44 protein-coding genes and 1 pseudogene (1 of these 45 running past the window's edge) are annotated in these 57,671 nt (G+C 69.4%); 33 read left to right on the top strand and 12 right to left on the bottom strand.

Annotated features, from left to right (window positions below):
* Positions 1-682, top strand: the end of a protein-coding gene (locus tag ABLE93_RS20575; RefSeq protein ID WP_348841700.1) for a class I adenylate-forming enzyme family protein. 863 nt of this gene lie to the left of the window's left edge; 682 of the gene's 1,545 nt are visible here — the last part of the coding sequence; its start codon lies beyond the left edge, outside the window; its stop codon occupies positions 680-682.
* A gap of 90 nt (positions 683-772) precedes the next feature.
* On the opposite strand, the gene ABLE93_RS20570 is transcribed toward ABLE93_RS20575, so the two are convergent.
* The 3 genes from ABLE93_RS20570 to ABLE93_RS20560 are packed head-to-tail and all read right to left on the bottom strand — an operon-like array spanning position 773 to position 4,514.
* A complete protein-coding gene (locus ABLE93_RS20570; RefSeq protein ID WP_348841749.1) occupies positions 773-3,124 on the bottom strand; it encodes a xanthine dehydrogenase family protein molybdopterin-binding subunit in 2,352 nt (783 codons plus the stop codon).
* 23 nt (positions 3,125-3,147) lie between these two features.
* The gene (locus ABLE93_RS20565; protein WP_237356197.1) at positions 3,148-3,630 is read right to left on the bottom strand and encodes a (2Fe-2S)-binding protein; all 483 of its coding nucleotides are present in this window, start codon (positions 3,628-3,630) and stop codon (positions 3,148-3,150) included.
* Positions 3,630-4,514 (bottom strand): FAD binding domain-containing protein, encoded by an 885-nt coding sequence (locus ABLE93_RS20560; RefSeq protein WP_348841699.1) that lies wholly within the window; start codon positions 4,512-4,514, stop codon positions 3,630-3,632. The genes ABLE93_RS20565 and ABLE93_RS20560 overlap by 1 nt, the downstream gene beginning before the upstream one ends.
* A 125-nt stretch (positions 4,515-4,639) precedes the next feature.
* Here ABLE93_RS20560 and ABLE93_RS20555 point away from each other — a divergent pair, with 125 nt between their 5' ends.
* Both ABLE93_RS20555 and ABLE93_RS20550 read left to right on the top strand, forming a co-directional pair.
* Complete coding sequence (locus ABLE93_RS20555) at positions 4,640-5,770, top strand: zinc-dependent alcohol dehydrogenase family protein (RefSeq protein ID WP_348841698.1); 1,131 nt, start codon at positions 4,640-4,642, stop codon at positions 5,768-5,770.
* 127 nt (positions 5,771-5,897) lie between these two features.
* Complete coding sequence (locus ABLE93_RS20550; protein WP_348841697.1) at positions 5,898-6,707, top strand: SRPBCC family protein; 810 nt, start codon at positions 5,898-5,900, stop codon at positions 6,705-6,707.
* A gap of 81 nt (positions 6,708-6,788) precedes the next feature.
* Here the strand turns inward: ABLE93_RS20550 and ABLE93_RS20545 are convergent, their stop codons facing one another.
* A complete protein-coding gene (locus tag ABLE93_RS20545; protein ID WP_348841696.1) occupies positions 6,789-7,556 on the bottom strand; it encodes an SDR family NAD(P)-dependent oxidoreductase in 768 nt (255 codons plus the stop codon).
* A gap of 139 nt (positions 7,557-7,695) precedes the next feature.
* Between ABLE93_RS20545 and ABLE93_RS20540 the strand changes: the two genes are divergently transcribed.
* Positions 7,696-9,213, top strand: coding sequence for an MFS transporter (locus ABLE93_RS20540; RefSeq protein WP_348841695.1), 1,518 nt, complete (start codon positions 7,696-7,698; stop codon positions 9,211-9,213).
* Positions 9,214-9,237: 24 nt separating this feature from the next.
* Here ABLE93_RS20540 and ABLE93_RS20535 read toward each other — a convergent pair whose 3' ends face one another.
* The 6 genes from ABLE93_RS20535 to ABLE93_RS20510 all read right to left on the bottom strand — a co-directional run bounded on the left by ABLE93_RS20535 (position 9,238) and on the right by ABLE93_RS20510 (position 16,390).
* Positions 9,238-10,647, bottom strand: coding sequence for an amidase family protein (locus tag ABLE93_RS20535; RefSeq protein WP_348841694.1), 1,410 nt, complete (start codon positions 10,645-10,647; stop codon positions 9,238-9,240).
* Positions 10,648-10,747: 100 nt separating this feature from the next.
* Complete coding sequence (locus tag ABLE93_RS20530) at positions 10,748-11,443, bottom strand: cyclase family protein (RefSeq protein ID WP_348841693.1); 696 nt, start codon at positions 11,441-11,443, stop codon at positions 10,748-10,750.
* Positions 11,444-11,496: 53 nt separating this feature from the next.
* A complete protein-coding gene (locus tag ABLE93_RS20525; protein ID WP_348841692.1) occupies positions 11,497-12,249 on the bottom strand; it encodes an ABC transporter ATP-binding protein in 753 nt (250 codons plus the stop codon).
* On the bottom strand, positions 12,246-14,033 hold the full coding sequence (locus tag ABLE93_RS20520) for a branched-chain amino acid ABC transporter ATP-binding protein/permease (RefSeq protein ID WP_348841691.1): 1,788 nt from the start codon (positions 14,031-14,033) through the stop codon (positions 12,246-12,248). The genes ABLE93_RS20525 and ABLE93_RS20520 overlap by 4 nt, the downstream gene beginning before the upstream one ends.
* Positions 14,030-14,905 carry a branched-chain amino acid ABC transporter permease gene (locus ABLE93_RS20515; RefSeq protein WP_348841690.1) on the bottom strand — a complete coding sequence of 292 codons (876 nt, stop codon included), beginning with the start codon at positions 14,903-14,905 and terminating at the stop codon, positions 14,030-14,032. The genes ABLE93_RS20520 and ABLE93_RS20515 overlap by 4 nt, the downstream gene beginning before the upstream one ends.
* Positions 14,906-15,184: 279 nt before the next feature.
* A complete protein-coding gene (locus ABLE93_RS20510; RefSeq protein WP_348841689.1) occupies positions 15,185-16,390 on the bottom strand; it encodes an ABC transporter substrate-binding protein in 1,206 nt (401 codons plus the stop codon).
* Between the two features lie 298 nt (positions 16,391-16,688).
* On the opposite strand from ABLE93_RS20510, the gene ABLE93_RS20505 reads away from it, so the two are divergent.
* From ABLE93_RS20505 to cydB, 12 genes are all read left to right on the top strand, one after another.
* Positions 16,689-17,660, top strand: coding sequence for a LysR family transcriptional regulator (locus ABLE93_RS20505; protein ID WP_348841688.1), 972 nt, complete (start codon positions 16,689-16,691; stop codon positions 17,658-17,660).
* A 35-nt stretch (positions 17,661-17,695) separates the two neighbouring features.
* The gene (locus ABLE93_RS20500) at positions 17,696-18,934 is read left to right on the top strand and encodes an amidohydrolase family protein (RefSeq protein ID WP_348841687.1); all 1,239 of its coding nucleotides are present in this window, start codon (positions 17,696-17,698) and stop codon (positions 18,932-18,934) included.
* Entirely contained in the window at positions 18,931-20,109 is a 1,179-nt protein-coding gene (locus ABLE93_RS20495; protein WP_348841686.1) for an amidase, read from the top strand. The genes ABLE93_RS20500 and ABLE93_RS20495 overlap by 4 nt, the downstream gene beginning before the upstream one ends.
* 106 nt (positions 20,110-20,215) lie before the next feature.
* The gene (locus ABLE93_RS20490; RefSeq protein WP_348841685.1) at positions 20,216-23,434 is read left to right on the top strand and encodes an alpha-1,4-glucan--maltose-1-phosphate maltosyltransferase; all 3,219 of its coding nucleotides are present in this window, start codon (positions 20,216-20,218) and stop codon (positions 23,432-23,434) included.
* Entirely contained in the window at positions 23,431-26,700 is a 3,270-nt protein-coding gene (gene treS, locus ABLE93_RS20485; protein ID WP_348841684.1) for a maltose alpha-D-glucosyltransferase, read from the top strand. The genes ABLE93_RS20490 and treS overlap by 4 nt, the downstream gene beginning before the upstream one ends.
* Complete coding sequence (gene glgB / locus ABLE93_RS20480) at positions 26,697-28,901, top strand: 1,4-alpha-glucan branching protein GlgB (protein ID WP_348841683.1); 2,205 nt, start codon at positions 26,697-26,699, stop codon at positions 28,899-28,901. Before treS ends, glgB begins: the two co-directional genes overlap by 4 nt.
* Positions 28,888-30,990 (top strand): glycogen debranching protein GlgX, encoded by a 2,103-nt coding sequence (glgX, locus tag ABLE93_RS20475; protein WP_348841682.1) that lies wholly within the window; start codon positions 28,888-28,890, stop codon positions 30,988-30,990. The genes glgB and glgX overlap by 14 nt, the downstream gene beginning before the upstream one ends.
* Positions 30,987-32,753, top strand: coding sequence for a malto-oligosyltrehalose trehalohydrolase (gene treZ / locus ABLE93_RS20470; protein ID WP_348841681.1), 1,767 nt, complete (start codon positions 30,987-30,989; stop codon positions 32,751-32,753). The genes glgX and treZ overlap by 4 nt, the downstream gene beginning before the upstream one ends.
* Entirely contained in the window at positions 32,750-34,801 is a 2,052-nt protein-coding gene (malQ, locus tag ABLE93_RS20465) for a 4-alpha-glucanotransferase (RefSeq protein ID WP_348841680.1), read from the top strand. The genes treZ and malQ overlap by 4 nt, the downstream gene beginning before the upstream one ends.
* Complete coding sequence (gene treY / locus ABLE93_RS20460; protein ID WP_348841679.1) at positions 34,798-37,335, top strand: malto-oligosyltrehalose synthase; 2,538 nt, start codon at positions 34,798-34,800, stop codon at positions 37,333-37,335. The genes malQ and treY overlap by 4 nt, the downstream gene beginning before the upstream one ends.
* A gap of 352 nt (positions 37,336-37,687) precedes the next feature.
* Positions 37,688-39,082, top strand: a complete 1,395-nt coding sequence (locus tag ABLE93_RS20455; RefSeq protein WP_348841678.1) for a cytochrome ubiquinol oxidase subunit I — start codon at positions 37,688-37,690, stop codon at positions 39,080-39,082.
* A 25-nt stretch (positions 39,083-39,107) separates the two neighbouring features.
* Positions 39,108-40,112, top strand: coding sequence for a cytochrome d ubiquinol oxidase subunit II (cydB, locus tag ABLE93_RS20450; protein ID WP_348841677.1), 1,005 nt, complete (start codon positions 39,108-39,110; stop codon positions 40,110-40,112).
* A 45-nt stretch (positions 40,113-40,157) separates the two neighbouring features.
* Here cydB and rnhB read toward each other — a convergent pair whose 3' ends face one another.
* Positions 40,158-40,895, bottom strand: coding sequence for a ribonuclease HII (rnhB, locus tag ABLE93_RS20445; protein ID WP_348841676.1), 738 nt, complete (start codon positions 40,893-40,895; stop codon positions 40,158-40,160).
* A gap of 184 nt (positions 40,896-41,079) precedes the next feature.
* Between rnhB and ypfJ the strand changes: the two genes are divergently transcribed.
* The 17 genes from ypfJ (at position 41,080) to ABLE93_RS20360 (ending at position 57,483) form a co-directional block, all read left to right on the top strand.
* On the top strand, positions 41,080-41,970 hold the full coding sequence (gene ypfJ, locus ABLE93_RS20440) for a KPN_02809 family neutral zinc metallopeptidase (RefSeq protein WP_348841675.1): 891 nt from the start codon (positions 41,080-41,082) through the stop codon (positions 41,968-41,970).
* A 167-nt stretch (positions 41,971-42,137) separates the two neighbouring features.
* Entirely contained in the window at positions 42,138-43,784 is a 1,647-nt protein-coding gene (locus ABLE93_RS20435) for an acyl-CoA dehydrogenase family protein (protein ID WP_348841674.1), read from the top strand.
* Positions 43,785-44,072: 288 nt separating this feature from the next.
* Positions 44,073-44,354 (top strand): acyl carrier protein, encoded by a 282-nt coding sequence (locus ABLE93_RS20430; RefSeq protein WP_012113283.1) that lies wholly within the window; start codon positions 44,073-44,075, stop codon positions 44,352-44,354.
* A 15-nt stretch (positions 44,355-44,369) separates the two neighbouring features.
* Positions 44,370-44,843: a 3-hydroxyacyl-ACP dehydratase FabZ family protein gene (locus ABLE93_RS20425; RefSeq protein ID WP_348841673.1), complete on the top strand. Its 474-nt coding sequence runs from the start codon at positions 44,370-44,372 to the stop codon at positions 44,841-44,843.
* Positions 44,836-46,029 (top strand): beta-ketoacyl-ACP synthase, encoded by a 1,194-nt coding sequence (locus tag ABLE93_RS20420; RefSeq protein ID WP_348841672.1) that lies wholly within the window; start codon positions 44,836-44,838, stop codon positions 46,027-46,029. The genes ABLE93_RS20425 and ABLE93_RS20420 overlap by 8 nt, the downstream gene beginning before the upstream one ends.
* Positions 46,030-46,211: 182 nt before the next feature.
* Positions 46,212-47,495: a beta-ketoacyl-ACP synthase gene (locus ABLE93_RS20415; protein ID WP_348841671.1), complete on the top strand. Its 1,284-nt coding sequence runs from the start codon at positions 46,212-46,214 to the stop codon at positions 47,493-47,495.
* A 13-nt stretch (positions 47,496-47,508) separates the two neighbouring features.
* Entirely contained in the window at positions 47,509-48,261 is a 753-nt protein-coding gene (locus tag ABLE93_RS20410) for an SDR family NAD(P)-dependent oxidoreductase (RefSeq protein WP_348841670.1), read from the top strand.
* 22 nt (positions 48,262-48,283) lie between these two features.
* A complete protein-coding gene (locus tag ABLE93_RS20405) occupies positions 48,284-49,306 on the top strand; it encodes a zinc-binding dehydrogenase (RefSeq protein WP_348841669.1) in 1,023 nt (340 codons plus the stop codon).
* Between the two features lie 22 nt (positions 49,307-49,328).
* Positions 49,329-50,264, top strand: coding sequence for a lipid A biosynthesis lauroyl acyltransferase (locus ABLE93_RS20400; protein ID WP_348841668.1), 936 nt, complete (start codon positions 49,329-49,331; stop codon positions 50,262-50,264).
* A gap of 78 nt (positions 50,265-50,342) precedes the next feature.
* Positions 50,343-50,825: a 5-(carboxyamino)imidazole ribonucleotide mutase gene (gene purE, locus ABLE93_RS20395; protein ID WP_348841667.1), complete on the top strand. Its 483-nt coding sequence runs from the start codon at positions 50,343-50,345 to the stop codon at positions 50,823-50,825.
* 2 nt (positions 50,826-50,827) lie between these two features.
* Positions 50,828-51,940: a 5-(carboxyamino)imidazole ribonucleotide synthase gene (locus tag ABLE93_RS20390; protein ID WP_348841666.1), complete on the top strand. Its 1,113-nt coding sequence runs from the start codon at positions 50,828-50,830 to the stop codon at positions 51,938-51,940.
* A 122-nt stretch (positions 51,941-52,062) separates the two neighbouring features.
* Positions 52,063-52,368: a hypothetical protein gene (locus ABLE93_RS20385; RefSeq protein ID WP_348841665.1), complete on the top strand. Its 306-nt coding sequence runs from the start codon at positions 52,063-52,065 to the stop codon at positions 52,366-52,368.
* Positions 52,369-52,597: 229 nt separating this feature from the next.
* The gene (gene rpsU / locus ABLE93_RS20380) at positions 52,598-52,828 is read left to right on the top strand and encodes a 30S ribosomal protein S21 (protein WP_012113273.1); all 231 of its coding nucleotides are present in this window, start codon (positions 52,598-52,600) and stop codon (positions 52,826-52,828) included.
* Between the two features lie 353 nt (positions 52,829-53,181).
* Positions 53,182-54,657, top strand: a complete 1,476-nt coding sequence (gene zwf / locus ABLE93_RS20375) for a glucose-6-phosphate dehydrogenase (protein ID WP_348841664.1) — start codon at positions 53,182-53,184, stop codon at positions 54,655-54,657.
* A 25-nt stretch (positions 54,658-54,682) separates the two neighbouring features.
* Positions 54,683-55,390, top strand: a complete 708-nt coding sequence (gene pgl, locus ABLE93_RS20370; protein WP_348841663.1) for a 6-phosphogluconolactonase — start codon at positions 54,683-54,685, stop codon at positions 55,388-55,390.
* 14 nt (positions 55,391-55,404) lie between these two features.
* A complete protein-coding gene (gene pgi, locus ABLE93_RS20365; RefSeq protein ID WP_348841662.1) occupies positions 55,405-57,048 on the top strand; it encodes a glucose-6-phosphate isomerase in 1,644 nt (547 codons plus the stop codon).
* 213 nt (positions 57,049-57,261) lie between these two features.
* The gene (locus tag ABLE93_RS20360) at positions 57,262-57,483 is read left to right on the top strand and encodes a hypothetical protein (RefSeq protein WP_348841661.1); all 222 of its coding nucleotides are present in this window, start codon (positions 57,262-57,264) and stop codon (positions 57,481-57,483) included.
* A 72-nt stretch (positions 57,484-57,555) separates the two neighbouring features.
* On the opposite strand, the pseudogene ABLE93_RS20355 reads toward ABLE93_RS20360, so the two are convergent.
* A pseudogene (locus ABLE93_RS20355) lies at positions 57,556-57,671 on the bottom strand (IS630 family transposase); the annotation flags it as partial.

Here is a 57,671-nt window from a genome sequence, read left to right as displayed (position 1 = left end):
CGCCGGCGCCATCATGCCGGCGACGCTGAACGCGGCGTTCGAAGGGGCCTTCGGCGTGCCTCTGCTGGATGGCTACGGCATCACCGAGACCTCCACCATGGTGACGATGAACGCGGCCTCGTCCGCGCGCGTCATGGGGTCGTGCGGTCTGCCCCTGCCGGGCGTCGCGCTGCGCATCGTCGATCCCGCGAGCCTGCGCGACCTGGACGCCGGACAGGAGGGCGAGCTGATCGTGCGCGGGCCGAACGTCATGCTCGGCTATCACAACAAGCCGGAGGAAACCGCCAAGGCCCTGCGCAACGGCTGGTACCACACCGGCGACCTCGCCCGCGCCGACCGCAACGGCTTCGTCACCATCACCGGCCGGCTCAAGGAGCTCATCATCCGCGGCGGGCAGAACATCGCCCCGGCGGAGATCGAGGAGGTGGTGCTACTGTTTAACGGCGTGCTCGACTGCGCGGTGGCGGGGGTGCCCCATCCCCAGCTCGGCGAGGTGCCGGCGCTGTATGTGGTGCCGCGGGACAGAAGCTTCGATGCCGACCTGTTGCTGGAGCACTGCCGGCACCACCTCTCGTCCTACAAAGTGCCCCACGTGGTGCATCAGGTGGACGAGATTCCGCGCACCGGCTCCGGAAAGATCATCCGCTTCCGGCTGAAGGAGATGGTGCAGGCGCTGCCCTGATCCGGCTGCATTTCTGCTTCGCGCGAAGCGTCGGGCGTCGGCTTCCTCGGAAGCCGGCGCCCGTTGCTATTCTGGCAGGTGATCGCCGATTCAGGCGGAGGCTCGCGCGGCCTCGACCAGTCGGAACAGCCGTTCCGGCGTCACCGGCAACGTGTCCACCTCGATGCCGAGGCCGGAGAGCGCGTCGGATACCGCATTGGCGATGGCGGCCGGCGCGCCGATGGTGCCGCCTTCGCCCATGCCCCGGAAACCGCCGATATTGTTCGGCAGCTCCGCTTCCACGTGCAGGATCTCGATCTGCGGCATGGTGCTGGCGATGGGCACGAGATAGTCGGCGAGGCTCGCGGTGAGCAATTGCCCGCCCTCGTCGTGCACGACCTCCTCCAGCAGCGCGGCGCCGATCCCCTGCGCCACGGCGCCATGCACCTGGCCGTCCACGATCAGCGGATTGATGATGCGCCCGCAATCCTCCGCCACGGCGAAGCGCCGCACCGAGACGGCAAAGGTGGCGGGGTCGATCTCCACCATGGCGAGGTGGGTCGAGGCGCAGGCCGTGCCGAGATAGGGATCGTAGCTTTCGGAAGCGACGAGATCCTCCCGCTGCTCGTGCGGGATGCGGCCCATCTGCGCATAGACCGCGTTGGCAACCTCCCGGAAGGTCATTGTTGCATTGGAGGAGCGGGCGCGGATGACGCCGCCTTCTGCGTCAAGGTCGTCCACCGGAACATCCATGAGGAAGGCGGCGGCCTTCAGCACCTTGGTCTTCACCACCCGGGCGGTCTTGGTGGCGGCGCCGCCGCCGAGCACGGCCGAGCGGCTGGCGTAGGTGCCCGTGCCCATGGGCACGAGGGCGCTGTCGCCGTGCTGGATCTCGATGTCCTCCATGCGGCAGCCCAGCTCGTCGGCCACCACCTGGGCCAGTGTCGTCTCCAGTCCCTGTCCGTGGGAGGAGATGCCGAACGCGGCGGTGACGGCGCCGGTCGCATCGATGCGGATGGAGGCGGACTCGGTGCCGGTATTGATGGGCATGCCCGGCGCCACCGCGATGCGCGAGCCGATGCCGGTCAGCTCGGCATAGCTTGCGAGCCCGATGCCGACCCAGCGGCCCTCGGCCCGCGCCGCATCGCGCTCGCGCACGAGGGCGGGATAATCCACCATCTCGCATACGCCGTGCAGGCATTCCTGAAAGGCCGAGCGATCCCAGATGATGCCGGAGCCGGTGCGGTAGGGAAATTCCTCGGCCGTGACGAGGTTGCGCCGGCGGATCTCGGCCGGGTCCATGCCGAGCCGGCGCGCGGCCATGTCCATCAGCCGTTCCATGGCGAAGGTGGAGGACGGGCGGCCGACGCCGCGATAGGGGCCTGTCGGCGGCTTGGGGGTGAGCACGCCGCGCACCCGGCCGCGATAATGCTCCATGCGGTAGGGGCCGGGCAGGAAGCTCACCACCTGCACCGGCTCCAGCGCTCCGGTCCAGGGATAGATGGAATAGGCGCCGATATCGCCGATCACGTCTGCCTTGAGGCCCAGGAGGTGTCCGTCCGCATCCACCGCCAGCTCCGCCTCGATGGTCTCGTCGAAGGCCTGGCTCATGGCGGTGAGGTCCTCCATGCGGTCGGCGACGAACTTCACCGGCCGTTCCAGCTTGCGCGCGAGCACGCAGACCAGCATCTCCTCATGGTTCAGCGAACCCTTGCCACCGAAGCTTCCGCCCACGTCGGGCGCCACCACGCGGATGCGGTTCCCCGGCAGGCCGAGGCAGGTGCCGAGCACGTCGCAGACGATGCCGGGGATGTTGGTCGAGGAATGCAGGGTCAGGGCCTGGCGACGGCGGTCCCACTCGGCGAGGTAGGAGCGGGTTTCCATGGGCATGGGCGTCTTGCGCGTCATGCGGAAGCGCCCCTTCACCACCACCGGCGCCGAAGCGATGGCCGCGTCCACATCGCCGCGGGCGAAGGTTCGGGAAATGATCACATTGGTGCCGGCCTCCTCATGGAGGAGCGGTGCGCCGTCCGCCGCCGCGTCATCCTTGGCGACGGCGACGGGCAATGGCTCGTAGTCGATGGAGATCAGCTCCAGCGCGTCCTCGGCGGCGTAGCGGCTTTCGGCCACCACGGCGACCACCGGCTCGCCCACGTAGCGCACCTTGCCCTCGGCAAGGGGCCGGAAGGGTGTCGCGTAATAGCCTTTCATGCGGGACGCGGGGATGGCGGGCTGGAAGTCGCCCGCGATGTCCCCCGCATCGAAGATGGCGAGGACGCCGGGCACCGCGAAGGCCTCGCCCACGTCTATGGAGCGGATGCGCGCATGGGGCTGGTCGCTGCGCAGCAGGGCGACGTGCAGCAGGCCCTGCGGGTTCATGTCGTCCACATAGCGGCCGGAGCCGGTGAGCAGGCGCGGGTCCTCGGTGCGCTTGATGCGCTGGCCCACCAGCTTGGGCCGCATTTCCACGGAGGCATCGAAGGCGGTCACGTCAGCGGCCCCCGTGCGCGTGCCAGCTCGCGCACCGCATCCACGATGTGCTGGTAGCCGGTGCAGCGGCAGATGTTGCCGGACAGGGCCTCGCGGATCTGGTCGTCGGTTTCCAGCGGGTGGTGGCGCAGCATGTCGGTGATGGTCATCAGGAAGCCCGGCGTGCAGAAGCCGCATTGCAGGCCGTGGTGATCGCGGAACGCCTGCTGCACGCGGCCAAGGTCGCCCATGCGGCCGAGCCCTTCCACCGTCTCGATGGTGGCGCCGTCCGCCTGGATGGCAAGGGTGAGGCAGGAGCGCGCGCTGCGCCCGTCCAGGAGGATGGTGCAGGCGCCGCACACCCCGTGCTCGCAGCCCACATGGGTTCCCGTGAGGCCGAGGTCGTGCCTGAGGAAATCGCTCAGCAGCAGGCGCGCGTCGACCGCGCGGGTCTGGGTCAGCCCGTTGACGGTGAGCGTGATGGTGGCGCGGTCTTCCATCAGGCCGGCTCCATATGCGCCTCGCGGGCGCGGTCCCAAGCCTCGGCGAGGGCGCGGCGGGCGAGCGCACCGGCGAGATGGCGGCGATAGTCGGCGGAGGCGTTGAGGTCGGAGTTGGGCGCCAGGGATGCCTTGAGCCGCGCGACCGCCTCGTCGAACGCTTCGGCGGTGCCTTCGCGGCCCTCGAGGGCTGCCTCCACATCGCTCAGCCGCAGAGCGGTGTCGGCGATGCCCATCATGGCGATGCGCACGTTGCGCGCCCGCCCGTCCCTGCGTTCCATGAGCACGGCGACGGCTGCCAGCGCATAGTCGCCGTGGCGGCGGGAAAACTCTTCGAAGGCCCAGCCGGTGCCGTCCGCGGGTATGGCGAGATCGACAGCCGTGACCATCTCGTCCGGCTCCAGCGCGGTGGCAAGGGAGCCCGTGAGGAAGTCCCGCGCCGGCATGGCGCGCGTGCCGCGCGGGGAAGCGATATGGACGGTGCCGTCGAGCAGCAGCGTCATCATGGGCATCTCGGCGGCGGGGTCGGCGTGACAGACGCTGCCGCAGAAGGTGCCGCGGTTGCGCACGGTGAGATGCGCCACATGCGTCATGGCGGCGTGCAGCACCGGAATGTGCCGGGCCACCAGCGCGTCCTGTGCGGTCACGCGGTGGCGCACCAGCGCGCCGAGCCGCAGCGTGCCGGCTTCGAGGGTGATGCGGTCGAGGTCGGGGATGCGGTTGATGTCCACCAGAACCGACGGCTTCACCAGGCGAAAATTCATCATGGGCATGAGGCTCTGCCCGCCGGCGAGCACCTTGCTGTCGCCGCCTGCGCCCGCAAGCGCCTGCACCGCGTGAGCGATGCTTTCGGCGCGCACATAATCGAACCGGGCGGGCTTCATCGGCGCATTTCCGGCATGTCGGTTTCCGTTCCCTAGTGACTTGCATTATTAGACTATGTTAATCGGTGTCAAGCTGCCCGGGCCAGAGGCGGCATGCGTTGAAGGACGTAAGGGAGCCCCACGCCATGAAGATCAAAGCCGCCGTCCTGCGCAGCATGGGCGCGCAGATGCCTTACGCGCAGAGCCAGCCGCTCCATATCGAGGAGGTCGAACTCGATCGTCCCGGCCGGGACGAGGTCTTGGTGAAGATCGCAGCCGCGGGCCTGTGCCATTCGGATCTTTCCGTCATCAACGGCAGCCGGCCGCGGCCGATGCCGATGGCCATCGGCCATGAGGCGGCGGGCGTGGTGGTCGAGGCCGGCGACGGGGTGTACGACCTCAAGCCGGGCGATCACGTGGTCATGGTGTTCATGCCCAGTTGCGGCCATTGCCAGCCTTGCTCGCAGGGGCGGCCGGCCCTGTGCGAGCCAGGCGCGGTGGCCAACGGCAAGGGAGAGCTGCTGACCGGCGCGATCCGGCTGCACGAGGGCGAGGAGACCATCCATCATCATCTGGGATGCTCGGCCTTCGCCGACCATGCGGTCGTGTCGCGCCGCTCATTGGTTCGAATAGACAAGGATATCCCCCTCGACGTGGCGGCGCTGTTCGGCTGCGCGGTGCTCACGGGGGTCGGGGCCGTGGTGAACACCGCCCGTGTCCAGGCCGGCGAGACCGTGGCTGTCGTCGGTCTCGGCGGCGTGGGTCTCGCCGCCGTCCTCGGGGCTCTGGCGGCGGGCGCCGCACGGGTGGTCGCGGTGGACCTTTCGCCGGAAAAGCTTCAGCTCGCAAGGGACCTCGGCGCCACCGGCGTCGTCGATGCCCGCGCCCCCGACGCCATCGAGCAGGTACGGGCGCTCACCGGCGGCGGCGCTGATTTCGTGTTCGAGTTCGCCGGCGCCGCGCGGGCGCTGGAGAATGCCTACAGGATGACCAAGCGCGGCGGCACCACCGTCACCGCCGGCCTGCCGCCGCCGGATGCCGTTCTGCCGGTGAACATCGTCAGTCTCGTTGCGGAAGAGCGCACGGTGAAGGGCAGCTATATCGGCACCTGCGTGCCGGTGCGCGACGTGCCGCGCTACATCGAGCTCTACAAGGCCGGCCGCCTGCCGGTTGACCGCCTCATGAGCGGGCGCATCCCGCTCCAAGACATCAACGAAGGCTTCGATCGGCTGCATGATGGTTCCGTCGTGCGCCTCGTCGTGGACTTCCCGGGCTGAGAGGGCGCCATGACCGACAAGAATTCCGCCGCGACGCTCGGCAACGGCATCGAGGACGATCTGGAGATCAAATACCTCTGCCTCGGCGGCATCGACACGCCAGCCTGAAGCGGAAGGAGACACGCACATGGACATGAGCGGCGAACAGCGCATCCCGGCCCCCCGCGAGGTGGTCTGGCAGGCACTCAACGATCCGGAGATCCTGAAGCTCTGCATCCCGGGCTGCCAGGAACTGGTGAAGAGCTCCGACACGCAGATGAGTGCGAAGGTGGTGCTCAAGGTGGGCCCGGTGAGCGCGCGGTTCGAAGGTGCGGTGACACTCTGCGACCTCGATCCGCCGAACAGCTACCGCATCCGCGGCGAAGGACAGGGCGGCATGGCAGGCTTCGCCAAGGGCGAGGCGATGGTGCGTCTGGAGGCGGATGGCGACGGGACAATCCTGCGCTACGAGGTCGAGGCCCAGGTCGGCGGCAAGCTCGCCCAGCTCGGCGCTCGGCTCATCGACGCGACGGCGAAGCAGATGTCCGGAGCCTTCTTCAAGCGCTTTGCCCAGGAGATCGTCGCGCGCCGGGACGAAGGGAAGGCGGACGCAGGGAAGGCGGACGCGCCGGCGACGTCTGCGATGTCTGGGACGGCGTCCAGCGCACCACCCCGTGCCACCGCTGCGCTCGGCGCATTGCCTGCCGCGGCACCCGCGCCTGAGGCAAGTCCGGGCGCAGTCCGTCTCGCCGGACTCGGCATCGTCGCTGCTGCGCTCGTGGCGTCGGCCTATTTTCTTTCCGGATCCATGGTCGACGGGCAGAGCGGCCAACTCGGCACCTCCCCCGACTTTGCCGGGGCGGTGATCCTCATCCTGACCGCGAGCTTGGGCTACCTCTTCGGCCGCCTCCAGGGCGCCGTGTCGACCGTCGTCACGATCAGGCACGAGGCAGGTTGAGCTGCCTGAGCTGTCGCGTGCCACTCGTGAAGGGCTCTCAACCGACACATTCGCCGAACGGCCCCGCCAGGGACGCGCCGCTCAGCGCGCCAGATAGCCGCCGTCCACCGCCAGCACGTGGCCGGTCACCATGGCCGCCATGTCGCTCGCCAGGAACAGGATGGCGTCGGCCACCTCCTCCGCCTCGGCGATGCGGCCGAGAGGCATCAGGCGCTCGATGGCGGACAGGGTCTCGCGGTCCTCCATCAGCGCGCCGATGAAGGGTGTGCGCACCCAGGTGGGGGCCACCGCATTCACCCGGATGCCTTGCGGCGCCAGCTCCACCGCGAGCCCGCGGGTGAAGTTCACCACCGCGCCCTTGCTGGCCTGATAGGCCGGGTTGGGATAGGGCCCGCCGCCCCGCAGGCCCATGATGGAGGCGACATTGACGATGGCGCCGCCACCTTTCGCCTTCTCCCCGCCTGCCCCCATGGCCGGCACCGCGGCGCGGGCGCACAGGAAGGCGCCGGTGACGTTGACGGCGAACACCTTCTCCCATTCGCCGAGGCTCAGCTCGCCCACCCCCTTGCGGATGGACAGGCCCGCGCTGTTGACGAGGATGTCGAGCCGGCCGTGCTGCTGCGCCACCGCCGAAAAGCCGGCGCTCACCGCCGCCTCGTTCGTGACGTCGAGTTCGAGGGGGCTGCCCTCGAGAATTGCTGCCGCCCGCTGAGCCGCCGCGCCGTCGCGATCGGCCACCACCACGTGCGCCCCGGCCTCGCCCAGCGCCTGCGCGGCGGCAAGTCCGATGCCGCTCGCCCCGCCTGTCACCACCGCGACCCGCCCGGTCAGATCGAGCCTGCCCGCCATCGTTCCTCCCCGCCCGTCCGGGCTCTCATGCATCCCGGCCGCAGTGATAGGCCAAGCCCGCGCAAGCCTCCAGCCGCTGGGATGGAAGACAGGCCGGTTTCAAACTAGAACATGGCCGCAGATCGCAAGCGGCGGAGCCATGGACACGCGCGACCAAGCCGACGGAACAGGCGACGCCACCGGGCAGCGGCCGGAGACGGCCGGCGCAAACGCCCGCCGCGCCCGGGAGGTTGCCGCCGCGCTACCGGCGCGCCTGCCCCGGCATTCCGCCTTGATCGTGGGGCTCGTCTCCACCGGCGCCTTCGTCGGCCAGCTGGACGCCACCATCGTGCAGCTTGCGCTGCCGACCCTGGCGCGCACCTTCGATGCGCCGCTGGAGCACGTGAGCTGGGTGTCCCTCGCCTATCTCGTCGCCTTCGCCGCCTGCCTGCCGGTGTTCGGGCGGCTGTGCCAGATGTATGGCCGCAAGACGCTTTATCTTGCAGGCTATGTCCTGTTCGTCGGGGCCAGCGCGCTGTGTGCCATGGCGCCCGATCTCGGTTCCCTCATCGCCGCACGGGTGGCCCAGGGCATGGGCGGCGCGCTGCTCGGGGCCAACAGCATCGCCATCCTCGTCAGCTCGGTTCCCGAGGAAAGCCGCGGCCGCGCGCTCGGCGTCTTCGCCGCCGCCCAGGCGGTGGGCATGAGCGCCGGGCCGGCGGTGGGCGGCGTGGTCCTCGGCCTTTTCGGCTGGCCGTGGATCTTCTGGCTGACGGTACCGTTCGGGATCGTCGCGGCCGCCGTGGGCTGGCTCGCCTTGCCGCAGACGGGCGGCACCCGGGCGGACCAGGGATTCGACTGGATGGGCGCGCTGCTGCTCGCGCCCGCCCTGGTGCTGCTGGTGCGCGCGCTGAACCATGCGGCCGCCTGGGGCCTCACCTCGGTCGAGACGCTGGGCAGCTTCGCCGCCGCGGCGCTGCTCTTCGCTGTGCTGGTGCGGCAGGAGCGCCGCGCGCCCTCCCCCCTCGTCGATCTGCGGCTGTTCGCAAGCCCCGGCTTCTCCCCCGGCGCCGCGGCGGTGGTGCTGGCCTATGCCATGCTCTACGCCATGTTCTTCCTCATGTCCTTCCTGCTGGAGCACGGCTATGGCGACCGGGCATGGGCGGCCGGGGCGCGGCTCGCCATCATCCCCGTGGTGCTGGGGATCGTGGCACCGTTCAGCGGGGGCTTGAGCACGCGGCTCGGGATCCGGGTGCTCGGCCTCGCCGGCATGGGCCTGTGCGGTCTCGCCCTCGCCCTGCTTTCCATCGTGCTCGCCGATCCGGACGCGAACCGGATGCTCGATTCCGTGGCCTTCGCCGTGTTCGGCGCAGGGCTCGGCCTGTTCGTCGCGCCCAACAACCACGCCACCCTCGCCGCCGCGCCGACCGCCCTCGCCACGCAGGCGGGGGCGCTGCTCAATCTCATGCGCGTGCTGGGCACCAGCCTCGGCGTCGCCGGTGCCACGTCCACCCTCTCGCTCGGCATTGCGGGCGCGATCGGGCGCCATGCCGACACCCCCGTCACCGGGCCAGCGCTGATCGTGGCGGTGGAATCCGGGCTGGCGCTGGTGGCCGCCATGGCCTTTGCGGCCGCCCTGCTGTGTGTCGTCCGGCGCCGGCCCGCGCCACAAGCTTGAGATGCGGCGCGCCGGGTCGCAGCGTCAGGCGGCGGGCGGGCGGTTGTAGCCCGGCGGGCGGGTGCGTTCGAAGGCGCAGGCGGCGCGCACCACATCGTCCTCGCGATGGGAGCGCCCGACGATCTGCAGGCCGATGGGCATGCCCTCGCTCGACAGACCGGCGCACACCGCGCCAGCCGGCTGGCCGGTGAGGTTGAAGGGATAGGTGTAGAACACCCACGACACGAGGTTGCGGTCCTCCAGCCCCTCCGGCAGGTTTCGCCCGGCTTCGAGCGCACTCACCGGCAGCACCGGAGAGATGAGGAGGTCGTAGGTCTCGAAGAAGCCGCGCATCTTCTCGCGCAGGGCATAGCGCTCGAACACGCTGGCGTAATAGCCCTTCATCTCCTGCGACAAGGCGGGCGCCAGAATGTCCGCCACCGCCGGGTCCAGCAGGTCGCGGCGGTTCTCCAGCACGTCGCGCAGGCGGGTGCCGACACCGGCATAGAATTCCGCCGTCCACAGGTCCGCAGGATCGGTGTCGAACACCTGCTCCACCAGATCGACGCGGCAGCCCAGCTGCTCGAACACGGCTGCTGCGGCATCGGTGGCGGCGCGCACCTCCGCCGTCGGGCGGGCATAGCCGAAGGTGGGGCTGTAGGCGACGCGCATCCCCGCCACCGAGGCCTCGGCGGCGCCCAGCACGTCCGGCACGGGACCCGCGACGGCGAACGGATCGCGCCGGTCGAACCCCGCCACCGCCGCGAACAGCAGAGCGGCGTCGGCCATGGAGCGGGCGATGGGGCCCACATGGGCCAGCGTCGGCGTCGCCGAGGTGGGCCACACCGGCACCCGGCCGAACTGGCCCTTGAGCCCCGACAGGCCGGAGAGGGCGCAGGGAATGCGGATGGAGCCGCCGCCGTCGGTGCCCAGGGCAAACGGCGTGACGCCGGCTGCCACCGAGGCCGCCGCGCCGGCGCTCGACCCGCCGGGGGTCATGGCAAGGTTCCAGGGATTGCGGGTGATGCCGGTGAGCGGGCTGTCGCCGATGGGCTTGCAGCCGAACTCGCTGGTGGTGGTCTTGCCGATGAGGATGGCGCCGGCCGCCCTGGCGCGCTCCACGGCGGGGGCGTCCACCTGGGCGATGTTGTCGGCCATGGCGCGCGAGCCGGAGGCGTAGCGCATGCCCTTCACCGCCATCAGGTCCTTGGCGGAAAAGGGCAGCCCGTGCAGCAGGCCGAGCGGCGCGCCGGCCATCACCGCATCCTCCGCGACGCGCGCCTGCGCCATCGCCTCGTCCGCCATGAGCACGCAGAAGGCGTTCAGCGTCGCCTGCGTCGCCTCCGCCTTGTCGAGGGCGCGGCGCGTCAGCTCGACGGGAGAGACCTCGCGCCGGGCCACCAGCGCGCGCAAGGCGTGGGCGCTGAGAAAGTCGAGCTGGTCGGCGGCAGGCATGGGCGGCGTCCCGTCAGGAGGAGGAAGAGCGCCGCCGGACGGCAGGCAGTTGCCGTCCGGCGGCCCCATACGTCTCGGTCAGGGCGAGAGACGTATCGCGTCAATCGACGATGGCGAAGGCGCGCACCGGCGAGCCCGAGCCGCCCTTGAACTTCAGGGGCACGCCGAAGAACTGGAACTCGCCCTTGCCAATGAGCTGCTCGAGGTTGACCAGCCACTCCCAGTGGCTGACGCCCAGCTCGCGGCACAGGCGGTGCTGAGCGAAGATGTTGTCGGTGGGCTTGTCGGTGGAGGGGCCCTCGACGCCGTGCATCTTGGAGCCGCGCTCGTAGAGCCACCTGGTGGCCTCCACGGTGAGCAGCGGGTTCTTCCACACCGAGTCGAGGCTCGGATAGTTGCGCTTGTGGAAGCCGGTGCACATCAGCACGATGTGCCCGTCCACCTTCACGCCCGCGGCCGCCTCGGCCTTCTCCATGTCCTCGACGGTGATGTCGCCGAGGTCGGGGATGTGGGTGAGGTCGAAGCACACCGCCTTGCCCATGAACATCTCCAGCGGCATCTCGTCGATGGCGAGGCCGTCGGGCTTCACATGGCGGAAGGCGTCCACATGGGTGCCCACGTGGTCCAGCGTGGCGATGAAATTGGTCTGGAAGGTCATGGCGTCGCCGGGCACGCCGAGGTCGAGCGCCTTGGAGCTCTCATGGCTCATGTGGACGGTGATGACCGGCCGCTGGAAGAGCTTGTGGGCCGGCATGTTGTCTTCGATGAGGAGGCTGAGGTCGATCACTTTGGACATGACGTCTCCTTGGACTTCGAGGATGTGCGGGAGGATCGGCGGTCTCTGGGCGCTCAGGCGGCGGGCTTCTTGCGCCCGAGAAAGGCCTCCATCACCTCCGGGTCGCGGGCGAGCTCCGCGCTCGGTCCCGAGCGGGCGACGCGGCCGTTGGCGATGACATAGGCGTGGTCGGCGATGGCGAGGGCGTAGGAGGCGAGCTGCTCCACCAGGAGGATGGTGAGGCCCGCCTTGTTCAGCTGGGTCAGCACGCCCATCAGCTGGTCCACGATCTTGGGCGCGAGGCCGAGCGACAGCTCGTCGATGACGAGCAGCTCCGGCTCCGCCATCAGGCCGCGGGCGATGGCCAGCATCTGCTGCTCGCCGCCGGACATGGAGCCGGCCTGCTGGCCGAGGCGCTCGCGCAGGCGCGGGAACAGCTCCAGCACCCGCTCGCGGGTCGCCTTGGCCCGCGCCGACTTCAGCCCGCCGTGGACGTAGGCGCCGAGGATGAGGTTGTCCTCCACGCTCTGGTCCGGGAAGATCAGCCGGCCCTCGGGCACCATCACCAGGCCGCGCGCCACCTTGGCGTGGGCGCCCATGCGGGTGGTGTCGGCGCCGCGGAACAGCACCTTGCCGCCCGAGGGCGCGACGAGGCCGGTGGCGCCCTTCACCATGGAGGACTTGCCGGCGCCGTTGTTGCCGATCACCGCCACCAGCTGGCCGCGCCGCACGGTGAGGGAGATGTCGCGCACCGCCACCGCCGCGCCGTAGCGCAGCTCCATGGACTTGATGTCGAGCAGGATGTCGTCGGCTTGAGATGGGGTCATGCCGAGGCCTCCGCATGGCCGGAAGAGGTGCCGAAATAGGCCTCGATCACCCGCGGGTCGTCCTGCACCACGGCCGGCGCGTCGGAGGCGATGACCTGGCCGTAGTCCAGCACGGTCACCGTGTCGGCCACCGCCATGATGAGCTCCACGTGATGCTCGATGAGCAGCACCGAGATGCCGAGGCCGGCGATGCGGCGGATCATGGCCTCCAGCTCGTCGATCTCCTGGGTGGTGAGGCCGGCGGCGGGCTCGTCGAGCAACAGGAGGCGGGGCCGCGGCGCCAGCGCGCGGGCGATCTCGAGCCGCCGCTGCAGGCCGAACGGCAGGAAGCGCGCCTCCTCGTTGGCATAGGCATCGAGGCCGACGAAGGCGAGGAGGCCGATGGCGGCGCGCCGGCATTCCTCCTCCTGCCGGCGCATGGACGGCGTGCGCAGGAGGGCGGCGGGAAGGCCGTAGGTGAGGCGCTGCTGGTAGCCCACCATCACGTTCTCCAGCACGCTCATGCCGGAGAACAGCTCGGTGTTCTGGAAGGTGCGCGACAGGCCGACGCGGGCGATCTCGTGCGAGCGCCGGCCGGCGAGCTGGATGCCGTCGAGCTCGAACCCGCCTTCGGTGGGCTGGTAGAAGCCGGAGATGGTGTTGACGAAGGTGGACTTGCCGGCGCCGTTCGGCCCGATCAGCGCATGCACCTCCCCGGGCTTCACCCGGAGCGAGGCGGCGCTGAGCGCCGTGAGGCCCCCGAAGCGCACCGTCAGGTCCCGCGCCACCATCTCCGAGCGCTGCGTCCCGGCGGGCTGGGCAAGGCTCTGCGCCGCCGGGAGGCCCTCGGCCGGGTCCACCGCCCGGGCGGGCGGGCGCAGCCGCTTCAGGCCGAGGGCGAGCGAGCCCATGATGCCGCGCGGCATCACGAACATCACCGTCAGCAGCAGCGCGCCATAGGCGAACTTCTGCCACACCGCGAACTGCTGCAGATATTCCGGCAGGTAGGTGAGGATATAGGCGCCGATCAGCGGCCCGAAGGTGGAGGCGGCCCCGCCGAGGATCACCATCAGCAGGAAGCGCACGCTGTCGGAGAAGGTGAAGATGTCCGGCGAGATGTAGGAATTGAGGAAGGCGTAGAAGGTGCCGGCGAGGCCCGCCGTCACCGAGGCCACCACGAAGGCGAGGGTGCGCAGCGCCGTGGCGTCGATGCCCAGCGCCCGCGCCGCCGTCTCGCTCTCGGACACCGCGATCATCGCTCGGCCGAAGCGCGACACCTTGAGATTGTGCGCCCCCGCCGTGGCGAGGAACAGCACCACGGCCAGCACCCCGTAGAAGGCATAGCCGGTGAGCCGGATGCCGAACACGTTGGGCGAGGGAATGGAGGTGATGCCGGTGGTGCCGCCGGTCATGGACTGCCACTCGATGGCGACATTCTCCACGATGATGCCGAAGGCGATGGTGACCACCGCGAGATAGACGCCGCGGACCTTCACCGTGGGATAGGCCAGGAGCACGCCGAACACGCCCGCCACAAGCGCCGCCACGAGGCTCGCCGATATCATGTCGAAGCCGAGCCGGGTGGCGACGATGGCGCCGGTGTAGGAGCCGAGCGCGAACAGCCCGGCCTGCCCCAGCGATACGAGGCCGGTGAGACCCACCAGCACGTTCAGCCCCACGGCGATGATGCCGTAGATGAGGAACAGCATGAAAAGGCGCAGCTCGTACTCGTTGCCCGAGGCGAGCGGCACCGCCACCAGGATGACGGCGAAGAGCGCGAAGCCGAGGAGGGTGAGGTGTTTCATACCTTCGCCACCTCCCGCTTGCCGAACAGGCCCTGGGGGAAGACCAGGAGGGTCACGATCATCAGCGAGAAGCCGATGATCTCGCGCGCGGCGGTGGAGATGTAGCCCTCGACGAACTTCTCCATGACGCCATAGGCGAGGCCGGTGATGACCACGCCCGGCGCCGAGGTGATGCCGCCGATGATGGCGACGGCGAAGCCCTTGAGGCCCGGCAGCACGCCCATGGTGGAGGAGGCCTGCACCACGGGGGCCACCAGCACGCCGGCGGCGGCGCCGAGAAGGCCGGCGAGGGCGAAGGAGAAGGCCACCACCATGTTCACGTTGATGCCCATGAGGGCCGCGGCATTCTTGTTGTGGGCGACGGCGCGCATGGCGCGGCCGATGAGGGTGTGGCGCTGGAGCGCGTTGAGCCCCACCATGGCGAGGAGCGCGCAGACCGGGATGGCGAGCTCCTGCGGATAGACGCCGGCGCCGAAGATGTGGAGCGAGGAGACGATGCCCGGCGACGGCAGCGGGCGGGCATAGCCCTGGGTCTCGATGGTGGCGACGCTCTCCAGCATGATGCCCACGGCGATGGTGGTGAGCATCCAGCCCACCGAATTCTGTTGGCCGAGGAAGGGCCGCACCGCGATGCGCTCCAGCACCAGGCCGAACAGGGCGCCGGCGAGCACGGCGACGAGGCAGGCAAGGGCGAGCGGCAGGCCCGCAGCGAGGAGATAGACGGCGAACAGGCCGCCGATCATCAGCGTGTCGCCATGGGCGAAGTTCACCGCCTTGGCCGACGACCACATGATGTGGAAGCCGAGCGCCACCAGCGCATAGATGCCGCCGATGGCGAGGCCCGAGAGAATGTATTGCACCACCGAGGTCATGACGCTTGGACCTTGCGGACGAAGCCCGTGACGCCGGGCGGGAAGCGGGAAAATCCGGTCGGATGGCCCCGCGCGGCCGAACGCTCCGCCCGGGAAGAGGTCGGGGAGGGGCCAGTCCTCCCCGACCGGAGCGGACAGGGACCAGGCCCATGACCCCTGCCCTGCCCACCCGCGTCACCCTTGACCCCTGCCGGCACTGCCGGCCAAGGGCGAAGGGGACCGCCGGCTTCAGCTGTCGGCAGAAGCGGCGGCGCGGGGTCGCCGCGCCGCCGCCTGTCCTCACTTGTCGTAGGGCGAGCCCTTGAAGGGCACGAGCTTGCCGTCGTGCCAGACGGTGAGCAGGTAGTATTGCGGCAGCAGGGCGTCCTGGCGCTCCGGGTCGGCCTTGTCGAAGGCCGGCTTGTAGGGCGCGATGAGGCCGTCGCGGTTCACCTTGTAGAGGGCTTCCTGCACCTTCTTCCAGTCGTAGGCGCCGGCGATCTTGATGGCGTCGGCCAGCACATAGACCGCGTCGTAGGCGTCGGCGATGCCGGAGGCCGCCTTGATCTCCTTCGGGTCCTTGATGCCGGTCTTGGCCTCGATGGCGGCGAGCACCTTCTTGCCGGTCTCGCTCTGGGGCGTCTGGAACGAATAGGTCTGCATCACCCGCACGCCGTTGGCGAGGGGACCGGCCAGTTCGCCGAGATTGCCCGAGATGCCCCAGGCGCCGATGATGGTGGGCTTCCAGCCCGCCTTGTCCATGGAGCGCAGGATCTGGTTGGCTTCGCGATCCAGCGACCAGATCACCGCCACGTCCGCCCCGGAATCGCGGGCGCGGATGACCTGCGGGGTCATGTCCTGATCGTTCCAGTTGAAGGTCTCGGCGGCAGCAAGGTCCTTGCTCTTGGCGCCGAGGGCAGCCTTTACGTCCGGCAGGGCGCCGTTGCCCCAGCCGGTGTTCTCGTAGAAGAAGGCGATCTTGCCCGTCTTCGACACCTTCAGCGCCTCGTCCACGAGGAAGCGCGCCACCCACTTGTCCTTGGCGGACACGCGGAACATGAAGTTGGGATCGCGGCCGTTCTCGATGGCCTTGGTGTTGGCCGCCCAGACGCCCACGTAGGGAATGCCGATCTCGTGGACCGGGTCCACCTGCGCCAGCGCCACCGTGGAGTGGAAGCCGCCGAGCACGGCGATGCACTTGTCGGCGAGGGCGATGCGGCGGGTGTTGTCGACGCCGCGCGGCGGGGCGCCCGTGTCGTCATACTGCACCAGGCGGAGCTTCTTGCCGAGCACGCCGCCGGCGGCGTTGATCTCGTCGATGGCGATCTCAGCGCCGAGCTTGATGGCCTGGCCGGAGAAGGCCGCGGGGCCGGTCACGGCGGCGGAATTGCCGATGCACGGCTCCTGCTGCGCGACGGCGGCGGTGGTGGAAAGGAAGGCGCCCGAAAGGCCGAGCGCCACCGTCGCGGCCAGAAGCTGGCCACGCATAATGCTCTCTGGAGGCATGTTTATTCTCCTGTCGTCTACAGGACGCACCGGGCATCTGCGGCCCGCACACCATCTGCACGAGGAAGCTAGAGAGAGGCCCCGGTCATCAACAAAGATAATTTTCCGATCGAATGTATAGGCCATCCCTATGATATGAACGAATAGGCAGATGCGATATCAACTGACCGTCCGGGAATGCTTGGAGCGACAGGATTTGCGGATCTCATAGGCCCATAGTTTAGGCATATGATAATTTATCATGCAGTTTGACAATCGCTGACGCCCCATGAAAATTCATGTCAGCCACAGGTGAGGCATGGATCTTCGTCAGCTCAAATACTTCGTTCAGATTGCAGAAAGCGGCAATTTCTCGCGCGCGGCGGAAGTGCTGCGTATTGCCCAGCCCTCGCTTAGCCAGCAGATGAAGAATCTGGAGGAAGAGCTGGGCGCGGACCTGCTCCTGCGGCACGCCCGTGGCGTCACCCTCACCGATCTCGGCCAGCACCTCTACGACCACGCCCGGCGCATCCTCCAGGAGGTGGACCGGGTGAAGGACGTGGTACGCTCGCGCTCGCTCAACCCCTCCGGCCGCGTGTCCGTCGGCCTGCCCACATCCGCCTGCCGCGGCCTCGGACTGCCGCTCATCCAGGCGCTGGCGGAGCGCCAGCCCAACATCTCGCTGCACGTGGTCGAGGCCATGACCGGCTATCTGGACGACTTCCTCCAGCACGGCCGGCTCGACGTGGCGCTGCTCTACGACCACAAGGCATTCGAGCATGTGGCCTGGACCGAGATGATGGTGGAGGACCTGATGCTGTTCGTTCCGCCCGGCCATCCGCTGGCCGCGGACGGCGCGGTGGCGTTCCGCGAGATGTTCGACTGGCCCGTGGTGCTGCCCGGCGCGCCCAACGTGATGCGCACCGTCATCGACCAGTTCGCCGCCCGCCACGACGTGGTGCCCACCGCCATCGCCTGCGACAGCCTGCCCACCATCTCCCGCCTTGTGCGCTCAGGCCGGGCGCTGGGGGTGATGCCGCACTTCGCCTTCATGGACGAGATGGCCCGCGGCGAGATGGTGGCCGTGCCCATCCTCGATCCAACGCCGTCCTGGCGCCTCTCCGTCGTGGTTTCCCAGCGCAGCATGAACCCGCGCGGGTCCGAGGCCGTGGCCAAGGTGATGGCCGACGTCATCGCCGCCATGGTGGAGGCCGGAACCTGGCGCGCCCGCCTGCGCGCCGACAAGACCCGCGGCGAGGCGAAGGGCGACGCCCGCGCCCCCGCCCGCTGACCATCCCTCGCTCATCCTCCTGCCCGGATCGCCCCATGGACCTCATCGTCAAGAATGCCCGCCTGGCCGGCTCGCAAACGCCCGTCGACATCGGCGTCACCGGCGGCCGCATCACCGCCATCGAACAGGACCTTGCGGCCGAAGGCAAGGTGGTGGACGCGGGCGGCTGCCTCGTCTCCCCCGGCTTCGTGGAGACCCACATCCATCTCGACAAGTCCTGCATCCTCGACCGCTGCTCCTCCCGCCGCGGCGATCTGGAGGAGGCCATCGCCGAGGTCGCCAAGGCCAAGGCCGGCTTCACCCCGGACGACGTCTACGCCCGCGCCAGCCGCACCGTGGAGAAGGCCATCGCCCAGGGCACCACCCACATGCGCACCCACCTGGAGGTCGACCCCGGAATCGGCCTGCGCGGTCTGGAGGGGGTGCTCCAGGTGGTCGAGGATTATCGCTGGGCCATCGACATCGAAATCTGCGTTTTTCCGCAGGAGGGACTGCTCAACAACCCCGGCACCGACGAACTCATGGTGAAAGCCCTCGAATCGGGGGCGAAAACCGTGGGTGCAGCCCCCTATACGGACACCGATCCGCACGGACAGATCGACCGGGTGTTCGAGATGGCCCGCACCTTCGACGCCGACATCGACATGCATCTCGATTTCGGCACCGACACCTCCGTCCTCGACGTGGACTACGTCTGCGAACTCGCCACCCGCCACGGCTGGGGCGGCCGCACGGCGGTGGGCCACGCCACCAAGCTGTCGCACGTACCCTTTGAAAAGATGCAGGAAACCGCGTCGCGCATGCGCGATGCCGGAGTGGCGCTGACCGTGCTGCCGTCCACCGACCTGTTCCTCATGGGCCGCGACCGCGACCACGCGAAAACCCGCGGCGTCACCCCCGCCCATCTGTTCCTGAAGCAGGGGGTGAACTGTTCCCTGTCCACCAACAACGTGCTTAACCCCTTCACGCCGTTCGGAGATTGCTCCCAGCTGCGGATGGCGAACCTGAATGCCAACATCTGCCACGTGGGCTCGGCCGCCGACATGGACGAATGCTTCAACATGGTCACCGAACGTCCGGCCAAGCTCATGAATCTGAAGGATTATGGGATCGAGGTCGGCAACAGCGCCGATTTCGTCATCATCGACAATGCCACCCCGCGCGCCGCCGTCGCCGAGCTCTCCCCCGTCCTCGCCGCCTTCAAGCGCGGCCGGCGGACGCTCACCCGTGAGCGGGCGCGCCTCCACTTCCCCGGCTGCGGATGCGAAGAATGACCGATTATCAGGAACTTGGCGCCTTCTGCCCGGACGATTCCATCACCCTTCCGGGCGCCGCCGAAGGCCCCCTCGCCGGCCTGACCTTCGCCGCCAAGGACGTGCTGGACGTGGAGGGCTGCATCACCGGCAACGGCCATCCGGCATGGCGGGCCACCCACGCCCCGGCTCCCCGCTCCTCGCTTGCCGTGGCACGGGTGCTCGCGGCCGGCGCAAGCCTTTATGGACGCACGATTTCCGACGAGCTGGCCTATTCCCTCACCGGCGAGAATTTCCACTACGGCACCCCGCTCAACCCCGCCGCGCCGGACCGCGTGCCCGGGGGCTCCTCCAGCGGCTCGGCCTCCGCGACGGCGGCGGGGGCAGTGGACTTCGCCCTCGGCTCCGACTGCGGCGGATCGGTGCGGGTGCCGGCAAGCTATTGCGGTATATATGGAATGCGCCCGACGCACGGGCGCATCGCGCTGGAGGGCGTCTGCCCCTTCGCCCCGAGCTTCGACTGCGTCGGCTGGTTCGCCCGTGACGCCGCTCTGCTGGAGAAGGTGGGCCGGGTGCTGCTTGAGGACGAAGCTTCCCCTGCCCCGGTCACCCGGCTGGTGATGCCCCGCGAAGCCTTCCAAATGCTCGCTCCCGAGGTGCGCACCGCGCTCCAGCCGGCGCTGGCGCAGGTGGAGAAGATTCTCGGGCCGGCGGAGGAGATCGCCCTCGCTCCGGATGGTCTCGACACCTGGTCCGCCACCTTCCGCACAATCCAGGCGGCCGAGATCTGGTCGTCCGTGGGGGAATGGATCGAGGCGACGCAGCCGACGTTCGGCCCCGGTGTGCGCGAGCGCTTCGCCGCCGCGAAAGAGGTCGATCCCGAAGCCGTCGCCCGGGCCACCGCCCACCGGGCCGAAATCCGTGCGCGGCTTCAAGTGGCGCTGCCGCCAGGCACCTTGATGGTGCTCCCGTCCACCCCCCGCGTCGCTCCGCCGCGGGGCGCGGCCACGGCCGAGGTGGAGGTGGTCTATCGCCACCTCGCCATGAACCTCCTGTGCATCGCCGGCCTCGCCGGTCTGCCCCAGGTTTCCATGCCCCTCGCCAATCAGGACGGTCTCCCCCTGGGCATATCGCTGGTCGGCGGCCGGGGCGCCGACACCGCCCTGCTCGCCGCGGCCTGTCACATTTCAGCTTGAGCGCAACCATACCCGCGATTCATGCTGCATCGCGGCTGAAAGTGCGGAACTGCCCCCGCGCCCCGAAACTTGTCTGTGGTAATCGGCAACGACGGGGAGCGCCACTGTGCACAGGCAGGCGATGGACGACGCGCAGGCGATCGTCGGACGGCGTCCCGCGACCGCGCGGCGCGACGCGCTGCGGCCCCGTCTCTACTTCGTTCCAGCACCTCTCGCGGCACTGATCGCGGAGGAAGCGCCCCGCATCGTCGACATGGGCTTCGACGGCGTGCTTCTCGGCTGGCCGTTTCCGGTGGACGAGGGAAGCTGGTTCGGCACCCTCTCCCTCGACCGGTTCGCGTCGGCGACCGGGGTTGAAGGCAGCGCGCAAGCGGGACTGGAGCAGTTGGCTCGCGCCTGCGAGGCAGCCGGCCTCAGCTTCCACATGGATCTCGTCGTCACGGAGGCTGGCGACGGCACGCTCACTGCCGCCATGCCCGATGCCTGGCAGGCGCCGCCCCCGACCGGGATCGACCCCCGGCGTCAGCCGCATACGGGACGCTGGCGCGCGCGGCCGGACGCTGGCGAGCAGGACGCCTTTCTTGCCTTCTGGCGCAGCACCCTCGAGACATGGCGTGGCGCAGGCGTCGCCGGCCTGCGCTGCCACGACGCCGCCGCGCTCCCGGCCGAGGCCTGGCACGCCGTGCTGGATGGCCTCGGCCTCGCCACCATCGGGTGGATGCCGGGTCGCAGCCGGGACGAGGTTCGCGCCCGCGCCGGCGCGTTCGATTTCGTCACGTCCTCCGCCGCTTGGTGGGATGCGCGCGCTCCGTGGCTGGTGGAGGAGTATCAGGCGCTGCGCCCCCACGCGCGGCTGATGGCCTTTCCGGAGGACCCGTTCGGTCCGCGATCCACGACGCCGGCCGGCAGCGATGAGGAGGCCCGCCATCGCCGCGCCGCGGCCATCGCGGCCATGGTGTCGGACGGCTGGCTGATGCCCATGGGCTTCGAGTTTGGCCGCCGCACCCCCTTCATGGATGCAAGGCAGACGCCGGAAGACTTCCGCCGGGAACGAGAGGCGGCGCGGCTTGATCTTTTCGCCGAGATCGTCGCCCTTAACAGCCTGCCCGGCGACCTTGAAAACCTCCGACAGCTCTCCGGCCCCGGTGCCGCGACGACCCTGATCCTCGCAAAGGGCGCCGCGGGCGAGCGCCTCCTTGCCTTCAATCCCGATGCAGAGAACACCGCCCCCCTGCCGGCTGCGGAGGCCGCCGCGCGCCTTGCTCTCGCGCCGCGCCTACCGGTGGCCGACGCCCTGCCGCCCGGCGGCGCCGCGAGCATCGACCTTGCCCCGGCGAAGCCGGTCGTCCTGCCCCGTGCCAGCGAGGTGCCTTATGGCGCCCGTCCGCGCGTTGCCATTGAAGCGGTGACGCCGAGCGTGGACGGCGGCCGCTTCGCGGTGAAGCGCTGCGTGGGTGACGTGGTGACGGTGGAAGCCGACATCTTCTCCGACGGTCACGAGAAACTCGCGGCCGAGCTCCGCTTCCGCGCGGCGGACGAGAAGACGTGGTCCCGCGTTCCCATGACACCCACGGTCAACGACCGCTGGCAGGCCTCCTTCCCACTGAAACGGGTGGGACGGCACGAGTTCGTCATCGAGGCCTGGTGGGACCAGTTCGGGACCTTCCGCCGCGATCTGGGCCGCAAGCGCGATGCCGGCCGACCCCTCGGCGTCGAGCTGGCGGAGGGTCGCGCCCTGCTGGAGAGCGTCGTGGAAGGGGCGCCAAAAGGTGCGCGCGCCGTCATCCGCGATCATCTGCGCCGCCTCAAGGGGCCCGATGCCTCTCAGACGGAGGTTTTGCTTTCCCCACCCCTTGCGTCCGCGATGGCGGAGGCCACCCCTCGCGGCTTCGCCACCGGCGCGGAGCAGGTCTTCCCGGTGGAGGCCGACCGCGAAGGCGCACGCTTTGCCAGCTGGTACGAGCTCTTCCCCCGCTCGATCACGGACGATTCCGCCCGCCATGGGACCCTGCGGGACGTCATCGGCCGCCTGCCGGCGATCCGCGACATGGGCTTCGACGTTCTCTATTTCCCGCCGATCCATCCCATCGGCGCGACCCATCGCAAGGGGCGCAACAATTCGCTGACGGCGGGACCGGACGACCCCGGCAGTCCCTACGCCATCGGCTCGGCCGATGGCGGCCACGAGGCCATCCACCCCGAGCTCGGCACGCTGGAGGATTTCCGCGCCCTGGTTGCGGCGGCGAAGGCCCATGGGCTGGAGATCGCGCTGGATTTCGCCATCCAGTGCTCGCCCGACCATCCCTGGCTGAAGCAGCATCCAGACTGGTTCCAGTGGCGGCCCGACGGCACCATCCGCTATGCGGAAAACCCGCCCAAGACCTACGAGGACATCGTCAACGTCGACTTCTACGCCAAGGGCGCCGTTCCCGGACTCTGGCTGGCGCTGCGCGACGTGGTGGAGGGCTGGGTGCGCGAGGGCGTACGCATCTTCCGCGTGGACAATCCCCACACCAAGCCCTTCCCCTTCTGGGAGTGGCTGATCGCCGATATCCGCTCGCGCGATCCGGGCGTGATCTTCCTCGCCGAGGCGTTCACGCGGCCCAAGGTAATGTACCGCCTCGGCAAGATCGGCTTCTCCCAGTCCTACACCTATTTCACCTGGCGGAACGAGAAGGGGGAGCTGCGCGACTATCTGGAAGAGCTGAACCGCCTTCCGGCGCGCGACATCTACCGCCCGCATTTCTTCGTCAACACGCCGGACATCAACCCCTATTTCCTCCAGCGCTCCGGCCGGCCCGGCTTCCTCATCCGCGCGGCCCTCGCCGCAACCCTTTCCGGGCTTTGGGGTGTCTATTCCGGCTTCGAGCTGTGCGAGGCGGAGCCGGTGCCCGGCAAGGAAGAATATGTCGACAGCGAGAAATACGAGATCAAGCCGCGGAACTACTTCGCGGCCGGTAACATTATCCCCGAGATCACAAAGCTCAATTTCATTCGGCGCGCCCATCCCGCTTTGCAGACCCACCTCAACGTCAGCTTCTACACCGCCTACAACGACCACATCCTCTATTTCGGCAAGCGGCTGCCGGAAGAGAGCGAGATGGTTCTCGTGGCGGTCAGTCTGGACCCCGAGCGCGCGCAGTCTGCCGCGATCGAGGTGCCCTTGTGGGAGTTCGGCCTGCCAGACCAGGGCACGGTGGAGGTGGTGGACCTGGTGCGCGACCGCCGTTTCACCTGGACCGGAAAGATGCAGGCCATCCACCTCGATCCCAGCGAGCTGCCCTACGCCATCTTCCGTATCCGCCCGGCCGGAGCCGCGTCATGAACATGCACGCCCACCCCGCAGCTACCGTCGCGACGTCCGATGCTCTCTGGTACAAGGACGCCATCATCTACCAGCTGCATGTGAAGTCGTTCTTCGACGCCAATGACGATGGTGTCGGCGACTTCCCTGGCCTTATCAGCAAGCTCGACTATATCGCGAGCCTCGGCGTCAACACCATCTGGCTTCTGCCCTTCTATCCCTCGCCGCGGCGCGACGACGGTTACGACATCGCCGAATACAAGGGCGTCCATCCCGACTACGGCAACATGGCGGACGTGAAGCGATTCGTGCGCGAGGCGCATGCCCGCGGCATCCGCATCATCACCGAGCTGGTCATCAACCACACCTCGGACCAGCATCCCTGGTTCCAGCGCGCCCGCAAGGCGAAGCCCGGCTCCGCCCACCGCAATTTCTATGTCTGGTCGGACAACGACCAGGCCTATTCGGGCACGCGCATCATCTTCCTGGACACGGAGAAATCCAACTGGACCTATGATGCCGAGGCCGGCGCCTATTTCTGGCATCGCTTCTATTCGCACCAGCCCGACCTCAACTTCGACAATCCCGCCGTGCTGAAGGCGGTGCTGAAGGTGATGCGCTTCTGGCTGGAGCTGGGCGTGGACGGGCTGAGGCTCGACGCGGTGCCCTATCTCGTCGAGCGCGAGGGCACCTCCAACGAGAACCTGCCCGAGACCCACGCCATCCTCAAGCAGATCCGCACCGAGCTCGACGCCGCCTTCCCCGGCCGCATGCTGCTCGCCGAAGCCAACATGTGGCCGGAGGACACGCAGCAGTATTTCGGCGAGGGCGACGAATGCCACATGGCATTCCACTTCCCGCTCATGCCCCGCATGTACATGGCGATCGCGCAGGAAGACCGCTTCCCCATCACCGACATCATGCGCCAGACACCGGATATTCCGGCCAACTGCCAGTGGGCCATCTTCCTGCGCAATCACGACGAGCTGACGCTGGAGATGGTGACCGACAGCGAGCGAGACTACCTCTGGAATTTCTACGCCTCGGACCGGCGTGCCCGCATCAATCTCGGCATCCGCCGCCGCCTCGCGCCGCTGCTGGAGCGCGACCGCCGTCGGGTGGAGCTGATGAAGTCGCTGCTGTTCTCCATGCCCGGCACGCCCGTGATGTATTACGGCGACGAGATCGGCATGGGAGACAACATCTTCCTGGGCGATCGCGACGGCGTGCGCACGCCCATGCAATGGTCGCCGGATCGCAACGGTGGTTTCTCCAAGGCCGATCCCGCCGGCCTCGTCCTGCCGGCCATCCAGGATCCGCTCTACGGCTTCCAGGCGATCAACGTGGAGGCGCAGAGCCGCGACACCCATTCGCTGCTCAACTGGACGCGGCGGCTTCTGGCCGTTCGGCGCGCCCATCCCGCCTTCGGTCGCGGCACGCTGCGCTTTCTCTACCCGAAGAACCGCAAGGTCTTCGCCTATCTGCGCGAGCATGCGGGCGAAACCTTGCTGTGTGTCGCCAACCTCTCGCGTTCGCCCCAGGCGGTGGAGCTCGACCTCTCGGAATTCGCCGGGCGCATTCCGCTGGAGCTGCTCGGCTCCTCCCCCTTCCCGCCTATCGGCCAGCTGACCTACATGCTGACGCTGCCGCCCTATGGCTTCTACTGGTTCATGCTGGCGAGCGACGCCCAGTCGCCGGTGTGGCACACCCCGGCACCCGAACCCATGCCCGAATATCTCACCTTCGTGCTCAAGGGCGCGCCCGAGGAGATGATCACCGCGGCGCACCGCAAGAGCTTCGAAACCGACGTGCTGCCCGCTTATCTGCCGAAGCGGCGCTGGTTCGCAGGCAAGGACGAGAAGCTCGGCGCCACCGCCATCGCCATGACCGCCCGTGTCGGCAAGAAGCGTGAGCGCGCCTTCGTGCTGGTGGAGGCGCGGCGCCCCGGCGGCACCGATCTCTACCAGATCCCGGTGGGCATCTCGTGGGACGACGAGGCAAGCCAGTCCCTGCCGCAGCAGCTGGCGCTCGCCCGCGTCCGCCGCGGCCGGCGCACCGGCTATCTCACCGACGCCTTCGCCTTGCCGGAATTCGCATCCGACGTGATGGGGCTCATCTCCGAGAACGGCGAGATCGCGAGCTCCCGCGGCCGCATCCGCTTTCTGCAGACCGACGCGTTTTCCACCATCACCATGCCCGCCGACGCGGAGGTGCGCTTCCTCGGGGCGGAGCAGTCGAACTCCTCCCTCATCTATGGCAACGCTGCGATCCTGAAGCTCTTCCGCCGCATCACGCCCGGCATCCATCCCGAGGCGGAGATGAGCCGCGTGCTCACCGAACGGGGCTTCCGCAACACGGCGCCGCTCCTCGGCGAGATCGTCCACGAGCCGACCGACGGCACGCCGCAGGTGCTGGCGGTGCTCCAGGCCTATGTTCCGGGCGAGGGCGACGCCTGGACCTTCACCCACTCTTTCCTCCAACGCGCGGCCGACGAACTCGGCCACCAGGGCCGGCATCTGGAGGAGGTGCTTCAGCCCTATTTGGGCTTTGCAGCCAAGCTCGGCCTGCGCCTCGGCGAGATGCACCGGGCGCTGAACGCCGATAGCCCTGATCCCGCCTTCGCGCCGCGCACGGCGGAAGCGAAGGATCTGGAAGCCTGGCGCAGCCGCATCGGCGCCCGGATGGGCGAGGCGATCGCGAGGCTCGATGCCCGGACCGGACTGAGCGACGAGGACACCGCGCGGGCGCGGGTCATTCTCGACCGACGCAAGGGGATCCTCGCCGAAGTGGAGCGACTGATCGATGCCGGCGCGGGCGCGCCGCTGCACCGCGTGCATGGCGATTTCCACCTCGGTCAGGTGCTGGTGGCCCAGGGTGACGCGGTCATCATCGACTTCGAGGGCGAGCCTTCCCTCCCGGTTGAGGCGCGGCGGGCCAAGGACAGCGGATGGCGCGACGTGGCCGGCATCCTGCGCTCGCTGGATTATGCGGTGCGGGCCCGGCGCCTGCCGGCGCAGGCGGCGGGTGACGAGAGCTTCGCCCGCCTCGCGGAGGCCTTCGAGGCCCAGGTTCCGAAGGCCTTGCTATCGGCCTATGCCGAGGGGGCGGGCAGTGCCCATGGAAAGGCCGAGAAATCGCGGGACGCGACCCTGCTGCGCCTGTTCCTGTTGGAGAAGGCGGCCTACGAAGTGCTTTACGAGATGGACAATCGGCCCGACTGGCTGGGTATCGCCCTCGGAAGCCTCGCCCGTCTGGTGCGAGATCTGCCTGCGGACAAGTCGGCATGAGCGGCGTTCCCCCGCTCGATCCGCACGTTCTCGACGCTCTGGCCCACGGCCGGCTTGAGGATCCGTTCGCCGTCCTCGGCCCTCATGGCACGGGGGCAGATCGCTTCGTGCGTGTGTTCATGCCGGGCGCACGGGGCGTGAAGGCCGTCCCCGCCGATGGCGGCGCGCCCGTCGTGCTCGAAGCCGGAGCGGTGAACGGGCTCTTCACAGCCCCCCTCCCCTTCGCCGGCAGCTATCGGCTTGCCATCGACTGGCCGGGCGGGGTGCAGGAAACCGAGGACACCTATGCCTTCGGCCTTGTGCTGGGCGACCTGGATCTGCACCTCATCGCCGAGGGCCGCCACTTCGAGCTGGCGCATGCGCTCGGCTCCTCCCCTGCGGTGCTGGAGGGAGTGGAGGGCGTGCGCTTCGCCGTGTGGGCGCCCAACGCCCGCCGGGTGAGCGTGGTAGGGGATTTCAACGTCTGGGACGGCCGGCGCCATGCCATGCGGCGGCGCGGCGCGAGCGGCGTGTTCGAGCTGTTCATTCCGCGCCTCAAGTCCGGCGCGCGCTACAAATACGAGATCATCGGCCCCGATGGCACCGTGCTGGCGCAGAAGGCCGATCCGGTGGCCCGCTCCACCGAGCTGCCGCCGGGCACCGCCTCCATCGTGCCGCACCCCGCGCGCCATGAGTGGCGCGACGGCGCCTTCATGGCGGCGCGGGCCGGACGCAACGCGCCATCCGCCCCCATCAGCATCTACGAGGTGCATGCCGGCTCCTGGCTGCGCGACCGCGCCACCGGCGATCCTTTGAACTGGACGCAGCTGGCGGAACGGCTGGTGCCCTATGTGAAGGACCTCGGCTTCACCCACGTGGAGCTGCTGCCGGTGGCGGAGCATCCGTTCTCGGGCTCCTGGGGTTATCAGCCCCTCGGCCTGTTCGCCCCATCGCGCCGCTTCGGCGAGCCGGAGGATTTCGCACTGTTCGTGGAGGCGTGCCACGCTGCGGGCATCGGCGTCATCATCGACTTCGTCCCGGCGCATTTCCCCTCGGACGCCCATGGCCTTGCCCGTTTCGATGGCACCGCCCTCTACGAGCACGAGGATCCGCGGGAGGGCTTCCACCAGGACTGGAACACGCTGATCTACAATTTCGGCCGGCGGGAAGTCGCGGGCTTCCTCATCGCCTCGGCACTGCACTGGCTGGAGCATTTTCATGTCGACGGACTGCGCGTGGATGCGGTGGCGTCCATGCTCTACCGCGACTACAGCCGCGCCGCCGGCCAGTGGATTCCCAATCGCTTCGGCGGTCGGGAAAATCTGGAGGCGGTGGACTTCCTGCGCCACCTCAACGCCGTGGTGGAGGAGCGCTGCCCCGGCGCCATCACCCTCGCAGAGGAATCCACCGCCTGGCCCGGCGTGACGCGCCCCATCGGCGAGGGCGGGCTGGGCTTCAGCTACAAATGGAACATGGGGTGGATGCACGACACGCTGCACTACATGGAGCGCGATCCCATCCACCGCCGGCACCACCACGACGGGCTCACCTTCGGTCTGGTCTATGCCTTCACCGAGCGCTTCGTCCTGCCCCTCTCCCATGACGAGGTCGTTCACGGCAAAGGCTCGCTCATCGGCAAAATGCCCGGCGACTTCTGGCAGAAGCGGGCCAACCTGCGCGCCTATCTCGGCTTCATGTGGGCCCACCCCGGCAAGAAGCTGCTGTTCATGGGCGGCGAGATCGCCCAGGTGCGTGAATGGAACCACGACCGGGAGATCGACTGGTTCCTGCTGGAGGACGAGGGCCACCGCGGCGTGCAGACTCTGGTGCGGGACCTCAACCGCCTCTACGCCGCGCTGCCCGCCCTGCACGCGCTCGACGACCGGCCCGAGGGCTTCCGCTGGCTCGTGGGCGACGACCGGGAGAATTCCGTCCTCGCCTTCCTGCGCCTGGCCGAGGGCGCGCCGCCGGTGCTGGCGGTGGTGAACCTCACGCCCGTGCCGCGCCACGACTATCGCATCGGCGTGCCCGTGCCCGGCTTCTGGCGCGAAGTGCTCAATTCGGATGCCACGCTCTACGGCGGGTCGGGGCTCGGCAATCTCGGGGGCGCTTTTACCCGCGAGACGCCGAGTCACGGCGAGGCGCATGCCCTCGCCCTCTCCCTGCCGCCGCTCTCCACGCTGCTGTTCGTCCCCGAAGGAGCCCCAGATGGCGAAGCCTGAGCGTCTCGAAGCCGGCCATCCCTATCCGCTGGGGGCGACCTGGGACGGGCTAGGCGCCAATTTCGCGGTGTTTTCCGCTTATGCCGAGCGGATCGATCTCTGCGTGTTCGACCCATCGGGCCGGCGCGAGATCGCGACCATGACGCTCCCCGAATGCACCGACGAGGTGTGGCACGGCTATCTGCCCAACGCGCACCTCGGCCTCATTTACGGCTTCCGCGCCTACGGCCCCTACGAGCCGGAAAACGGCCACCGCTTCAATCCCAACAAGCTGCTGCTTGACCCCTATGCGCGCCAGATCGCCGGGCAGGTGCAATGGTCCGATGCGCTGTTCGGCTACCGCGTCGCATCGGGCCGCGCCGACCTTTCCTTCGATCGCCGGGACAGCGCCATCGCAATGCCCAAGGCGGTGCTGGTGGACGACAGCTTCACCTGGGGCGACGACCGCCCGCCACAGGTGCCGTGGTCCGACACGGTGATTTACGAAGCGCACGTGCGCGGCATTTCCATGCTGCGGGAGGACGTGCTGCCCCACCAGCGCGGCACGTTTGCTGCCCTCGCCCATCCCGCCTTCATCGAGCATCTCCAGCGCATCGGCGTGACCGCACTGGAGCTCCTCCCGGTGCATGCCTTCGTGCAGGACCGCCATCTGGTCTCCAAGGGCCTCAGGAACTACTGGGGCTACAACACCCTCGGCTTCTTCGCGCCGGAGCCGCGCTATCTCTCCTCCGGTGATCGCAACGAATTCAAGGTGGCGGTGCGCCGCCTCCACGCCGCGGGAATCGAGGTCATCCTCGACGTGGTCTACAACCACACCGCCGAGGGCAGCGAACTCGGGCCCACCTTCAACTTCCGTGGCCTCGACAACCGCTCCTATTATCGCCTCGTGCGCGATGACCCCCGCTATTGCGTGAACGACACCGGTACCGGCAACACGCTCAACCTGTCGCATCCGCGCGTGCTGCAGATGGTGATGGATTCCCTGCGCTACTGGGTGACGCAGTATCACATCGACGGTTTCCGCTTCGACCTCGGCGTCACCCTCGGGCGGGAAGACCATGGCTTCGACCCCGGCTCCGGCTTCTTCGATGCCCTGCGGCAGGATCCCGTGCTCTCCCGCGTCAAGCTGATCTCCGAGCCGTGGGACATCGGCCCCGGCGGCTACCAGCTCGGCCACCACCCGCCCGGCTTTGCCGAATGGAACGACCGCTTCCGCGACACCGTGCGGCGCTACTGGCGCGGCGACGGGGGCCAGCGGGCAGACCTTGCCGCACGGCTCTCCGGCTCGGGCGACATCTTCGATCGCCGTGCCCGCCGGCCCTGGGCCTCTGTGAACTACGCGTCCTCCCACGACGGCTTCACCCTCAAGGACGTGGTGGCCTACGCCGAGCGCCATAACGAAGCCAATGGCGAGGACAATCGCGACGGCCACTCGGAAAACTATTCCGCCAATTGGGGCGCCGAAGGCGAGAGCGAAGAGGCGTCCATCCGCGACCAGCGCTCGCGGCTCCAGCGCGCTATGCTCGCCACCGTCTTCCTTTCCCACGGCACGCCCATGCTGCTCGCCGGCGACGAATTCGGCCGTACGCAGAAGGGCAACAACAACGCCTATTGCCAGGACAACGAGATCTCCTGGGTGGACTGGTCGCTGCTGGAGACGGCAGAGGGCGAGATGCTGGCGAGCTTCGTGGCCCAGCTCGCCAAGGCCCGGCACGACCATCCCATCCTGCGCTGCCGCTCCTTCCTCTATGGCGATGCCGAGCCCGCGCCGGGCATCCGCGACATCTCCTGGTTCGACGAGAATGCCGGCCCCCTCTCCTCCGACGACTGGAACAAGGGGGATGCGCATCTGCTCACCCTGCGCCGTGCCGCCTGCGGCAATGACGGCACCGCCAGCGTGATGACGCTGATGCTGAATGCCACGGACGCGCCGCGCGATTTCCGCATCCCGCCCCCGCTCCCGGTCATTCTGATGCTGGATAGCGCCGATCCCGGCGCGCCCGAGCAGCTGGTGGAGGGGGAGACCGTGACCCTCGCCCCCCGCTCCATGGTCCTGCTGCGCGGCCGGGTGGTCGGAGCCGCTTCATGACCTCCGGAGTGGTCCGCCCGCGTTTCGGGCCGCGGCCGGGCAAGGCTGGAGCAACTCGCTTCAGCCTCTGGGCGCCCGGCTGCGACCGCCTTGATCTGGAACTGGCGGATGGCACCCACCACCCGATGCAGGCGCAAGGCGATGGCTGGTTCGCCATCGAGCTCGACTGCGCGCCGGGCACCGCCTATCGCTTCCGCCTGCCCGATGGCACTGCCGTGCCCGACCCCGCCGCACGGGCGCAACAGGACGGCGTGCACGGCTTCAGCCTCCTGCCGGGGCCCCCGCGCCCGTGGCGCACAGAGGACTGGCGCGGCCGCCCGTGGCAAGAAGCGGTGATCCTGGAAGTCCATGCCGGGGCGCTCGGCGGCTTTTCCGGCGTCGCCGATTGCCTCGCGGGCTGGGCGGAACTCGGCATCACCGCTGTGGAGCTGATGCCCATTGCGGCGTTCCCCGGCGCACGCAACTGGGGCTACGACGGGGTCCTGCCCTATGCGCCGGCCAGCGCCTACGGCACGAGCGATGATCTCAAGGCCCTGGTGGACCGCGCCCATGAGCTCGGCATCATGATGATGCTGGACGTGGTCTATAATCACTTCGGGCCGGACGGAAATTATCTCGGCGCCTATGCCCCCGCCTTCTTCGCGGCGGAGCGGTCCACGCCGTGGGGGCCGTCCATCGCGTTCGAGCGGGAGGAGGTGTTCGGCTTCTTCCTCGACAATGCGCTCTACTGGCTGGAGGAGTTCCGCTTCGACGGCCTGCGGCTCGATGCCGTCCACGCCATCCTGCCCGACGACGCCCTCGCCCGGCTGGGCGAAGCCATCCGCGTCGCCCTTCCGCTGGGCCGGCGGGTGCATCTGGTGCTGGAGAACGAGCGCAACGATGCCGCCGTGCTACCCGCGCCCTTCGATGCGCAGTGGAACGATGACATCCACCATTGCCTGCATGTGCTGCTGACCGGCGAGGCCGAGGCCTATTACGGCGACTTCGCCGACGCTCCCGCCGAGCGACTGGCCCGATGCCTCGCCGAGGGATTCGCCTATCAGGGCGAAGAAGCGCCCAATCTCGGCCACCCCCGCGGCACCCCCAGCGGCCACCTGCCCCCTACCGCCTTCGTCGCCTTCGTTCAGAACCACGACCAGATTGGCAATCGCGCCATGGGTGAGCGCCTCCTCGCCCTCGCGCCCCCCCAGGGCGTTCGGGCGGCGCTGGCGCTGGTCCTGCTCGCGCCGCAGATCCCCATGCTGTTCATGGGCGAGGAGATGGGCGCGCGCACGCCCTTCCTGTTCTTCACCGATCACGGGCCCGAGCTGGCCGATCTCGTTCGCGAGGGACGGCGCGCCGAGTTCAGCCGGTTTGCCGCTTTTGCGGACGCGGAGCTTCGCGCCGCCATTCCCGATCCCAATGCGCGCGAGACCTTCGCCGCCTCCATCCCGCAGCCCCCGGAGGATGCCGACGACTGGCGCCGCTTCGTCGCCCGCCTCCTCGCCGTGCGGCACGCCGAGATCGTGCCCCGCCTCGACGGGGCATCGAGCCTCGGCGCCCATGCGCTCGGCACCGATGCGGCCCCAGCCACGGCGGTGATCGCGCGCTGGCGCATGGGCGATGGTGCTGTGCTCACCCTCGCCGCGAACCTCGGTGTCTCACCGTGCCCCGCCACGCTGCCACAGGCCACCCTTTGCATCGCCTATAGCGGAACGCTGGCGGACGGCGCCATTCCGCCTTTCTCGACCCTCGCCTTCCTCGAACCGCCGGGGACCCCATGACCCTCCGCGACGCCACGCGCCCGGCCGTCCGCCCCCTGCTGGCGCTCGCGCGCGCCGCCGGTCTGTCGCCCGAATGGGTCGATGCCTTCGACGTGCCCCAGCAGGTGCCGGAGGAGACGCTGGGGCGCATCCTTATTGCGTTGGGTCACCCCTGCGGGAGTGCCGCCGAGATCGCTGCCGCGCTGGATGCGATCGCTGCGCCGCGCAAACTGCCGCGCCTCATCACCTGTGACGCCGGGGGCGAGGTCATACTACCCGGCGTCCCCCCTGCCATGGAGGCCGCGATCGAGGATGGCGGCGCCCAGCGCGTCAGCTTGCGCCCTCACCGCGAGGGCGCCGCCTTCACGGCGCCGGAGACGGCGGGCTATTACCCGCTGCACATCGGCGCCGAGAGCGTGCGTCTGGCCGTCGCCCCGTCCCGCGCGCCCTCGGTGGAGGAGCTGACGGGGTCGTCGCGGGCATTCGGCGCCATCGCCCAGGTCTATGGCCTGCAACGGGCAGGCGACGGCGGCATCGGCGATCTCGGTGCGGTGGCGGACCTCGCCGAGCGGCTGGCGGCAAGCGGCGCGCACGCCCTGGCCCTGAGCCCGCTCCACGCTTTGTTCGCCGCCGCGCCCGAACGCTACGGCCCCTATGCGCCGTCGAGCCGCCTCGCCCTCAACCCATTTCTCGCCGATCCCGCCGCAGTGTTTTCAGCCGAGGACGTGGCCGCCGCCAGCTCCCCCGAGGCGGCGGCGCTGGAGGCCCTGCCCCTCATCGACTGGCCGCGGGCAGGCCTGCTGAAGCTTGCGGTGCTGCGCGGCCTCTTCGCGCGGCTGGAGAGCCGGCCGGGCCCCGCTGCCGCCTTCGCGGCCTTCGCCGCACAGGGCGATGCCGATCTCGGCCGGCATGCCCTGTTCGAGGCACTCCATGCCCATGCCCTCGAAGCCGGCCTCGGCGGCGACTGGCGCCGCTGGCCGCAGGGCCTGCGCAGCCCGGATAGCGCAGATGTTCGCGCGTTCGCGCAGGAGCATGGGGACGACGTGCGCTTCCACCTCTTCCTGCAGTGGCTCGCCGCCGAGAGCCTCGCCTCGGCCCAGGCGCGGGCCGAGGCGGCGGGAATGGGCATCGGGCTCATCACCGATCTTGCGGTCGGCCTCGATCCGTCCGGCAGCGAGGCCTGGAGCCGGCCCGGCGACCTGCTCGCCGGGCTCACCGTGGGCGCGCCGCCGGACCTGCTGGCCCGCGACGGCCAGAACTGGGGGCTGACCGCCTCGTCGCCCACCGCACTTTCGGCCACCGGCTTCGCTCCTTTCATCGCCACGCTGCGGGCTGCCCTCCGCCATGCGGGCGGGGTACGGATCGACCATGTGCTGGGCCTTCGGCGCCTGTGGCTTGTCCCGGACGGGCGGCCGGCATCGGACGGCGCCTATCTCGCCTATCCGTTCGAGGACCTGCTGCGTCTCCTCGCGCTGGAAGCGCATCTGCACGGAGCGATCGCCATCGGCGAAGACCTCGGCACCGTGCCGGAAGGCCTGCGGGAAGCGATGGAGACGCGGGGCGTCCTGGGCATGCGGGTGCTACCCTTCGAACGCACCCGCGAGGGCGCTTTCCACCCGCCGGGCGCGTGGACGCCCGCAGCGGTGGCGATGACCTCGACCCACGATTTGCCCACCGCCGCCGGCTGGTGGCGGGGCAACGACCTCGCCTGGCGCGCCCGCATCACGCAGACGTCCGTCCCGGCCAAGGCCGAAGCCCAGCGGGCGGCGGAGCGGGCCGCATTCAATTCCGCCGCTCTGGCCTGCGGCGTGCCACCTTCGGCGGAGGACGCGCTGGGCCCGGACGACGCCGCCGACGCGGCGATCGCCTTCGTCGCAGCGACATCGAGCGCGCTCGCCCTGATCCCGCTGGAGGACCTCCTGGCCCAGGAGGAAGCGCCCAACCTGCCCGGCACCTGGAACGAGCATCCCAACTGGCGCCGTCGCACCGATGCGCCGCTCTCCGACCTGATGTCCCGCCCCCGTGTCGTCGCCCGCCTCGCCTGCCTCAACCGGAGCCGCGCGCCATGACCTTCGCCCCGTCAGCGCCCCGCGCCACCTACCGCCTCCAGCTTCACGCGGGCTTCACCTTCGATGATGCCGCCGCGATCGTCCCCTATCTCGCCGACCTCGGTGTCAGCCATCTCTACGCCTCCCCCATCCTGACGGCGCGGCGGGGCTCCACCCATGGCTACGACGTGGTGGATCCCGAGCATGTCAATCCGGAGCTGGGCGGCGAGGACCGGCTGGGCCGGCTGGTGGAGAAGTTGCGGGCGCACGGCCTCGGAATGGTGGTGGACATCGTGCCCAACCACATGGGCGTCGGTGGCGACGAAAACCGCTGGTGGCTCGATGTGCTGCGCCGGGGCCCGGCGAGCCCGTTCGCCGCAACGTTCGACATCGACTGGGACGCGGGCGGCGGCAAGCTGCTGGCGCCCTTCCTCGGCGGACCTTACGCCGAGATCCTCGCCGGCGGCGACCTCAAGCTGGTGCGGGAGGATGAGGCCGGCTGGGCCGTGCGCTACTTCCACCACCTTTTCCCGCTCCGCCCCCAGGATTCCGATGCCCTCGATGCGGACCCCGCGTCCGCTCCGGCCACACCGACGGCGCTGCATGCGCTGCTGGAACGCCAGCACTATCGCCTCGCCTTCTGGCGGACGGCGCCCGACGCCATCAACTGGCGCCGCTTCTTCGACGTCACCGAGCTCGCCGCCCTGCGCGCCGACGCCCCGGGCGTGTTCGAGCGCACCCACGCCAAGGTGCTGGAGCTCTACGCCCGGGGCCTCGTGGACGGCCTCAGGGTGGACCATGTGGACGGCCTCGCCGACCCCGGTGCCTACTGCCGCCGCCTGCGCGCCGAGCTCGATGCGCGCCGCGAGCTGAGGCCGGCGGGTCTCGGGGGGCGCGCGTGGCTGGTGGTCGAGAAGATCCTTGCCTCGGGCGAACCGCTGGAGAGCACCTGGGCGGTGGACGGCACCACCGGCTACGATTTCATGGAGGCCACGAGCCGCCTGCTGCATGACGCCGCCGGGCGCGCCCGCCTCGCCGACGATTGGGCGGCGCGCACCGGCCGCCCGGCGGATTTCGCGGCCGAGGAGCATGCCGCCCGTAAGGAGACGCTGGCGCGCGCCTTCACCGCCCCGCTGGAAGCGCTCACCGACAACCTCACCGCCCTCGCCTCCCGCAGCCTTGCCGACCGCGACCGGCCACGCGCGGCGCTGCGGCGTTGCCTGGTGGAGATCCTCGCCCACATGCCGCGCTACCGAACCTATGCGGCGGGCGCCGATGCGCCGGGGGCGGAGGCGCTCGATGCGGCGATCACGGCGGCGCGGCGCTCCGGCCTGCCGGGGGACGCGCCCCATCTCGAGCGCATCGCCGACTGGCTGGGCCGGCCGCCTGCCGATGCGCCGGACGCCGCGCTGCGGCGGCGGGCCATCGTGCAGTTCGAGCAATTGTCCTCGCCGGTCGCCGCGAAGTCGGTGGAAGATACGGCCTTCTACCGCTTCGGGCCGCTGCTCTCGCGCAATGACGTGGGCTTCGATGCCGCCATCGGTGGCGGCACGGTGGCGGAATGGCATGCGGGCTGCACGGCGCGGGCGAGGAACTGGCCCGCCGCCATGCTCGCCAGCGCCACCCACGACCACAAGCGCGGCGAGGACGTACGGGCCCGCCTGTGTGTCCTCTCCGAATGCCCGGAGCTGTGGCTGCGCCATCTCGACGGCTGGCTGGCCGGCCTCGACCCCATAGCAAGCGAGGTCTCGCCCGCCGACCGCATCATGCTGCTCCAGACCCTGGTGGGTGCCTGGCCACCCGAGGGCAGCGACCTTGCCGCTTTCCGCGAGCGCGTCGCCGACTGGCAGACGAAGGCGCTGCGCGAGGCAAAGCTCGCCTCTTCCTGGGATGCGCCGAACGAGGCCTACGAAGCCGCCGCCCACGCCCTGACCGACGCCATCCTGCTGGCGCCGGAAGGCGAGGGGCTGAGGCGGCAGATCGCCGCCTTCGTCGCCACGATCGAGCCCGCGGCGGAAGAGAAAGGTCTGGTGCAGACCGTGCTGAAGCTGACGGCGCCCGGCGTTCCGGACATCTACCAGGGCACGGAATACCGCGACTTCTCGCTGGTCGACCCGGACAATCGCCGCCCGGTGGACTTCGCTGCCCGCGCCGGCACGCTGGCGTCGGCCCCCCTCGACGCGGATGGCCGCAAGCAGTGCCTCATCCATGCGCTCCTGTCGCATCGTGCAGAGGCGCCGGACCTGTATGCCTCCGGCACTTACGCGCCCCTCGATCTGATCGGGGCCGAGGGCGAGACGGTGATCGCTTATATGCGCGCCACCCCGAGCCGTGCCCTGGCGGTCGCCGCCCGGCGCCTCACCTTCGACGCCCGCGGCACGCAGGCTGCTGGATGGGGCGGCGCTCGGCTCGACCTGCCACCCGGCTTCACCTGGCGCGCCCTGCTCTGCGACGGCGCCGGCGTGCCGGCGCATCCGGCGGTGGGCGAGCATGCGGGCGACTGGCCGCTGATGCTGCTGGCTGGCACGCGGATCAAGCCCGGCTCCGTCGATTGAACCGGCGGGCGCGAGCGTCATCGCCAGCCGCTCGCCGCAACTCCCCGACGGAGAGCCAGCGCGCCAAGCTGACGCTTTATTCCCGGGGACCGCCACTGCCCCTTCGCGGGTGCACCGCCCAAAACCCAGCCAAGCTGCACCCTCGCCGGAACGCGCGTGGGGATTGAAGCGCGGCATTGGGGCGCGGGCGGCAACTTCGCGTATCGACGGCACAGGAGCCGCCAGCTATTGTCCAGTCGCTCTGCGGGAATAGCTGTCCGCCGCCGTCCACGGCCGCCCGAGACGGCCGCGCCGGCTGGAGTGGCGGGGGCCGAGGCCCTGGCCTGAGCGGACGAGACAAGGAGCCGACGCGATGGATCTCGATCCTGTCACCCTCGCCCGCATCCAGTTCGCCTTCACAGTCTCATTCCACGTCATCTTTCCGGCCTTCACCATCGGCCTGTCCGCCTTCATCGCGACCCTGGAGCTGATCTGGCTGAAAACCGGGCGCGAGGTGTTTCACCGCCTCGCCCGCTTCTGGACCAAGATCTTCGCCGTCTCGTTCGCAATGGGCGTCGTGTCGGGGATCGTGCTGTCCTACCAGTTCGGCACCAACTGGAGCCGCTATGCCGAGTTCGTCGGCTCGGTGGTGGCGCCGCTCATCGGCTTCGAGGTGCTCACCGCCTTTTTCCTGGAGGCCACCTTCCTCGGCATCATGCTGTTCGGCTGGAGCCGCGTGCCGCCGTGGCTGCACGTCCTGTCGTGCTGCGTGGTGGCGTTCGGCACCTTCATGTCGGCCTTCTGGATTCTCGCCGCCAACAGCTGGATGCAGACCCCCGCCGGCTTCGAGCTGCGCGACGGCGTCGCCTATCCCCTCGACTGGCTGCAGATCATCTTCAACCCCAGCTTCCACTGGCGCCTGCCGCACATGCTGCTCGCCGCCTATCTCACCACGTCCCTCGTGGTGCTCTCCGTCGGCGCGCGCTACCTGCTCGCGGGCAAGTTCCAGGATGAATCCAAGGTCATGATGGTGATGGGCATCGGCATGCTCGCCATCGTCGGGCCGATCCAGGCCTTCGTCGGCGACAGCCACGGCCTTAACACCGCTCACTTCCAGCCGGCGAAGATCGCCGCGGTTGAGGCGCACTGGGACAGCTCCAAGCCCGCCCCGCTGGTGCTGTTCGCCTGGCCCGACGCGGCGAAGGAGGAGAACCTGTTCGAGATCTCCATCCCGCGCGGCGCCTCGCTCATGATCACCCACAGCCTCGACGGCCTGTTTCCCGGCCTGAAGGACTTCGCGCCGCAGGACCGCCCGCCGGTGATCGGACCGTTCTTCGGCTTCCGCGCCATGGTCGGGGTGGGCGTGGTGATGATTCTGCTCGGCTGGATCGGGGCGTGGCTGCTCTTCAAGGGGCGCGCCACCACCACGCGCTGGTACCTTGTCGTCACCTCGTGGTCGTGGCCGCTGGGCTTCATCGCCATCCTCGCCGGATGGATCGTCACCGAGCAGGGCCGCCAGCCCTGGGTGGTGGAGGGCCTGCTGCGGACCGAGGACGCCATGTCGCCCCTCGCCGGCTGGACGGTCGGGCTGACCCTGGTGCTGTTCCTCGTGGTCTACGCCATCATCTTCGCCACCGGCATCTATTTCATGAACCGGCTGATCGTGCGGGGACCGGAAGGCCCGCTGATCCAGCCGCCGTCGAAGGAGCGCCCCTCACGCCCGCTCGCCGCCGCCCATGGCGAAGGCCAGATGACTCCCGGTACCTGACCCCGACGCGAAGGAGGACACGACCATGGAATGGTATCTCCCCGTCATCTGGGGCTTCATCATCGGCGTCGCGGTCATCATGTATGTGGTGCTGGACGGCTTCGACCTCGGCATCGGCATCCTTTTCCCCTTCGCCAAGGAGGAGAAGGAGCGCGACACCATGATGAACACGGTGGCGCCGTTCTGGGACGGCAACGAGACGTGGCTCATTCTGGGCGGCGGCGGCCTGTGGGTCGCCTTCCCCAAGGCCTATGCGGTCGTGATGCCGGCGCTCTACCTGCCGGTCATCGTCATGCTGCTGGCACTGGTGTTCCGCGGCGTCGCCTTCGAGTTCCGCTGGGTGGCCCTGTCGAGCCAGCGCTGGTGGAATTTCGCCTTCACCGCCGGCTCGATTGTGGCGGCCTTCTGCCAGGGCGTCATTCTCGGCGGCCTCGTGCAGGGCATCACGGTGAAGGACGGCGCCTTCGCCGGTGGTCCCCTCGACTGGGCGACGCCCTTCGCATTCCTGTGCGGCGCCGGCGTGGTGGCGGGCTACGCGCTCCTCGGCACCACCTGGCTGCTCATCAAGACCGAAGGCACGGTGGCCGATCGGGCGCGCCGCCACGCCCTGCCCCTGCTCTTCGCGGTGCTGGTGTTCATGGCGCTGGTGAGCGTGTGGACGCCGCTCGCCATCGAGCGCATCGGCGCCCGCTGGTTCTCCCTGCCCAATTTCTTCTTCCTGATGCCGGTGCCGATCATCACCGCGGGTGTCGCCTTCGCCGTCTGGCACTGGCTGCGGACGGGGCGGGAGATGCTGCCCTTCTTCGGCACGGTGGGGCTGTTCCTGCTCGGCTTCATCGGCCTCGCCATCTCCACCTTCCCCTACCTCGTCCCGCCCAGCCTCACAGTGTGGCAGACGGCAGCGGCGCCACCGAGCCAGATCCTGATGCTCTTCGGCGTGATCTTCCTGCTGCCGGTGGTGCTGGGCTACATCGTGTTCGTCTACTGGATCTTCCGCGGGAAGGTGCGCGAGGGCGAAGGCTACCACTGACCCTTGGGGCGGCGGACCGACCCAAGGTCCGGCAAGGCCGGCCGCCTATTCCGCCGCTTCGATCTCGGGGACCATGCCGAACAAGGCGAGCTGCTGCTCGCGCACCGGCGCGAACGACCGGCGATGGTGCAAGCAGGGGCCGTGGGTGCGCAGGGCCGCGCCGTGCTCCGGCGTGCCATAGCCCATGTGGCGCTCGAAGCCATAGGCCGGAAAGGCCGCGCCGACGCCGGCCATGAGGCGGTCGCGGACCACCTTGGCGACGATGGACGCCGCGGCGATGGAGGCAACCAGCGCGTCGCCCCCCACCACCGCCTCCACCCGACACGGCACCTGCGGCGGATCGTTGCCGTCCACCAGCAGGAAAGCCGGCCGGCAGGGCAGCGCCTTCACCGCCTGGGCGAGCGCCCAGAGGGTCGCCTGACGGATGTTGTCACGGTCGATGCGGGTGGGCGGGGCCATGGTGACCGCCACCTCGGCGGTGGCGCAGATCTCGAGATAAAGCGCCTCGCGCCGCGCCCGCGTCAGCTTCTTGGAATCGTCGAGGCCCTGGGGCACGCGCTCGGGATCGAGCACCACCGCCGCTGCCACGACGGGACCGGCCAGCGGCCCCCGCCCCACCTCATCGGCGCCCGCCACCGGCAGATGGCCCGCCGCGAGCAGGTCCCGCTCGCGGGAAAAATCGAGGCCGATCCAGGCCGGCGCGACCGGGGCCGCGATGCGCGGCGGCCGTCCGCGCGGGCGGCGAAGGGCCGTGTCAGCTTCGCTTTTGGGACGCGTCGGCATGCTCCATCCGCCCGGCTCGGCCGGCCCGATTCGCCGGTCCTCTCCTAGATACCATGGAACCGGAGGCGAAGCTGGGCATTGCCCCTGTCACGGTGTAGCACCATGTTCAGCCCCGCTCCTGGAGCCCCGCGCCCAGGCATGCGGTGACGGACGCGGCGAAGACGAAGCAATTCGGGAGAATGCCATGCGTTGGGAGGATTTCCGGTCCAGCGACAATGTGGAAGACCGGCGCGGCGCGGGCGGCGGTTTCCAGATGCCGGGAGGGCGCGGTGGCCTCGGCATCGGCACCATCATCATTGTCGGAATCATCGGCTGGGCGCTCGGCATCAACCCCGCGATCCTCATCGGCGGGCTCGACGCCATCACCGGCGGCGGCGGTGGCCCATCCTACCAGCAGAGCGCCCCTCAGCAGCAACAGCAGACCCGCTCGGCCCCGCCCTCCGACGAGCTCGGCCGCTTCGCCTCCGCGGTGCTGGCCCAGACCGAGGACGTGTGGACCGAGCTGTTCCGCGCCGACGGCAAGACCTATCAGGAACCCAAGCTGGTGCTGTTCTCCGGCGCCACCCGCTCGGCCTGCGGCGGCGCCCAGTCGGCCATGGGGCCGTTCTATTGCCCGCTGGATCAGAAGGTCTATCTCGACCTCACCTTCTTCCAGGAGATGAAGAACCGCTTCCGGGCGCCCGGCGACTTCGCCGCCGCCTACGTGATCTCCCACGAGGTGGGGCACCATGTGGAAAACCTCATCGGCATCCTGCCCAAGGTGCAGCAGGCGCAGGCGCGCGCCGGCTCGCGCGCCGAGGCCAACGATCTGTCGGTGCGCGTGGAGCTGATGGCCGACTGCCTCGCGGGCGTGTGGGCCTACCACGCCAATGCGCGCTTCCGCATCCTGGAGCCGGGCGACGTGGAGGAGGCGCTGGGCGCCGCCACCGCCATCGGCGACGACACGCTCCAGAAGCGCTCGCAGGGCTATGCTGTGCCGGACAGCTTCACCCACGGCACGTCCCAGCAGCGCGTGAGCTGGTTCACGCGCGGCCTGAAATCGGGCTCCATGCAGCAGTGCAATACCTTCCAGTGACGGCAGGCGGCGATCGTTGCCTTTGACCCCTCCGGTGGATACGGGCCGGCTTGCATTTGCCGGTGAATGCCCGCACCACTTGTAAAAGCCTTGCGGATGCGGGTACCCCCCGCCAACCGCAAGGCCGGCGCAGGCCCCGGCAGGGGGCGCGCCAGTGGGGAAACGCCATGGACGCAGCGCCAACTGCAGCGGTCCGGGACGTCTGGCCGTCCGACGATGTGGACGCCAACCAGCCGCCGCCTTATGCGGACGTGAACCTGGCAGCCGGCGACGCCGCGCTCGCGGCCTGCGCGACGCGCGCCGGTATCGGCCGCGAGATCGCGGAATTCGCGAGCCATTGGGGCGGCAGCGACCAGCTCGCCCTCGGCCGCCTCGCCAACGCTCATCCGCCGGAGCTGCATGCCCTCGACCCAAGTGGCCGACGCTGCGACATGGTGGAATTTCACCCCGCCTATCACGCGCTGATGGCCCAGAGCATGGCCGCAGGCCTGCACTGCTCCACCTGGGAGGCGCGCGGGGACGGCCATGCGGCGCGGGCGGCGCGCCTCTATCTCGTCAGCCAAGTGGAGGCCGGCCACGTCTGCCCCCTCACCATGACCCATGCCGCTCCGGCGTGCCTTGCGGCGGCGCCGGATCTGCTGCGCGATTTCCTTCCGCGCATCCGGTCGCGCAATTACGACGGCCGGTTTCTGCCCTTCTGGGAAAAGGCGGGCATCACCCTCGGCATGGGCATGACCGAGCGGCCCGGGGGCACCGATGTGCGGACCAACACATCAAAGGCCGTGCCGGTGGGCGGCGAGGAATATGAGATCACTGGGCAGAAATGGTTCTTCTCGGCCCCCATGAGCGACGCCTTCCTGGTGCTGGCGCAGGCGCCGGGGGGACTCACCGCGTTCCTGTTGCCCCGCTTCCGGCCCGACGGCGCGGTCAACGGCCTCAGGCTGGTCCGGCTCAAGCACAAGCTTGGCAATGCGTCCAACGCCTCCTCCGAGGTCGAGTTCGCTCGCGCCTTCGCCTGGCGGGTCGGCGAGGAGGGGCGCGGTATCCCGACCATCATCGAGATGGTGCAGCTGACGCGGCTCGACTGCGCGTCCTCCTCCGCCGGGCTCATGCGGGCGGGGCTGGCGCGCGCCCTCCACCATGCGGCGCATCGCACCGTCTTCCAGCGCAAGCTGGTGGATCAGCCCGCCATGGCCATGGTGCTGGCCGACCTTGCGCTGGAAGCGGAGGCTGCGGCGGCCCTCGCCTTCCGCCTCGCGACGAGCTTTGACCAGGCGGCCACGTCGCCCGAGGAGGCCGCCCGTGCCCGCGTGCTGACGCCGGTGGTCAAGTTCGCAGTCTGCAAAAGCGCCCCGGCGTTCATCGCCGAGGCCATGGAAGTGCTGGGCGGCAACGGTTATGTGGAGGAGAGCGCCCTGCCGCGGCTCTATCGGGAAGCCCCGGTCAACGCCATCTGGGAAGGCTCCGGCAACGTCATGGCCCTCGATTTGCTGCGGGTGGCGGCGCGCGAGCCCCACGCCGTCGAGACCGTCCTCGCGGCGCTGAAGGCGCAGACCGAGGGTTTGCCCGGCGCCGCCGCGACCGTCGACCACATCCTTGCAGCGCTGCACGCGCCCGAGCGGGAAGCGCTCGCCCGCCGGGCGGCTGACCGCCTGGCGACCCTCGCCGCCGTCGCCGCCCTTGCCGAATCGGCGCCGCTTGAGGTGGCGGAGGCGTTCGCGGCCACCCGCCTTGCCGTCGGGCGCGGCCCGTTCGGCGCCAATGCAGTGGAAAACGTGCGCGATCTGCTTCTTTCGCGGGCGCGGGCCGCCTGAGCTTCGCCCGCGTCCAGCGAGCCGCCGGGCGCTGGCGCCCCTTGCCTCCGCGGGCCGGGCATGCGAAGCACGCCCAACGCACGGTACCGCCGGGAGAACCTCTCGCGCGGGCTGTTCGGCGTCGGCCATTGAAACCTCTTGCAGCCTTCGCTATAGGGGCCGACAACTCATTCCGAAGGGGCCATGCGGCCAACCCTCGGCCATGGCGGCGCCCTGCATGATGCAAGAACGCATGATGCGCATGGCGGCGGCGGCCGGACCGGCCGAGTACGAGAGAGGCGTCAGTCCATGTCTTCGACGTTCGACACGGTGGCCAACATCATCGCGGAAACCTGCGACATTCCGCGGGACACCATCACGCCGGACAGCCACGCCATCGACGACCTCGGCATCGACAGCCTCGACTTCCTGGACATCGCCTTCGCCATCGACAAGGCGTTCGGCATCAAGCTGCCGCTCGAGCAGTGGACGCAGGAAGTGAACGACGGCAAGGCCACCACAGAGCAGTATTTCGTGCTCAAGAACCTCTGCGCCCGCATCGACGAGTTGGTCGCTGCGAAGGCCGCGTGAGGCCGGACGGGATAGATGCGTCCTGAAGTCTTCAAGATGATCGACCGGGTCGTCACCATCGACCCGTCGCTCCAGAAGATCCACTGCCAGGGGATGGTGCCGCAGGAGAGCTCCATCTTCGAGGGGCACTTCCCCGGCTATCCCATCATGCCCGGCGTGCTGCTCATCGAGGCCATGGCCCAGACCACGGGCTGGCTCGTGCTGGCGCGCAACCGCTTCAACAAGATGCCCTTCCTCGCCACGGTGAAGGAAGCCAAGCTGCGCACCTTCGTGCTGCCGGGCCAGAATCTCGACCTGTTCTCGGAGATCCTGCACGAAGGCTCCGGCTTCGTCGTGGCCAAGACCAGCGCCACGCTCGAAGGCAAGCCCATCTGCAACGCCGAGCTCACCTTCCGCGTGCTTCCCTGGCCCGAGGGCAAGATGAAGCCGGTCGTGATGAAGGTCGCCGAGCACGTCTCCTTCCCCCTTGCGGATTTCGCCGATGCCTGACGCGAACGACGGCCGGCGCCGGATCCAGCGCGACGTCTGGATCACCGGCATCGGCCTCGTCTCTTCCCTCGGGGAAGGACTGGACGCCCACTGGGAGGCCCTGACATCCGGCGCGGCCCCCGTGACCGACACCGCAACCTACGCGCCCTATGTGGTGCATCCGCTGGTGAAGGTGAATTTCGACAGCCAGATCCCCAAGAAGGGCGACCAGCGGCAGATGGAGCCGTGGCAGCGCATCGGCACGTATGCGGCCGGTCTCGCGCTCGACGCAGCCGGGATCGCAAAGAACACCGATATCCTCTCGAACACCGACATGATCGTCGCCGCCGGCGGTGGCGAGCGCGATTTCGAGGTGGATGCCGCCATCCTCAACGACCTCTCGGCCTCCAACGACGCCGGGCGCCTGCTCAACGAGCGGCTCCTGTCCGACCTGCGCCCGACCCTGTCGCTGGCGCAATTGTCGAACCTGTTGGCCGGCAACATTTCCATCGTCCACGGCGTCACCGGCTCGTCGCGCACTTTCATGGGCGAGGAGAGCTCGGGGGTGGATGCCACCCGCGTCGCCTATTCGCGCATCGCGGCAGGGCAGAGCGAGATCGCTCTCGTCGGCGGCGCCTACAATGCCGAGCGCGAGGACACGCTGCTTCTCAATGACCTGGACGGCTTCTGCCTGAAGGGCGACTACCGCACCGCCTTCACCGCGTCCGGCATCGCCTCGGGCTCCATGGGCACCTTCCTCGTGCTGGAATCGCCCGAGCATGCCAAGGCGCGCGGCGCGACGCCCATCGCCAAGCTGTCGGGCGTGTGGTCCGAGCGCGCGAAGCGCGCCGTCGCGGGGACCGTCGCCGCCAAGGTGCAGGCGTTGCTCGACGCCGCAGGGACGTCTGCCGGCACCGCCGTCATCTCCGGCGTCACCGGCGCACGCGACGCCACCGAGGCCGAAGCCGGCGTGCTCGCCGCGAGCGGGCTGCCGGTGCGCGCGGTGGCGAACCGCCTCGGCCACGGCTTCGAGGCCCAGTTCATCGCCGGCCTCGCCCTCGCGGCGCTCGCCGTCTCCAAGGGCACGCTCTTCCCGCCGGTCGCCGGCGACCCGCTGGAGAAGGCGGCCGACGGCGTCACCCGCGCCATCGTCACGCAGGTCGGCCACTGGCGCGGCGAAGGCGCCGGCCTGGTGGAGAAGGCCTGAGGGGTCTTCCGTTCTCCGGTCTGGGCCGACGCCACTTGGGGGCCGGGAAGCCCCACATTGTCCTTTGCGCCGGCTTCGGCGTATTTTCCGGCGCGAGTGCCGGGCCGTTCCACAGCACGGACCCGGCGCGCCCTTCGAGCAGCGCCGGGGCGGGCGCGCTTCACCGATAGGAGCCGCGAAGCATGACGCAGGCGCATCTGGACAAGTTCGGCCGCCCCATCGTGGTGGTCACGGGAATCGGCATCGTCACTTCCCTCGGCCAGGGCAAGCAGGACAACTGGCGGCGGCTGACGGCCGGCGAAAGCGGCATCCACACCATCACCCGCTTCCCCATCGAGGGCATGCGCACCACCATCGCCGGCACGGTGGACTTCCTGTTCGACGGCCGGGTGGCCGCGCCCAACCTCTCCGAGAAGCTGGCGACCCTCGCCGCCGAGGAGGCTATCTCGGAATCCGGCATCGGTGCGGACGGCGACTTCCCGGGCCCGCTCTTCGCGGCCGTGCCGCCGGTGGAGCTGGAATGGCCGGAGCGCCAGCAGATCGCCGATGCGGTGGGTCATTACCCCATCGTCTATCACGACCTGCTCGGCGCCGCGGCGTCCGGCAAGTTCCGTCCCTGGCACGAGCGCTTCCTGTTCGGCTCGGTGGCGGATCGGCTCGCCGACAGGTTCGGCACCCGCGGCCAGCCCATCTCGCTGTCCACCGCCTGCGCCTCCGGCGCCACCGCGATCCAGCTCGGCGTCGAGGCCATCCGCCGCGGCGAGACCGAGGTGGCGCTGTCGCTCGGCACCGATGGCTCGGTGCATCCCGAGGCGCTGATCCGCTTCTCTCTGCTGTCGGCGCTCACCACCGCCAACGACAAGCCCGAGGAGGCGGCCCGCCCCTTCGCCAAGAACCGCGATGGCTTCGTCATGGCCGAGGGCGCCGCGGCGCTGGTGCTGGAAAGCTACGCCCATGCGGTGGCCCGCGGCGCCAAGATCCTCGGCGTGCTGGAAGGCTGCGGCGAGATGGCCGACAATTTCCACCGCACCCGATCCAGCCCGGACGGACGCCCCATCGTCGGCTGCATGAAGAATGCGCTGGCCGATGCCGGCGTGACGGCGGATGACGTGGACTACATCAACGCCCATGGCACGTCGACGCCCGAGAACGACCGCATGGAATATGTCGGCCTCAAGGGCGTGTTCAGCGAGGAGAAGCTGGCGGCCACGCCCATTTCCTCCAACAAGTCCATGATCGGCCACACCCTGACCGCGGCCGGCGCCATCGAGGCGGCGGTCTCGCTGCTGACCATCCAGAACGGCCGCATCCCGCCCACCATCAACTACGCCATCCCCGACCCGGCCATTCCGCTGGACGTGGTGCCCAACGTCGCCCGCGATGCGCAGGTGAAGCGGGTGATCTCCAACTCCTTCGGCTTCGGCGGCCAGAACGTGTGCCTCGTGCTGGCGGCGGAGCCGGCGTGAGGCGGCCCGCCGAATGAGCGCTCCCATCCTCGTCACCGGCGGCGGCCGCGGCCTCGGCGCGGCCATCGTGCGGGCGCTGGCCGTGGCCGGCCATCCGGTCGTCTTCACCTACCGCTCGGCGGTGGCGGAGGCCGAGGCGCTGATCGCCGACATCCGTGCCGCCCATCCCGGCGCCACCGTCTCTGCCCGCGCGCTCGATCTGGCCGACCGCGCCGCGGTGGAGGCCTTCGCCGAGGAGCTGGAGGCGGGAGAAACCTTCTACGGCTTCTGCCACAATGCCGGTGCCTCCTACGACACGCTCGCCGCCATGATCGACCAGGACAAGGCGGAAAGCGTGATGCAGGTGAACCACTTCGCCTTCGTCCGCCTCACCCGCGCGCTGGTGCGGCCCATGACGCGGGCGCGCACCGGGCGCATCGTCGCCATCGGCTCTGTGGCGGCGCTGCAGGCGAACCAGGGCAATGCCGCCTATGCCGCCTCCAAGGCGGCGCTGCTCGCCCATGTGCGCGGCCTCGCCATCGAGACCGCGCGGCGGGGCGTGACGGTGAACTACGTCGCCCCCGGCTTCATCGATACCGCCATGCTGGAGAAGTATGCGGACTATCGCGCGAAAATGGAGGCGCAGATCCCCGCCGGCCGCTTCGCCACGCCCGATGACGTGGCACAGGTGGTGGCCTTTCTCTTCTCCCCCGGCGCGGGCTATATGACCGGCGCCGTTCTGCCGGTGGATGGCGGGCTCTCCGCCTCGCTCGCCGCCCACCGCTGATCCAACCTTCCGAGACAAAAGAATGCGTGGCCTCCAGCTCGTTTCCGACCGCAAGCTCGAACTCGTCGATCTCCCCGAGGCGGAAGCCCCCGGCGCCGGCGAGGTGCAGGTCCGGGTGAAGGCGCTGGCGCTCAACCATATCGACGTGTGGGGCTGGCGCGGCATGGCCTTCGCCAAGCGCAAGATGCCCCTGGTTGTGGGCGCCGAGGCGGCGGGCGAGATCGTTGCGCTGGGCGCCGACGTGCGCGGGCTCAAGGTCGGCCAGACGGTCGCCATGTACGGCGCCATGACCTGCGGTCACTGCCGCAACTGCCTGAAGGGCCGTGACAATCTGTGCGAGAGCGTGGGCGGCGTGCTCGGCTTCCACATCGACGGCTTCGCCCGCGACGTGCTGAACATGCCCGAGCGCCTCGTCATCCCCGCCCCCGAGGGCGTGTCGTTCGAGGACGCGGCCTGCGCCGGCATCACCTTCTCCACCGTCGAACACATGCTGTTCGACAATGCGGAGCTTGCCGAGGGCGAGACCGTGCTGGTCCACGCCGGCGGCTCGGGCATCGGCTCCGCCGCCATACGCCTCGCCAAGGACGTGGGCGCGACCGTCATCACCACCGTGGGCGACGACGAGAAGCTGGAGAAGGCCAAGGCGCTGGGCGCCGACCACGTCATCAACTACCGCAAGGACCGGTTCGAGCACGAGGTGCGCAAGATCACCAAGAAGGTGGGCGTGGACGTGGTGTTCGAGCATGTGGGCGCCGACACCTGGAATGCCTCGCTGCTCTCCATGAAGCCCGGGGCGCGGCTCGTCACCTGCGGCTCCACCTCCGGCGTGAGCGTGCAGATGAACCTGATGCAGCTGTTCCAGCGTCAGTACAAGATCTTCGGCTCGTTCGGCGCCACCATCCGCAACGTCTCCGACGGATTGCAGAAGATGGGCCGCGGCATCAAGCCGGTGATCGACACCGTGGTGCCGCTGGAAAACTTCAACGAGGGCCTGGAGCGGCTGGAAAGCCGCAAGGTGTTCGGCAAGATCGTGGTGAAGTTCTGAAGGCGGGGCAGCGCACCGAACCGTGGCCCGGCTCCCCCCTCCCGTCCGCAAGGCCATCCGCCGGCTGAAGCTCGTGCTGGCGCCCGCCGCCGAGGTGCTGGTGGCGGGCTATGTGCGCTTCTCCGTGTGGTGGCTCAGGCTGTGGCCCCTCTGGCTGTCGGCCGGAGGCATGGCCTTCTGGGCCAAGCTGCTCGGCCCCTTCTTCGCGGTGAGCAAGGTTGCGCGGCGCAACCTCACCGCCGCCTTCCCCGACAAGAGCAAGGCCGAGATCAACGCGCTCGTGCGCGGCCTGTGGGCCAACATGGGCCGGCTCACCGCGGAGTTCGCCCAGCAGGACCGTCTGTGGGACTATGACCCCGCCCACCCCGGCGCGGGCCGCGTGGAGGTGAAGGGCGCCGAGATCCTCGAACGCCTGCGCGACGATGGCCGCCCGGCCCTGTTCTTCACCGCCCACACCGGCAATTGGGAGATGTGCGCCATCGCCGGCGCAAAATTCGACGTGCCGGGCGGAGTGCTCTATCGCGCGCCCAACAACAAGCGCGCCGCAGCGCTCATCGAGGAGATGCGCTCCGGCACCATGCCCGGCCTGATCCGCGCCGGCCGCGACGCCGGCCGCCAGATGGCGCGCATGCTCGCCGAGGGCCAGCACCTTGGCATGCTCATCGACCAATATTGGACCGGCGGGCCGCAGGTGATGTTCTTCGGCCGCCCCTGCGCCACCAACCCGACGTTGGCCCGCCTCGCCCGCCAGTTCGACTGCCCGGTCCACGGCATGCGCGTCATCCGCCTGCCCGGCGCCCGCTTCCGGGTGGAGATCACCGAGGAGGTGCCCCTCCCCCGCGATGCCGAGGGCAGGATCGAGGTGACGGGGGCCATGCAGGCCGTCACCTCGGTGATCGAGGGCTGGGTGCGCGAATATCCCGACCAATGGCTCTGGCTGCACCGCCGCTGGCGGTGAACGCGGCGGCGTGGCCCCTTGCCCCCACCGCGGCGATCCTATAAAGCCCGCGCTTTCCTTTTGCGAAGGTCTTGAGGGATGAGCGCGGCCGACGTCGCCGTCATCATGGGCAGCCAGTCCGATTGGGAGACCATGCGCCACGCAGCGGAGACGCTGGAGGCGCTGATGATCCCGTGCGAGGCGCGCATCGTCTCCGCCCACCGGACGCCCGACCGGATGTACGACTTCGCCCGCGGCGCGAAGGCCGAGGGCTTCAAGGTCATCATCGCCGGCGCCGGCGGCGCGGCGCACCTGCCGGGCATGGTGGCGGCGCTGACGCCGCTCCCGGTGTTCGGCGTGCCGGTGCAGTCCAAGGCGCTCTCCGGCCTCGACAGCCTGTATTCCATCGTGCAGATGCCCGCCGGCGTGCCGGTGGGGACGCTGGCCATCGGCGCCGCCGGCGCGACGAATGCGGCGCTTCTCGCCGCCGCCGTGCTCGCCCTTTCCGATCCCGCGCTGGCGGAACGGCTGGACGCCTGGCGGGCCGCCCGCACCGCCCAGGTTGCGGATCGCCCGTCCTGACCATGCTCGCGCCCGGCAGCGTCATCGGCATCCTCGGCGGCGGTCAGCTCGGGCGCATGATCGCGCTCGCCGCGGCGGAGCTTGGGCTGAAGACCCACGTGCTGTGCCCCGACCCGGACAGCCCCGCCTTCCAGGTGAGCACGCAGCACATCTGCGCCGCCTATGACGATTTCGCCGCGCTGGATCGCTTTGCAGCGGGCGTGGACGTGGTGACGTACGAATTCGAGAACGTGCCGCTGGCCACCGCCGAATTCCTTGCCGCCCGCGTGCCGCTGCGGCCCGGCGCCAAGGCACTCGCCATCACCCAGGACCGGCTCGCCGAGAAGACGTTCGTGCGCGACCTCGGGATCGAGACCGCGCCGTTCGCTGCAGTGGACGATCTTCCGGGCCTCGAGGCCGCGGTGGCGGAGATCGGCCTTCCGGCCGTGCTGAAGACGCGGCGCTTCGGCTATGACGGCAAGGGTCAGGTGACCATCCGTCCCGGCGACGACCTCACCGCCGCCTGGCACGCCTTGGGCCGCCAGAGCGCCATCCTGGAAGGCTTCGTCTCCTTTTCCCGGGAAGTGTCGGTCGTGGCGGCCCGGCGGGCGGATGGCGCCTTCTCTGCCTTCGACGTGACCGAGAACGTCCACCGCGAACACATCCTGCACACCTCCACCGTGCCGGCGGCGCTCACCGTCGAGGCCGCGCGGCAGGCCCGCTCCATCGCCCTCGCCATCGGCAGCGCGCTCGACTACGAGGGCGTGTTCGCGGTGGAGCTCTTCGTCACCGGCTGCGCCTCGTCGGAGCGGGTGATCGTCAATGAGATCGCCCCGCGCGTGCACAATTCCGGCCACTGGACGCAGGACGGGGCCGTCACCTCCCAGTTCGAGCAGCATGTGCGCGCCATCGCCGGCTGGCCGCTCGGCGAGGTCGCCCGCCTCGGCCGCGCGGAGATGACCAACCTGATCGGCGCCGACGTCCACGAGTGGCACGCCTTGCTCGCCGAGCCCGGTGCCCGGCTGCATCTCTACGGCAAGGAAGAGGCCCGTGCCGGCCGCAAGATGGGCCATGTGGTGCGGGTGCGCCGGGATGTCACCGCCTGCGCCAACCTGCCGGAAAATGACGGCTGCTGAAGGTCCTGAGCCGGCTCTGACGCAACGGACTGAGGCGAATCGCCATGGTGACGGCCGGGCCGGGATGACGCATGACTTCAGCCCTCCGGGGGCGGTTTCGACATACCACATGGTTTCGGGGGATGCCGGTGGCGCAGACATCTCAGACCGATCATCTCGATGATCGGATCAAGGACCGTTTTTCCGAATGGCTGCGTGACCTCGCGCGCCATATGGCCCGCTCCGGGCGCTATTGCAGCTGGCGGCTGATCCAGATCGAGCTGCGCTTCATGCAAGGCATCCGGGAGGCGGCGAGCTGCTTCTCCGATGCCGCCATCCGCAGCGAACTCGACGCCTTGTGCCGCGAGGCGCAGAAGCGGGCCGGCGCAGCCCTGGTCCTGCCCGCGATCGCCGAGTCGGCGCGCGCCCCGCTCCAGGCCGGCCGCTGAGCCTGCACGCCGAACGGCCGGCTCGGACGGTCGCCGGAAAGTGAGCCGGCACAAGGCGCCACCAGCGTTTGTGGCGGCTTCTCGCGTGTGGACAAGCATACTTTGTTCTGGTAAGAGAGCGCTTCTTCCGGACAGCGGAAGGTTAGCGTTCGCGCGGCCTTCATCCGGTCCGGTGTTTCAGACCCAGAAATGGCTCCGGCTCGGCGCAACAGCTCGAAGAGGTAAACACGTGCAAGTTCTCGTCCGCGACAACAATGTCGATCAGGCCCTCAAGGCGCTCAAGAAGAAGATGCAGCGCGAGGGGATCTTCCGCGAGATGAAGCTGCGTGGCCACTACGAGAAGCCGTCCGAGAAGCGCGCCCGCGAGGAGGCCGAGGCCATCCGCCGCGCCCGCAAGCTGGCCCGCAAGCGCGCCCAGCGCGAGGGTCTGATCCCCTCCAAGCCGCGCCCGACCCGCTGAGCCGGGGCGCGCGTCCCGCCGGGGCGCCGCGGTCGTCATCGAGCAGAGCCTGCACCGTCCGCGCGACCCCGGTCGCGCGGATTTTTGCGCTTTGCGCGCCGTCGATGGGCGTCGGCCGACGCCTGCTGACTAAGGCGTTTTAAGGCTGTCACCGTTTCGCGGTTTCCTCCTCGCGGCCCCGGTTCTAGAGTGTATGGACGCCGTGCGCGGACCATTGGGCCGGGCCTGATGGACTGCCTTGGGCGCGCCCTGCCCGCGGGAGAGCGCGCGCCGCGCGGTCGAAGCGGGCGATCGGGACCGGGCGTTCTCTTTCGCGAGGTGGAGCCGTCCGCGGCTCCGGGGAGAGAGGCTGAATGGTCGCGCGCGTTGTCACCGTCGAGCCCTTCGACATCGTCGTCTTCGGCGCCACTGGCGATCTCGCCCGTCGCAAGCTCCTGCCCGCGCTGTTCGAGCGCGATCTCGCCGGCCAGATCCCCGACAACGGCCGCATCATCGGCACCTCCCGCCGGCCGATGCCGAAAGAGGATTTCCGCAGCTTCGCCCGCGACGCCATCGGCGTGTCCGACGGCATCGAGGACGTGGAGTCGGGCCGCCTCGCCCGCTTCCTGGACCGGCTGGACTATGTGTCGGTGGATGCGAGCTCCGACGATGGCTGGGCCGACCTCGCCGAAGTGCTGAAGTCCGGCGAGGATCGGGTCCGGGTGTTCTATCTGGCGGTAGGGCCCGACCTGTTCGATCCCATCTGCGCGCGCATCGGCGCCTTCGGCCTCGTCACCGAGCACACCCGCGTGGTGGTGGAGAAGCCGGTTGGCAAGGACCTCGCCTCGGCCCAGAAGGTGAATGCCGCCGTGGGCCGGGTCTTCCGCGAGGAGGCGGTGTTCCGCATCGACCATTATCTCGGCAAGGAGACGGTGCAGAACCTGATGGCGCTGCGCTTCGCCAACGCCTTGTTCGAGCCGGTGTGGAACAACGCCCATATCGACCACGTGCAGATCACGGTGGCCGAAAGCATCGGCACCGCTGGGCGCGCGGGCTATTACAACACCGCCGGCGCCCTGCGCGACATGGTGCAGAACCATATCCTCCAGCTCCTGTGCCTCGTCGCCATGGAGCCGCCGGTCTCCCTCGACGCGGACGCGGTGCGCGACGAGAAGCTGAAGGTCTTAAAGGCGCTCGAGCCCATCACCGACGCCAATGCCGCGCAGATGACGGTGCGCGGCCAATACCGTGCCGGCGCATCCGCCGGCGGCGCCGTGCCCGGTTATCTGGACGAACTGGGCTCGGGCCAGTCCGACACCGAGACCTTCGTCGCCATCAAGGCGGAGATCGGCAACTGGCGCTGGTCGGGCGTGCCCTTCTATCTGCGCACCGGCAAGCGCCTCGCCTCCCGCGTCTCGGAGATCGTGGTGGCGTTCCGGCCCATCCCCCATTCGGTGTTCGATGGGCAGGCCGGCCCCATCATGCCCAACCGCCTCGTCATCCGCCTTCAGCCCGACGAGGGCGTGAAGCTGTGGCTGATGATCAAGGATCCCGGCCCGGGCGGCATGCGCCTCCAGCACGTGCCGCTCGACATGAGCTTCGCCTCGGTGTTCGGCGTGCGGAACCCGGATGCCTATGAACGGCTTATCATGGACGTGGTGCGGGGCAACCAGACCCTCTTCATGCGGCGCGACGAAGTGGAGGCCGCCTGGCGGTGGATCGACCCGATCCTCGACGCCTGGCGCGCGTCCCGCGAGCCGCCGAAGCCCTACACCGCCGGCACCTGGGGGCCGTCCGCCGCCATCGCCCTCATCGAGCGCGACGGACGCACCTGGACCGACGACGCCTGATCGCTTCAGCCCCTCCGAGAGTCCCGTGCATTCCCCGACCCCTATCGCCCTTTCCGCCTATGACGATGCCCCCGCGCTGGCTCGTGCGCTGGCAGCCCATGTGGCGGAGGCCTTGCGCGGGCGGATCGCCCGCAGCCGCACGGCGAGCCTCGCCGTCTCGGGCGGACGCACGCCCGCCTTGTTCCTCGAGACTTTGTCGGGCGCGCCGATCGACTGGTCGCGCGTCGCGGTGACGCTGGTGGACGAGCGCTGGGTGCCGGAGACGTCAGAGCGCTCGAACGCCGCTCTAGTGCGGCGTCATCTGCTGCGCGGCCATGCGTCGGCTGCGCGCTTTGTGCCACTGTTCACCGGCGAGGCCTCGCCCGAGGCGGGGCTTTCGTCCGCCCAAGCGGCGGTCGCGGGCCTCCCCTCGCCTTTCGCCGCGGTGGTGCTGGGCATGGGCGACGACGGGCACACGGCGTCCTTCTTTCCTGGCGCCGAGGCGCTGGGCGCCGCCCTCGATCCTCATGGCTCCGCCGCCCTCGCGGCGGTGCGAGCGGAGGCGGCGGGCGAACCGCGCATCACCTTCACCCTGCCGCGCCTGGTTGCAGCCGACACGCTGGTGTTGCACATCGAGGGCATGGCGAAGCGCGCCGTGCTGGAGCGCGCCTGTGCCGACGGTCCCGTTGAGGACCTGCCGGTGCGCGCCGTGCTGCGGGCACGGCCCCCGCTCGACGTGGTGTGGTGCCCCTGAGGAGAAATCTGCCGATGAGTGCGAACGCTAGCGCGACCGATGCCGCATTCGCCGCCCTGGACGCGGCCTTCCAGCGCCGCACCGGCCGCATCGCGGACCTGTTCGCCGATCCGACGCGCTTCGAACGCTTCTCTACCTCCTATGGCGACCTGCTGCTCGACTTCTCCAAGACCGCCATATCGGACGAGACGCTGCCGCTGCTGCTCGACCTCGCCCGCGCCGGCGGGGTTGAGGCCATGCGCGAGGCCATGTTCGCCGGCGATCACATCAACTTCACCGAGGACCGCGCGGTGCTGCACACCGCCCTGCGCAACCGCTCGGACGATCTGATCTCGGTGGACGGGATCGATGTGAAGCCGGGCGTGGACGAGACCCTCGCCCGCCTCGGCGCCTTTTCGGCCAAGGTGCGCGACGGGCGCATCGCCGGCGCCCGCGGGGCCATTTTCAAGGACGTGGTCAACATCGGTATCGGCGGATCGGACCTTGGCCCGGCCATGGTGGCGGGCGCGCTCGCGCCCTATCACGACGGGCCGCGCTGCCACTTCGTCTCCAACGTGGACGGCGCTCACATCGACGACACGCTCAAGGGCCTCGATCCGGCCACCACATTGTTCATCGTCGCGTCCAAGACCTTCACCACGGTGGAGACCATGCGCAATGCCGCCACCGCGCGTGCCTTCATCGTCGAGGCGCTCGGCGAAGCTGCGGTGGGCGACCATTTCGCTGCGGTCTCAACCGCGCTCGACAAGGTTGGCGACTTCGGCATCGCGGCCGACCGCATCTTCGGCTTCTGGGATTGGGTGGGCGGGCGCTATTCCGTGTGGTCGGCCATCGGCCTGCCGGTGATGATCGCCATCGGCCCCGAGCGCTTCGGCGAGTTTCTGGCGGGCGCCGCCGCCATGGACGAGCATTTCCGCTCCGCCCCCCTTGACCAGAACATGCCGGTGCTGCTCGGGCTCGTCGGGCTGTGGCACCGCAACGTCTGCGGATATCCGACCCGCGCCATCATTCCCTACGACCAGCACCTCGCCCGGCTGCCGGCCTATCTCCAGCAGCTGGACATGGAGAGCAACGGCAAGAGCGTGACCCGCGACGGGCGTCCTGTGGCCCGCGCCACCGGCCCGGTCGTGTGGGGCGAGCCGGGCACCAATGCCCAGCATGCCTTCTTCCAGCTCCTCCACCAGGGCACCGACATCGTCCCCGTCGAGTTTCTTGTGGCGGCGGAAGGCCACGCGCCGAAGCTCAAGGACCACCAGGCGCTGCTGGTGGCCAACTGCCTCGCCCAGTCCGAAGCGCTCATGCGCGGGCGCACCATGGAAGAGGCGGCGGCCCAGCTGGTCACCAAGGGGTTCGACGCCGAGCAGGTGGCGCTGATCGCGCCCCATCGCGTCTTTCCCGGCGACCGGCCTTCGGTGACCATCGCCTATGCGCAGCTCGATCCCTTCACCCTCGGGCGCATCATCGCGCTCTATGAGCACCGGGTGTTCGTGGAAGCGGCGGTGTGGGGCATCAACGCCTTCGACCAGTGGGGCGTGGAACTCGGCAAGGAACTCGCCACCCAATTCCTGCCGGCGCTGAACGGCGGTGCCCTGCCCCACGGCGCCTCAGGCTCCACGGCCGGGCTGCTGGCGCATCTCGATGCGGTGACGAAGGCCTGAATCCTTTTGCGGGGCATGCCGGCGCAACGGGTTGTTGCGCCGCAAACGCGATTGCTGCCATGCAGCAATGCAGGGCATCTCTGCGTATTATGTATACCACAGGGGTCGGCGGACCGGCTACAACGGGGGCGTTCCATCGGAATGGCGACGCGAGCTGAAGCGACTCACCCACGCGGCGCCCGGCGGCACGGGACGTGCCGGGAGAGAGAACACATGAACGCCCTCGAACTCACCGCCTTCGGGCTTTTCGGAATCGTCCTCACGCTGGCCGTCAACGGCATGACCGCCCAGAAGCCGTACATGACCGTGGCTGGTGGCCTCGGCATTCCTGTCGAGGACGTGCTGACCCAGACCCCGGACCTGCGCCTCGCGCACGTGCGCCCCATCACCGTGCGCAGCGGTTCGGCGAACGACGCCGCCCCGCAGGGGTTCTGACGCGAAAAAAGAGGGAGGCGGCAAGCCGCGCTCCCTCTAAGTGAGGCCCGGGGTAGGTGGGCCTAGAGCGTTTCATGTTTTGATTGAAGCGTATCCTGCGTTAGCGATGTAGTTTGAGCATTCGGCGGGCTGGATGCGGTGGACGAGGTCTCCGATGTGGCGCCACGTGTCTTCGACGGTGCGCTTCT

This window comes from Xanthobacter pollutisoli (genome assembly GCF_040044995.1).
GTDB lineage: Bacteria > Pseudomonadota > Alphaproteobacteria > Rhizobiales > Xanthobacteraceae > Xanthobacter.
Note: the sequence above shows the minus strand (reverse complement) of the source record. Positions and strands in the feature narration are given on the sequence as shown.

Bases quoted from the DNA above. Each gene is read 5' to 3' on its own strand.
- ABLE93_RS20520 (WP_348841691.1), bottom strand. From the start codon at position 14,033: ATGAAACACCTCACCCTCCTCGGCTTCGCGCTCTTCGCCGTCATCCTG.
- ABLE93_RS20390 (WP_348841666.1), top strand. From the start codon at position 50,828: ATGCTCGCGCCCGGCAGCGTCATCGGCATCCTCGGCGGCGGTCAGCTC.
- ABLE93_RS20410 (WP_348841670.1), top strand. From the start codon at position 47,509: ATGAGCGCTCCCATCCTCGTCACCGGCGGCGGCCGCGGCCTCGGCGCG.
- ABLE93_RS20555 (WP_348841698.1), top strand. From the start codon at position 4,640: ATGAAGATCAAAGCCGCCGTCCTGCGCAGCATGGGCGCGCAGATGCCT.
- rnhB (WP_348841676.1), bottom strand. From the start codon at position 40,895: ATGCCGACGCGTCCCAAAAGCGAAGCTGACACGGCCCTTCGCCGCCCG.
- ABLE93_RS20565 (WP_237356197.1), bottom strand. From the start codon at position 3,630: ATGGAAGACCGCGCCACCATCACGCTCACCGTCAACGGGCTGACCCAG.
- ABLE93_RS20360 (WP_348841661.1), top strand. From the start codon at position 57,262: ATGAACGCCCTCGAACTCACCGCCTTCGGGCTTTTCGGAATCGTCCTC.
- cydB (WP_348841677.1), top strand. From the start codon at position 39,108: ATGGAATGGTATCTCCCCGTCATCTGGGGCTTCATCATCGGCGTCGCG.
- ABLE93_RS20510 (WP_348841689.1), bottom strand. From the start codon at position 16,390: ATGCCTCCAGAGAGCATTATGCGTGGCCAGCTTCTGGCCGCGACGGTG.
- ABLE93_RS20405 (WP_348841669.1), top strand. From the start codon at position 48,284: ATGCGTGGCCTCCAGCTCGTTTCCGACCGCAAGCTCGAACTCGTCGAT.
- glgX (WP_348841682.1), top strand. From the start codon at position 28,888: ATGGCGAAGCCTGAGCGTCTCGAAGCCGGCCATCCCTATCCGCTGGGG.
- ABLE93_RS20435 (WP_348841674.1), top strand. From the start codon at position 42,138: ATGGACGCAGCGCCAACTGCAGCGGTCCGGGACGTCTGGCCGTCCGAC.
- treS (WP_348841684.1), top strand. From the start codon at position 23,431: ATGAACATGCACGCCCACCCCGCAGCTACCGTCGCGACGTCCGATGCT.
- ABLE93_RS20455 (WP_348841678.1), top strand. From the start codon at position 37,688: ATGGATCTCGATCCTGTCACCCTCGCCCGCATCCAGTTCGCCTTCACA.
- ABLE93_RS20545 (WP_348841696.1), bottom strand. From the start codon at position 7,556: ATGGCGGGCAGGCTCGATCTGACCGGGCGGGTCGCGGTGGTGACAGGC.
- ABLE93_RS20535 (WP_348841694.1), bottom strand. From the start codon at position 10,647: ATGCCTGCCGCCGACCAGCTCGACTTTCTCAGCGCCCACGCCTTGCGC.
- treY (WP_348841679.1), top strand. From the start codon at position 34,798: ATGACCTTCGCCCCGTCAGCGCCCCGCGCCACCTACCGCCTCCAGCTT.
- ABLE93_RS20500 (WP_348841687.1), top strand. From the start codon at position 17,696: ATGGACCTCATCGTCAAGAATGCCCGCCTGGCCGGCTCGCAAACGCCC.
- ABLE93_RS20540 (WP_348841695.1), top strand. From the start codon at position 7,696: ATGGACACGCGCGACCAAGCCGACGGAACAGGCGACGCCACCGGGCAG.
- ABLE93_RS20385 (WP_348841665.1), top strand. From the start codon at position 52,063: ATGCCGGTGGCGCAGACATCTCAGACCGATCATCTCGATGATCGGATC.
- ABLE93_RS20560 (WP_348841699.1), bottom strand. From the start codon at position 4,514: ATGAAGCCCGCCCGGTTCGATTATGTGCGCGCCGAAAGCATCGCTCAC.
- ABLE93_RS20495 (WP_348841686.1), top strand. From the start codon at position 18,931: ATGACCGATTATCAGGAACTTGGCGCCTTCTGCCCGGACGATTCCATC.
- pgi (WP_348841662.1), top strand. From the start codon at position 55,405: ATGAGTGCGAACGCTAGCGCGACCGATGCCGCATTCGCCGCCCTGGAC.
- ABLE93_RS20515 (WP_348841690.1), bottom strand. From the start codon at position 14,905: ATGACCTCGGTGGTGCAATACATTCTCTCGGGCCTCGCCATCGGCGGC.
- ABLE93_RS20505 (WP_348841688.1), top strand. From the start codon at position 16,689: ATGGATCTTCGTCAGCTCAAATACTTCGTTCAGATTGCAGAAAGCGGC.
- ypfJ (WP_348841675.1), top strand. From the start codon at position 41,080: ATGCGTTGGGAGGATTTCCGGTCCAGCGACAATGTGGAAGACCGGCGC.
- treZ (WP_348841681.1), top strand. From the start codon at position 30,987: ATGACCTCCGGAGTGGTCCGCCCGCGTTTCGGGCCGCGGCCGGGCAAG.
- zwf (WP_348841664.1), top strand. From the start codon at position 53,182: ATGGTCGCGCGCGTTGTCACCGTCGAGCCCTTCGACATCGTCGTCTTC.
- purE (WP_348841667.1), top strand. From the start codon at position 50,343: ATGAGCGCGGCCGACGTCGCCGTCATCATGGGCAGCCAGTCCGATTGG.
- ABLE93_RS20530 (WP_348841693.1), bottom strand. From the start codon at position 11,443: ATGTCCAAAGTGATCGACCTCAGCCTCCTCATCGAAGACAACATGCCG.
- ABLE93_RS20525 (WP_348841692.1), bottom strand. From the start codon at position 12,249: ATGACCCCATCTCAAGCCGACGACATCCTGCTCGACATCAAGTCCATG.
- glgB (WP_348841683.1), top strand. From the start codon at position 26,697: ATGAGCGGCGTTCCCCCGCTCGATCCGCACGTTCTCGACGCTCTGGCC.
- ABLE93_RS20430 (WP_012113283.1), top strand. From the start codon at position 44,073: ATGTCTTCGACGTTCGACACGGTGGCCAACATCATCGCGGAAACCTGC.
- ABLE93_RS20420 (WP_348841672.1), top strand. From the start codon at position 44,836: ATGCCTGACGCGAACGACGGCCGGCGCCGGATCCAGCGCGACGTCTGG.
- ABLE93_RS20550 (WP_348841697.1), top strand. From the start codon at position 5,898: ATGGACATGAGCGGCGAACAGCGCATCCCGGCCCCCCGCGAGGTGGTC.
- ABLE93_RS20415 (WP_348841671.1), top strand. From the start codon at position 46,212: ATGACGCAGGCGCATCTGGACAAGTTCGGCCGCCCCATCGTGGTGGTC.
- malQ (WP_348841680.1), top strand. From the start codon at position 32,750: ATGACCCTCCGCGACGCCACGCGCCCGGCCGTCCGCCCCCTGCTGGCG.
- ABLE93_RS20425 (WP_348841673.1), top strand. From the start codon at position 44,370: ATGCGTCCTGAAGTCTTCAAGATGATCGACCGGGTCGTCACCATCGAC.
- ABLE93_RS20570 (WP_348841749.1), bottom strand. From the start codon at position 3,124: ATGCGGCCCAAGCTGGTGGGCCAGCGCATCAAGCGCACCGAGGACCCG.